Source organism: Halobacteriovorax sp. RT-2-3 (assembly GCF_047085075.1).
Lineage (GTDB): Bacteria > Bdellovibrionota > Bacteriovoracia > Bacteriovoracales > Bacteriovoracaceae > Halobacteriovorax_A.
Map to the genome: position 1 here is coordinate 320290 of NZ_JBKIYF010000003.1, position 57671 is coordinate 377960.

Sequence of the window (57671 nt, forward strand, 5' to 3'; positions counted from 1 at the left end):
GAAGTTGAGAGCAAGATAAAAATAAATTTGAGTTAAAGTTAAAAAAAGGCAAAAAAAAAGACCGCGAAAGCGATCTACCAAAAAGATGGTGCCCAGAAGAGGACTTGAACCTCCACGCCAAAGGCACTAGATCCTAAGTCTAGCGTGTCTACCAATTTCACCATCTGGGCACAATTAAAAATTTTTCAAAAATTTCATTGGTAAGGCGTGAGAATATTTATAAGGGACTTCACTCAATATGGCAAGAAAAAAATTACGCTGCTGATTTATTTTTATTATTAAGCTTTCTCTCTAAGTCTTTAATTTTATTTGAAAGGATTTTGTTTTCCTGATTTATTTTATGATTATCTTTTTTAAGAGAAGAAATTTCTGTTTCCATCTTAGATTTAAGCTTATTTTGTTTATCCATTAGCTTTTCAAGATGGGCTATTTTCTTATTATTTGCACCACCAGCTGCAGCAGCTTTCTTAGCTTTCTCTAATGTTTGAATCTGAGACTGAGCAAACTTAAGTCTTTGCTTGTACATCTTGATCTCAATATTTGCATCTTTAAGTTTTGTCTCAAGATCTTCACCTGTACCAGAAGTATTAGAAGTGTCGCCTTTAAACTTGGCTAACTCTTTTTCTAAGTCTTCTACTTTTAAGATTTCTTCTTTAAGCTTTTGTTGTGCCAGACTAAGCTCTTGCTTATCTTCTGCGGCCGATAGGTTAGCTGCATCAACTTTCTGGCTCATGACCTCTATCGAGTCACCTTTTATTTCTAACTCTTTTGAAAGCTGTTTAACTTTCTCTTCAAGATCCTGAATTGCTCTTTGCTCACCCATTGCTCCAAGAGGAGATTGACCATCTTCTTCAACTAGCACGTCTTGAACTTCTAGAGCAGGAGTTTGCTTTGCCTTTTCTAACTCGGCTTGCATCTTATCGAATAAGTGGCTCATACGAGCAACTTTCTCTTTCATTGCATAGTATTCAGACTCTCTAATAAATTGCTCTACAGACTTTCCAGTCTTCTCTAATACTTCTTCAGCAATATTACCTTCAACACCGTCTTTTACAGTTTCAAAGTCTTCTTTAGGAACGTTATATGTTTCTTCAACATATCCTTGTACTGAATTTAAGTAATCATTATAAGTTTCAAGCTCTCTTTCATTTAAGATCTTATTTTTAACTTCTTCTTTTAAAGCATCGTTATCAATTGGCCAATTCTCTGCCTTAACAAGATCTTTTAAAGTTTGTCTATCAACCTTATTAAAAAAGTTCTCATTGAACTCTTCTCTACTTTGTTCATTAAAGCTGTTAGTCACAGTCAGTCTAATGGCTTCCTTTAGGCTCTCAGCTTTTTCCTTATTTAATACAGACTTTTTAATAAATTCAATTTCATCATCAACTAAGACCTTAAGCATTTCTTTATCTGGATATGCCTCTAGGTTATCTAGAAAGTCATCTTGAGAGACTTCTCTCTTTGAGAGAAAATCAATTATTCTCTTTAACTCTTTTAATGATGCCTTTTTTATAATTGGATCGTGATAATTGCTATGATCGACAATTCTCTCTCTTGAATCTTTTACGAGCTCTTCACTAGAATTAGCTCTTGAAGAGTTTACTTCATAGTCGAAACGAGCAATATACGATTTCTTTTTTTGAAGCGAGAACCTTAGATCCATCTTCCCTTTTTTTCGATTAATTCTCAAACAAAGATAAGAGAAGTCACTAGAAATGAATCGATAAATTTCATTAATCAATTCATCATCAACAAAGATAGATGAAATCTTCATATTTATAAGAAGCTCTTCATCGCTAAAAAGCATCTCTAATTCAACAGGAGCGCATTGTCTCTTGAGAACAATAGCATTTAAAATTCCCTGTAAGCCAACAGAAAGTTTTTCAATATCAAATGAATTCTCATGGGCCTTGAGGTTTGCAAGGTCACAATAATAACCGACACTAAAACGAGAGAGAATTTTATATTGCTTAACTTTAGTAAACTGTGGGAATGTGCGATTTTTAGGGGTTTGTAGAACGCCGAAGTAGTTTTCAATTTCATTTAGAATAAATGAATTCTCAGTATAGACGGCGTCAGGAGTAAGACTTACCACACCAGATTTTATCTCTTCACTGATATAGACAACTCTTCCCATTGGGTTCGAATTCTTATAGCTAGTATCATTAACTATTATATTTCTCTTATCTGAAAGCTCTTCAATACTTTCAACTTGAGTAAAATTTAAGTCTTCACACATTAGCTCACTCAGCTTCTCAAAAAGCTCTTGATCGATAAATGTATAAACCTCAATTCTATTACTCACCTACGCGCTCCTCCCAATATCTTCTTGAGAGAAAATTTCATTGAAGTAGCGATAGTCTTTTACATTATCTAAGATTGATTTAAAAATGACTTCAATATCATTGGAGTCAAATTCTAGCTCTAAGGCGAACACCTGATCATGAACTTTATGCCATAGCTCACTAATATCATCATCTAAGTTATAATCGAGTTCAAAAAAGTCTCGACTTAGGCTCTTAAGATACTCAACATTACCGTATGACTCCTCTAAGCTTGCTAACTTATCCACAACATTTGTTCCATTACGGCAAACATAAGAGAAATAAGTCATTAGAATGGTATTGAAAACTTCTTTTAAAAAGTTGAAATCAAGATACCCCGAAATCAGGGCCAAATATACAACAGATGAAGAAATGACTTGTGCCTTTTTAAATGTAATAGCACTAGTTTTAATAAACTCCTCTTCAAGGTTAATATTGTCATGATTAAACTCGTAGAAAGTTTCATGACAAATAAAAACGAAGTCTAGTGTCGAAGACTTTTTCTCACCTTTTAAAATACGATAAAAGTCCACCAGAATAAGATTTCGATAACGAAGCTTCACTTCCTCTAATTGGGCCTTTTGAAGATCCATAAAGTGATCGACGACTTTTGAAACGCGCTCTTCATCAATGATTATTTTTTGAAAGAATTGATCATTTTGTTGCGAAAGTTTTTCAACTAACTCGAGATTAGCAAACTCTCCAGCACGGCCTATAAGAAGGCGCCTGCCACTTGGTCGTGACCAATACAACTCTCCTTTGAGTAGAGGATTGTTTTGAATTTGCTGGAAACTTAAGTTTATCTCTCTCATAATCCCGTAAGCTAATAAAATTAGGGCCTAACAATAGGCCCTCTTAACAATATTTATCGGAATGTTGAGTAAATAAATTAAGCTATTTTTTAATAGTCGAGCGTTTTCCTACGCTTTCCCTTTAAGCTTAGGATCTAGAGAGTCACGAAGAGCATCTCCAAGTAGATTTAATGCTAGAACTAGAACAAACATAGCTAGTGTAGCTGCAGAAAGTTGCCACCAAACACCACGTGCAAGTTCAAGTTTTGAGTCATCAATCATTGTTCCCCAAGAAGGCTGACCTTGTACTCCAAGACCTAAATAAGAAAGGATTACCTCAGATTTAATTGCCTGTTGGAATCTTAGTGAGAATTGAATGATAACAATGTGGAAGATATTTGGAAGAATATGCTTAAACATTCTTCTCATATTTCCTGCACCCAGAGCAGCTGCTGCCTGAACATACTCTCTTTCCTTGTGGCGTAGAACTTCACCACGAACAAGACGACATAGACCAACCCAAGAAGTTACCCCAAGGGCTAAGAATAGTGATGATGTCCCTTTTCCAAGTACCATCGTTACTGCAAAAAGAAGCATGATATAAGGAATTGAAGCTAGTGAAGTATAAAACCAAACAATGATTTCATCAACTTTACCACCAAAGTATCCGGCCATAAGCCCCAGAGTCACACCAATTACAGTTGAGATCATAGCTGTTGAGAAACCAATCCCAATCGCCATTTCTGCACCTTTAAGAGTTTTATATACTACAGAGCGACCAAAGATATCTGTTCCAAATAGTGCATCTGCACTTGGAGGCATATACGATGCTCCAATCTCTTTTGACCATTCACCTGCAATAACACCAAAGAATGTAAGTGCTGCAAGTATTACATATAATCCAATAACAACCATACTAAAGACTGCAGCTTTATCATTTTTAAGCTCCGTCCAAGCATGTCCCCATAGTGATTTTGATTCGCTTGATAAATTTGCTGACATGACAACTCCTACTTTAGCCTTACTCTTGGATCAACGATTGTATATAGAATATCTGTAATTACCGTAAAGATAATGTAGGCCATTGCCGAAAGAATCGTCATCGCCTTAATAACTGGGAAGTCATTATCAAATACAGCTTTTACAGTTAATCCACCTAGCCCTGGAATTGAGAAGAAACTCTCAAGTAATAGAGCACCTAAAATAAGGAAAGGGATTTGGATAACTACATATGTAATAATTGGAATTAAAGAGTTCTTTAATACGTGCTTTAGAAGAACAACTTTTTCACTTAGACCTTTCGCACGTGCAGTACGTACATAGTCTTGATAAATATCATCTAGAATAACTGTTCTAAAGTAACGAAGATCCGGACCAAGGTTTAAAACAACCATGATGATAACCGGAAGTATTATGTAAGGAATAAAGTATGGGAAACCATGCTCATAACCAGAAATTTCAAACCACCCTAACTCATAAGCAAAAAACTTCTGGAAGAAGAGGATATAAGCAAGAGATGGAATACTCATTAAACATACACAGATAATAACAAGTGTACGGTCAATTAGCTTTCCTCTAAAAAATGCTACGATGATCGCAAGTAAAATAGAGAAAACTGTCGAAATTAAAAACGCTGGAAAAGTTAGCGTTAGTGATGGTACTGCACCTTCTTTAATCATATCGATAATACTTTGCTTTGTTGCCCAAGAGCGACCAAAGTCAAAAGTAAAAGCTGACTTTACAATACCGATATATTGCTCAAGTAACGGACGATCAAGACCAAGCTCATGTCTAACTTCTGCAATTTGCTTTGCTGAAGCGTGCTTCCCAAGCAGTAACTGAGCAGGATCATATCCCGATAAGTTAAAGATAGCGAAAATAATTAAACAAACACCCAAAATAATTGGGATCGTATAAAGTAGTCTTCTTAAAATATATGACCAAGTATTCACAAAAACAGCTCCTTAGCTCGAACTTAACTAGCGTATCGCTTATTTAAAAAAGCAACCATTAAGATTGCTTCATTAAATAAGCGCTGAAGTAAACTCCAGCGCTAACATTTATCAATTATAATTTTGATTGCATGTCTTTTTTAATTTTTAAATCAACATCTAAGTACTGATCTTGACCAGCTTCAAAGTCTGTTGAAATGTAATTCTTTAACCAGCTGTGCTTAATTAAGTATGACTGACGGTGAACACCATATAGCCATGGAACTTCTTCAGCTGCCATTTTGTTAAGAGTTTCATAGATAGCAGTTCTCTCTGGAGAATCTTGCATAACTGAAGCCTTAGCAAATAGTTTGTTGAATTCAGCATTATCATAACCAGATCCGTTAGCACCTGGAGATTTATTTGGTCCATAAAGTAGTTGTAGGAAGTTTTCTGCATCTGGGTAATCTGCACCCCATGCGATTCCGTAAAGCATTACCTGACGAGCAGTAATTTTCTTTTGTAGCTCTGGCCAAGAGTTTTGAACAACTTTGATATTTACACCAATTTCTGCCATTTGCTTTTTGAAAAGCTCACCAATCTGTCTTGAAGTTGAAGTACTTGGACAGTCATAAGTAATTTCTGGAAGACCTTTACCTTCAGGGTAACCAGCTTTTGCTAGAAGTGCTTTTGCTTTTTCTAGGTCACGGTTACGGTAAGGGTTTACATAATCTGGCATGTAACCAGCAATCCCCGGAGGAACAACTGATTGTGCTGGAAGAGCTGTATCATTATAGAAAAGCTTATTAAACTCTTTTACATCGTAAGCAAGTGCAAGCGCTCTTCTTAGATCAACGTTATTGAATAGTTTAAGGTCGTGATTAAAAGCAGTATAAGTAACATCTAGTGATGGTGATACTGATAGATCAATACCTTTCTTAGCAAATTCTTCTCCAAGACCTTTACCTGGAGTAACAGCTGATTCAAAGTTATCTTTTGGGATACCAATATAATCAACACGTCCTTTAAGGAAGTTTAGCCATCTTGGTTGATCTTCTTTAATGATGTTTACTTCAATCTTTTCTACGAAAGGAACTGGCTTACCAGCATATGCAAGCATGTGTTTGAATTCATCACTTGCTTCAGATGGGAAAAGCTTCTTTCTGAAGTTAGGGTTTCTATCGTAAGTAAACTTCTTTGAAGATTGGCTAAACTCTTTCAGCATGAAAGGACCTGTACCAACTGGGTGGTTTAGGAATTCTTTCCCATAGTGATCAACAACTTCTTTTGCGACTACAAATGTAAATGGCATTGCAAGAGAGTATAGGAATTGTGGGAATTGCTTCTTAAGTTTGAACTGAAGAGTGTACTTGTCTAGAGTCTTTAGCCCCTCAACAACTTCTGTATAATCAACAGAATCTTTCTTAGAGTTCTTCTCACGCCACTCATCAAGACCAACAATCTTATCTTGAAGTAGCCACCAACCTAGACCTTGTAGTTTTGGGTCTGCAAGTCTCTTGATTGAATATACAAAGTCTTCTGCAACAAGCTCACGCCCTTTACCATCTTTGAAGGCAGCGTTGTCTTGAAATAAAACACCTTGTCTAATTTTAAAAGTATAAGTTAGACCATCTTCTGAAACTTCAGGAAGAGCTTCTGCAAGATTTGGTACAAGTGTGTATGGTCTCTTTAAGTAGTGGTACTCTAATAGACCTTCGTAAACACGACCAACTTCATTTGAAGAATACTTGTCGTTTGCATAAATTGGATCCATTCCCTTCACTTCTGAAGTAACGGCCAGGTGTAGAACTTTTTCACTAAGATCCACTTTTTTTGTACATGAAACTGTTAAAGCTAATAGCCCCATGATTAAAAATGAAACAAGATTCCTTGATTTCATAAACCATCCTTTGTTCAAAAAATTATTGCATAGAATAATACTAGAGTAATTTATACAAGAGATAAGATAAATTTACTAGAATTTATTAGGAAGCGTTGTTGCGCTGCTAGATAGATCCGCAGCTATCAACGATAAGGTCCAAGGCGAGGACTCTTTGCTTTTTATTTGTTTTTTTAGAGTTGTGAATTCCCTCTAAACGAATAAATTTATATTCGTTTTCTTGTAACTGAGAGAATGATGCGTTGAATTCATAATTGCCAATCATTGGCGTCTTATATTCAACAGACCCATCACTGTAATGTTTAATATCACCTTCAAGACACCCTTTGTCACAATAATTGCTATCGATATTCTTTATCTCACTAAAGAAAAGTCGGTTTCTTAAGAGAAAGTCATTTAATATTTTAAGTGATGAATAACGCTTTGCCTTTACTAACTCTGTAGAAATTTTCTTATAGAGAGTTCCTGAAATATCAGCTGCTAACTCTTCACTTGCATCGAGTGGAAGAATTAAGGTTTCTTGTCCTTTGAATGGAACATCAATGGCAAGGCTAAATGTTTCTTTATTTAAAATGGCATTATAAGTGAAGCGCTCTTGATTCTTGCCAAACTTCAAACGGCCACGGCCTTTAAATTCTTGGCAAATACCACTCGTTAAAAGCTTATGGGCCTCAACTTTATTCGTTGAAGCTCCAGCCTTATCTGATAAATCTTTTGGATTTGTTGTACAAGATATTAACGTGAAGCCGGCAAACGCACAGAGTCCAGCTTTTCGATATAATTTAGAATTTCTTCGCGTTCGTTTACTTTCGTACAATTTTTAAGTGCCTCGACATAATATTGACGAGCCTTTTCTGGCTTCTTCAAAGAAGTATATATGAGCCCTAAGTGCTTTGCAATGACCACATCGTCACTTACTAAAGCAAAGGCTTTTTTAATTTCGCGGTAAGCTTTCTGATATTCTCCAGTTTTGTAATAGTACCAACCTAAAGAATCACGGATATATCCATCTTGAGGGTTAAGCTGAACAGCTCTCTTAATATAAGCATAGGCTTTATCCATATGAACACCTTGCTCCAGGTATGTATAACCTAAGAAGTTCAAAGCATGTGAGTTATTTGGATCACGCTTTAAGATATCTAACATAATCTTTTCGGCTTTTGTGAATGCCTTATCTTTTTCATATAAAGATGCAAGATAATAAGCATGTCCATCTGTATAGCTATCGTGCTCAATATGAGATTCCATTAAAGCGATAGCTCGGCTTAGATCTTTTCGATTTTCATAGTAACCTGCAAGAATTACTTCTAATTCAAAACGTAACTCTTTTGATGCTTTTGAACGTTCTTTTACAAATTCAACAAGACGCTTTTCTTGCGCAGGATCTTTTTGTGCATATGTATTCAAAATATTTGCGATCTGAATATTTGACTCATGAAAGAGTGAGCTATCTTCTTTAATTCTTGAAAAATATGTTACCGCAAGATCACCTTCGTTAGACTGCTGATAAAGACTTGCTAGGTAATAAAGAACTTTATCTGAATCTGGGATAACAGTTAGAATCTCTTTAAAGATTCCTTTTGCATCCTCAATCTTATTAGTCTCTGTATAAATAACTCCCAATCTAACCTTTAAATTTAAATTCTCAGGATCTAGAGCTAGTAACTTCTCTAAGTAAGGAACAACTTCTTTATACTCACCATCTGTAAAAAGTAGATTTACGTATTTTCCAAGTGCAGTGTAATTATTTGGATCGTATTTCAAAAACTTCTGATAAAGAACCTTTGCAGACTTAAAATCACCTTGTTGTTCGTAAATCATTCCAAGCAGAATAGTACTTTGCTGATTAGTTGGATCAAGCTTTAAAGAATTATTAAAATACTTTTTGGCCTTCTTATAATCAGATTTTTCAAAGTGGATTTTGCCAGTATGAAAGGCATAAATACTGCGATTTTCGCGATCTTTTTGTGAGCAATAACTTAGCGTTCCAACAGCTTTCTTGAATTTCTTTTCATCCACATAAGCTTTTGAAAGATAAATACAAGCTTCACTTAAAATTGGTCTCGTTTTATAGACTAGTTCACGATATAGCTTGATTGACTGCTTTGATTTTCCCAATGCACCATATACGCCAGCAAGTAAGAGTCTTGCCTTAATCTTAATATCTTTGTCCGCATGTTTAATAAGGTACTTTAGCTCCCTTTTTCCATCTTCTAACTGACTCGACTTAATAAGTTCAACCGCATATTTTTTTCTTAGATAAATATCTTTAGGTTTTAAATCAACAACGTGTTTTAAGATAAGTGATGCCGAAACAGAATCACCGCTCAAAGAAGCGTCTGCAGCTTTTAAGAAAAGGTCACTTGCGACATAATTTACCGTAGCGTCGCCCTTCGTTTTTGCTTCTTCTACAATCTCGCTAAGAGACTGATCAACAAACTCTTGCGCTCGCTTCGCCTTTTCAAAATCAGAAATGGTATTAGAAAGCTGTGAATCTTCATTGATATTAGACTCATCTTCAACATTATTGGTCGTTGCACAACCAATGAGTGTTACTAGCGCTATCGTGTAGAGTGAATTTTGAATGAAATTTTTAAACATCTAATATCCTTGGCCTTACTGCCTCAGTCTCTCATCGACCTAAATAGATATTTCTTAAAGAAAATTAATCCTTAATTTCGTAGGGGCAACATTAGGTAGAACTTAAGTATCAATGACTTGCATTAGTTCGACCTAATGCACGATAAATAGCTGAAATCATGGCAAATAAATGGATTCTCTTTGAATTTAGATAAAATTAAGAAGCCTATCCCTTGACAGTTACTGTCATTGACTGTTACTTCTCTGATGCAAATTTCAAAACGCTTAGCAATAGACACAGCGGGAATCAATAAAATATATGAACACCAACCTGTCTTTTGTTCAAAGTTGAACTTATAAGTAATTAATTTTACTGAACATAGCTTAACGGTGAAATTTATACAAAAAGCTTAACTATTACAAAGCGTCGTGTTAATTATTAACTCGTTTTAGCTCAAGAGAATTCTAAAATTAAACTTGAGATATATTCGTAAACCAATAGGGGTAGTAGAATGAATGATGTAAGAATTATTAAAAGGTACCAAAACAGAAAACTTTATGACACACACCAAAGTTGCTATGTAACACTTGAAGAGATCGCTCAAATCATCAGAGAAGGTCACGAGATTCAAGTAATCGATAACAAAACTAAAAATGACATCACTTACATGACTCAAATCCAACTTCTTTTTGATCAAGAGAAAAAGTCAACTAAGCCAGGTGACGTTGAACTTCTTAAGAGAGTTATCCGTGGTGAAGAAGGTACTTTCACTGGATATATTAGAGGTCTAGAAGGTATTGAAGCTCCAGTTGTTGAAGAAGCACCAGCTCAAACTTTCAACTCTTTCAACAGCGCAGCAAACCTAAACTCTTCTGTTGAAACTACGACTACTTTAAACTAATATAAGGCAGTTATTACTGCATATATATTTAGTTTAGAGGGTGAAATGATTTTTCAAATTTCAAAATCTATATTAAGGCCTGCAGTTATTCTAGCAGGCCTTTTTATTTTTGGTGTTCAAACACAAGCACAAACAGTTAAGCAATTGACTTCTTCTAAGTCAGCAAAGAAGAATTCAGATGCGGCAGCAGCGGCAGCTCTTCTTAGTGGCCAAGAGCTTCACATTCACTCAGTTGGGATCGGAATTGGTCAAACACTTCTAATGAGTGATCTTAAAGATAACGGTGAAGATAAAATTACGGCTGAATTATTTTATAATTACAAGGCTTCTTACTCGTTTGATTTTTACGCCAACCTACATTATTCAAAACATGAATATGAGAATACTTATTCGAAGACTGCAGGACTTCTTTTTGGAGCGAAAGGAAAGCTATTTCATTATGATGCATTCCAACCATTCCTTGCAGCAGGTCTTGGTTTCTTTAGGCCACAAATAAAGACTGATTCGTATAAGTCAGATGCAAAGACAGTATTTGGTTATCAACTAGGTGCAGGTGCAGACTTTGATTTAAATAGAAAAATCACAGTTGGTGCTATGGCCACATTCAACGATCCGTTTGATGTAGATCAAGAGAATCGCTCAGATGTTGAGGGATACTACTTTAAAGTTCTACTTACGGTATTCTACAAATTCTAATGAAGTTTAAAGACTTATATATCGTCACGGGAAAAGGAGGCGTTGGAAAAAGCCTCACTTCCGTGGCGCTTACTAAGTCGATTTCTGAACTTAATCATAATAAGAATGTATATTATTTCTCATTTGAACAAAATGAGGACAAAGAGCTAATCAAATCACTTAATATCAAAACTGTTGAGCTAACTCACTTAAGCTCAGTTCAAGAATATATTGCTCGTAAACTAAATTCAAAAACAATTGCCAAGTGGATTGTTTCAACTTCATTCTTTAAGGCCTTATTTGATATGGTCCCAAGTTTTGGTCAACTGATCTTCCTTGGACACATTATTGACCTTGCAAAAGAAGAAGAAAATATTGTGATTGTTGATGCTCCAGCATCTGGTCACCTACTTTCAACAATACACTCTCCAAAGGTCTTTAAAGATATTTTTAAAATAGGACCGATTGCAAACGATATCGATAAGATGCATAACTTCTTAACGAATAAAGAACACACTCAATGCGTTGTTGTTAGTATTCCGACAGAGCTAGCGGTTGAAGAAGGTATTGAATTAAGAACTGAACTTACTAATGAGTATAGTATTTCAACAATCGAAATCCTCAATTGTGATTTAACTCTGAACAAATTCCCAAAAGATGACACGCCTGACTTTATAAAGGTAAAGATTGAGAATCAAAGACACTTACAAGATAAGTTTCAGGTAAAATATGATCTCCACTTTCCTCAGATCATTGCACAGACGCAAGAGCAACAGGTTGAGGAATTAAGTGATATGATCATTGAAAAGATGGATATCTTTAAAACAAAATAAAAAGTAGGCTGTGACGAGTGAAGGACTTTAAGAAAATTGAGATTTTTTGTGGAACAGGAGGAGTTGGAAAAACAACGATTTCTGCATCCCGCGCTTTTTCTTTAGCGGCAAGGAATAAGAAAGTTCTACTTATTACTATTGATCCAGCTAAACGCTTAAGACAACTCCTCAATCTCAAAGATCAGTCTGAGATAGTTGAGTTCAAAAACGAAGAAATCTCTTTCGACGTTCTTCTTCTTGACTGCAAATCTTCATTTGAAAAGATCTTAGGTGCAAAGGTTGATAATAAGATTTTAGAAAACTTAACGAGTTCACGCGGTGGACTTAATGAGATTCTTGCAGTCCTTGAAATTCAGTCTCAAATTAATCGCAATATCTATGATGCGATCGTAGTGGATACAGCACCAGGAAAGAACTTTTTAGACTTCCTTAATTCCTCAAAGAAGATCAATCGCTTCTTTAATAAGACATTTGCGGAAGCATTTAATTATATTACAAATCAAAATAAACCAGGGCGTTTTTTCAACCGCATTATCTCAACGGGGATTGAAAAGTTCCTTAGTTACCTTGAAAGTGTAACTGGACAAGGATTTATCAACGACTTCCTTGAGGCGATCTCAATTCTCTACGGTAATCGAGAGAAGTTTATCGATGGATTAAGTGTAGAAAAAACATTAAATGATCCTGCTCACTCGAGGTGGTATTTAGTAACTTCAGCAGAGCACATGAAAGAGGTCGAAACGAAGCAAATCTTTGACTCAATTCAAGCTCAAATGAACACCGAACGTTACCTCATTATCAATAAATCATGGTATAACAATCTCGCATCGTGGCAGCCTAAAACGACACAGATGCAAGAATTTAAAGAAACAATAATTAAACAAGAAGAAATAAAAACTTCCATTTCGAAGAAGTCCAATATCGAAACTCTTACGTTTCCAGATCTTGTGACTTTTGACCCGATAGAGCAACTAAGGGCCCTACAGGACAACTGGAAGAAAACGGAGAAAGAAGTATGATGAAAGGTGCTAAGGCAAACGTTGTTGAAGCAATTGGTAATACACCAATCGTAAAATTAAATAGTATTGGTAAAGATACAAATTGTGAATTCTACGTGAAGTTAGAATATATGAACCCGGGTGGGTCAACAAAAGATCGTATCGGTGCTTATATGCTTGATCGTGCAGTTGAAGAAGGTGTTCTAAAGCCAGGTGGAACAATTATTGAAGGAACATCTGGAAATACAGGTGTTGGACTTGCGATGTGGGCAGCAGTTCACGGTTACAAATGTATCTTCGTTCTAGCTGACAAACAATCAAAAGAGAAAATTGATAACCTAAGAGCTTTCGGTGCAAAAGTTGTTGTATGTCCAACAAATGTTGAGCCTGAAGATCCTCGTTCTTACTACTCTGTTTCTAAAAAACTTTCAGAAACAATTCCAAACTCATTTTATGTAAATCAATACGATAACCTACATAACAGAAATACTCACTATACATGGACTGCTCCAGAAATGTATGAGCAAACTCAAGGTGATTTTGATGTATTCATGGCAGCTGTAGGTACAGGTGGAACAATTTCTGGTTGTGGACGCTACTTCAAAGAGAAAATGGATAAAGTAGAAATCATTGGTGTTGACTGTGTTGGTTCAATTATCGCGGGTTACCACAAGACTGGTGAAATGGGTCAAGCACACTCATATGTTCTTGAGGGTGTTGGTGAAGACTTTATTCCTGAAAACTATGACTTTGACTTAATTGATGACTTTGAAGTTATTAACGATAAAGAATCATTTCTTATGACAAGAAGACTTCTTAAAGAAGAAGGAATTTATGCTGGTGGTTCAGCTGGTGCCGTAATTGAAGGTGCTTTAAAGTATGCAGCAAAACAAACTGAACCAAAGAAAATCCTTATCCTACTACACGATTCTGGAAACCGTTATGCTTCAAAAATCTATAATGATGATTGGATGAGTGATGGTGGTTACCTTGATTCTTCTTTTAACGTTCAAATTTCAGAAGTACTTAACACTCTTGGAAAGAATGGAAATATCATCACTGTTGAAGACACAACAACAATTGGCGAAGCAATTACACTTATGGAAGAAAAGAATATTTCTCAGCTTCCTGTAGTTAATAAAGGTGGAGATATTCTAGGTCTTTGTACAGAGAAGAACCTAATTAAGCCTGTTATCATGGGCGAGTTCCAAAAAGACGACAATATCTCTCTTGCAATCTCTAATAACTACCGCGTAGTTGATTGTAACGAACTTCTTGAAACTGTAGCAGATGCACTTTTAAAGAAAGAAGTTGCTATCATTACTAAGAATGGAAAAGTTTCAGATGTACTTTCTGAAATCGACGTTCTTCAGTATATGTCTGAGAAAGGCTCAAAGTAATGAAAAAGGCCAAGCTTAAACAAGCGGCCAAAGCCTCGGTGTGTATTCACGCCGGGGCATATCCTGATAAAGAAACAGGTGCGGTTATTCCACCTATTTATCAAACTACGACCTATGCTCAATCTAGTCCTGGTGAGCACCAAGGTTACGAATACTCAAGATGTCACAATCCAACACGAACAAGACTTGAAGAAGCTCTAGCTGCACTTGAAAATTCAAAGTATGCATTGACCACGTCAAGTGGGGTCTCAATAGAGATGCTTATTATGCATACGCTACCAGCAGGCTCGACAATTTTATGTGGAGATGATGTATATGGTGGCACTTACCGTCTCTTTACAACAGTCTTTAACTCAATTCACAATTTTATCTTTGTCGACACAACTGATGTGAATAAAGTTGAAGCTGCACTAAAAGAACACAAACCAAAGCTCTTGTGGGTAGAAACACCAACAAATCCACTCTTAAAAATATCCGATATTAAAAAAGTATCTGGGTTAGCTAAAAAGCATAAGGCCATAACAGTTGTCGATAATACTTTTATGAGTCCTTATTTTCAAAACCCTCTTGATTTAGGTGCTGATATTGTTATGCATTCAGTAACTAAATATATAAATGGCCACTCTGACGTTGTCGGAGGTGCTTGTATGCTTAACAATAAGAAACTCTATGAGAAATTGTGGACACTACAGAAATCACTAGGGCCAACACAATCCCCTTTTGACTCATGGCTAGTTCTTCGCGGTATAAAAACTCTTGCTATAAGAATGGAAGCTCATGCAAAGAATGCGATGAAAATTGCTAAGTATCTTGAGGACCATCCTAAAGTCGAAAAGGTCATGTACCCAGGACTTAAGTCTCACCCACAACACTCAATTGCAAAGAAGCAAATGTCAGGCTTTGGCGGAATGATTACATTCTTTTTAAAAGGTGATATCAAGCAGTCGAAGAGATTTTTACAAAAAGTTGAAATGTTTTCACTAGCAGAAAGCCTTGGTGGAGTTGAAAGCCTTATTGAACATCCAGCTATTATGACTCATGCTTCTGTTCCAAAAAATGTTCGTGAAAGTATTGGTCTGACAGATAACCTGATTAGATTATCTGTCGGTATAGAAGATGCTTACGATCTTATTGAAGATTTAGAAACAGCATTTAAATCAGTTTAAAAAGTTCCTGGGCCAGCGCTTTCATCAATTTGAAAGTCACCAGATGATTCAATTGTAGGTTGCTCTTGGCCATTATCTTCTTTAACTTCAGTTTTTTCTACTACAGATTTAAACTCTGCTCTTTTTCTTTTTAAATCTTCTGGAATTCTAGCAATTGGCTTTCTAATCATTATGTAGTCATAGTTTCCATTGCGACTAAATACTGTATTAGCATTTAAGTATTCTTCTACTAGAAGTTTTGCACAGAAAACACGTCCATGATCATCATTAAGACTATTTTTTGCACCAGAAGCAAAGATGAGACCGTCATCTTCAATTATTTTTTTAATTGTCTTATATTCGTCACAGAATTCGTTTGAAGTTGCATGACACTCACCTTCTTTACGAAAGACATCTACTGAATTTGAAGTCGACTTAACGTGAATTGGATCGCGACAAATATCAATAAGCCAATTACGATTCATATACTTATATTGATTATGGGCGATCTCAATTTCGCACTCTTTCTTACTAATAGTTATAGTCTTATTCAAAAGACCAAATGGTGCTGATTTGTGTTTTACAGAAACATCAAATGAAGACTGAAAGCATTCAGTTCCAGTAAAGGCAATTGCCTGAGCTGTGATAAAGAAAACGATACTAGATTTTAGAAATTGCATTTTTATCTACCTCTACCATTAGGATGGTTTGATCATTTGGTAAAAAATCATCTTCATTATATCCCTTTTTACTTTGAAATGTTAATTCACTAATTAACTCAACTGGAGATGACCAGTTTTTCTTAATAAAAGAAATATACTCTTCGCCATTAACAATATGGTCGTTATTCTTGAAATATCCAGGCGATAGTAAAAGAACTCCCTTCCCCTTTTCTAATTGAACACTCTGCTTCTTAACTTCATATGAGTTTGGAAAGCTATATTCATTTGATGAAATTAGAATATCATTTTGAGAAAGAATCTCATGGGCACCAATATTAATACTCTCGAGAGTAAGATCAGCTAGTGTTAATTTAGCGACTAGAATAGATGCCTCTCCGAACTCCGAGAAATCCTCAGTACGCTCTTCAAGTTGGCCAAGAATCTTATCCATTGTAAGGCTGCCTTCAGCTTTCCATCCTTCAATCATCGTTAAGAAACTCCCAATGAGCATATATGATGTAGCATGCAGGGAGATAATCCAAACATCTCCACCTACTTTAAAAAAATCGAAGAATTCACCACCATTAGATGTTCCCGCACAAAAACGTGACGTAATCCCAACTCCTCGAATCTTTTCACTTCTAAAAGGGGCCATATTCTTATGCATTTCTCTAATGCTTTCAACTTGTCCAACAAGTCCTTCCATGACGCTATTCATTTTATAAAGCAGCTTTTTTTGAAGCTCCATTGCTTTTAGGCCTTCAATTGCATTCTTCATATTAAGTAAGTTCTCTTCAACTGATTTATCAGCAAAGAAAACACCTAAGCACATTTCATTTTCAAGAATTGATTTATCAATCTGATCTCCATCATGAAAAACAATGATAAAGTACTCATCATTAGCAATATCATTTTGTGATTTTGTAAAGGCCACTTGACTTGCAGCTGATTCGTTATTTTCTTCTGAAACATCTTGATTAAAATCTGAAAGCTCTAGCAATTTTAGTAGATTATTGAGCTTATCTACGGCAATTTTGTCGATATTAGACTCGACGATACGAATACGCATAACTCTTCCTAAGTATTTAAAATTAAATAGTGATGACACGATTTTTTGGCATCTTGAAAATCCATTTTAGCATATTAAGCGACCAATATCATATAAATGAGCCGATTAAATTAAAGATTCCTTAAGAATGACCCGAAGAATTATTAGAATATGGGTATAACCCGACTGTAACACTAGGTCTTATAATGAAGAAGAGTAAAATCGTAAATTTGGGAGAGAGACGTAAGAAAGCAAGTACTCGTAAAAGTACTGCGACAAAGAAGTCTCAATCCGCAGTCATCTCTGAAAAAACCGTTGTTAATGCAAGGGGTACAACTGATGATCCTACAAAAAGGCTAGAAGCTGAGAATAAAGCACTTAAGCTTGAGCAAAAGAAGATTTGCGAAATGGCCGCGAGAACAATTCTTCATGCACTAGATTGCAAAGACCACTACACTTACGGACACAGTACACGTGTTGCTTATTTTAGTTTAACACTTGGAAAAGAAATCGGACTTAATGAAGACGAATTATATGACTTAGAACTTTCTGCACTTTTCCACGACATTGGAAAAATTGGTGTACCAGATGAGGTTTTAAATAAGCCTTCAAGACTTACTGAAGACGAATTTCTTCAGATGAAAAGTCATCCAGAAAAATCATTTGAAATCCTCCAAGGATTTACTCATTTTGAAAAAGTCGCTACATTTGCAAAATATCACCATGAAAGATGGGATGGACGAGGATACCCTGAAGGACTTAAGGGTGAAGATATTCCATTATTCTCTAGAATTATTCTAATTGCAGATACTTTCGATGCAATGACTTCAACGCGTGTTTATCGTAAGGGACTAGACTACGAAGTTGCTTATGCTGAGCTTGAAGAATTCTCTGGATCACAATTTGACCCAGAGTTAGCACGAGCATTTGTAAGAGCGATGAAAAAAGAAGAAGCGAAACAAGAAAAAACGTTCACGCTTACAATCATCGACGGCCTCTTTAAGAAAGACGCCGCCTAATTACAATTTGGCGTTTCAGCAACAGTATTAATATAATACATCTGTAAAGTTCTACAGTCGTACTCTGATGCTAAAACCTTAGAGGTTGCACATTCGTTAGGTTTCCCTTCTTGTAGTGCCCATTTCATATTAGCTTCACACTTAAGATAGGCTTTGCGATCAACACATGCCCAGTGTTTTCCTTTACAATTATATACTAGACCTTGGCCAAACTCTGTATACTTAGGAGGCTCAACATACTCTAGTCTTTCAACAACCTCTTTCTTTTCCTCTTCCAACTTATCAACAATTTTATCAAGTTGATTATCAAGAGAATCTGACTTCACATCATCTTCATCTTTTTCTCCAAAGCTACCTGTAGTATCGACCTGCGTTTGAGGAACGACAATGGGCTCAGGATTAACTTCTGTATTCTTCTCTCCCACATCTAATACTGTCTCTTCAACTTTTTCCTCAACTTGAGGTTCCGTTATTGTTTCAACTGGTGCTACTGCAGGTTCTTCAACTTGCGGTTCAGGCTGTACCTGTGGCACTGGCTCTGGTTGAGGCGCTGGTTCAGGTTGAGTCTCTGGTTGAACAGAAGGCTGAGTTTCAGCTTGTTGTGATTGAGCATTTTGAGTCTCTTGTACTTGTTGAGACTGTTCCGTCGTTTGCTCTTGAGCTTTCTTTGGCTTCTTCTTACGAGGCTTTTTCTGTCTCTTTACTGGTGGGACTTCCGGAACTTCATTGTCACTCTCATCTGTTAAAACAAATTGATCTATGGCAAGGAGAACAACTGCAACAATTAAGACAAGCTTAATTAACTTACTCTTATCAGAGTCCTTTTTCTTATTTTCATCTTCATCTTCGTCTTCATCTTCATCATCTTCGTCATCTTCGTCGGCATCATCTTCTTCACCGTTATCTTTTTTTGAAGACTTTTTCTTAAGCATTTTAGCCAGGAATGGAAGTTGCTTTTCTAAAAACGACTTTTCTTCTTCATCGTCTTCATCTTCATCTTCATCTTCATCTTCGTCATCACGATCTTCTTCCTCATCTTCTTCCTCATCTTCATCAGAAGATTTTTTCTTAAAGAGCTTTGCTATTGACGGAAAGTTTTTGGATAGAAATGATTCCTCGTCGTCATCCTCGTCGTCATCATCTTCATCATCATCTTCATCATCATCTTCATCTTCATCATCATCTTCATCATCATCTTCGTCGTCATCTTCATCTTCTTCATCCTCATGAACATTTTGAGGCTCAGACATAACGACTTCATCATCTGATCCAGAATCATACTCATCTTCTTCTAATTCAGTATCGGCCAACTCTTTTGCGCCAGGAATTTTAACATCTGTTGATGTTGCATCATCAAAATCCGAATCATCCTCATCCTCATCTTCATCAGATTCGAATTCATCTTCTTCAAATTCTTCAAGTAGCTCTTCGTCTTCCTCCGACTTTTTAAGCTTACCTTTCATCTTGTCAAAAAATCCCTTCTTGGCCACAAGTACTCCTAATCTAAACCAAAGAACTCTTCCATTTTACTGTATAATTGAAGATCTACGAAGGAATATTATCTATTTAGCATTCTTGCCCAACTACTTAAGTCGGTTATAGTAGCAAATATTTTTTACGAATGAAGGAGAAAGGATAAGTGAATCTTTATTCAAATACTGTTTATCACCAAAATGAAGAGTTCCCTCTCCAAGTATTTTAGTAATATTGAATATAACTTCACCTATTGTGCGACGATAATTTAATTCAACAAGGGGGCAAAGTTTTAACGTCCCCTCTTCATCTTCATAAATCATATTGTCGAATTGTATCTTAGAAATCTCTGAATTTGGTAAATTAGACTGAATTAAGTCTATCGTTGAATTTAGGTTGAACTTAACATCTAAATCAGAAAGAGATATTAAACGTCCACCTTTAAATTGACCTTTTGAATTCGTAAAATTTTCTACGATGTAATACTCTCTAGTTTTTAGATTATAGGTAACGCCAAAAGTATTTTTTACATTAACATATTTAGACAATACACCAGGGTAACTTACACGCGAAAGATCTTCTTTATTCTGGATTAACCTATTACCTATCCCTGAAAATGTTTGATCCGGCCGATAAAATTTAATCTCATTTAAAACCACATCATCTTTTGAATTAATGATCATATCCTCAAGAGGCCTATGCCAACTGGCAAGCCAACATTTTGAATTTAGAGTTTTTGCTAAATCAAAGTTAGTAAGATCTCCCCACCAATTTTGGTACTCTTTAAGATCATTCGTTATTTCCGATTTAATAAATCCTAGTTTCGATAAATGACTGAGATATTCAGCAGAATAGGCCAATTTTGTACATAATATATTTTCACAGGAATCATTAACGAGAAAAAAAATATATTCTAATTCACTTAGGTATTTATCATTTTTTAGATTAGGATTATTGGCAGCGAGAGCAGCATCAAAGTCGAGATTAACACGATATTTCACTTCCATTCCTTGCGGTTAGTTACAATGAATTCGTCTTTAAAATTTTCAATACGAGAAATGAAGTCATTATCCATTCCTGTTCTCACACGCCCTTCTCTATCAAAGATCATTCCTTTAGCTCGGGCTGGAGATAAAAGATCAGGAAGAGACTGGACGTAAAACTCCCAAAGATTACTTTGATCACGCCATTTGTTTAGCCAATGAACTCCAAAACCAACATGTGAAATCTCATCCTCGTAAACTACATTAAGAATAGCTGCTGATTTCTTATCATCAACACCTTGAAAAATATCTCGATAAAACTTAGCAAAGTCTAAATTGGCCGCTTCAAATGTCAGGGCCATTACCGCAAAGTATTCTTCAAAGCTTGTAATCTTTTGCATCTGTCGCCAAAAGAAGTCATTTACAGGTAGATCGCCAAAGTCGATACCAAAGTCATTCATTCTCTTGCGATAGAGATTGAAATGTTTAATTTCGTCATCAATTGTTTGAAGTAAGCCTGAAGCAATTCTTTTATATTGAGATTTATCTTCGATAGGGATGTACATGAGTGCTGTCGCCATCATTTCAATGGCCAATAGTTCATGATTAGCAAAGAAGTGCAACGCCATGGCCTTCTTTTCATCCAAGTGAAAGCTTCCTCTTTTTGGAAACTTAATCTGCTCAGCAGAAAATGAAATCTTCCCCTCTCTAGATGGATGAAGATCTTTTATACCATCTTTAGTTTTAAAATAATTGAGATCCGTAACAACATCAGAAGTTGTTAACTTATCTTCAAGAAATGGAGATTCCAGCAATAACTTTGCGTATTCGTAAGTATTCATTAAACTCTAACGTTTAGGACTAGTATTTTTTCTCTTACGACTTACATTTCTTTTTCGACTCTGTCCAGGACGCCCATTTCCTTTGAAATTTCTTCCTGTAGACCCCTTAGAAGCTCCTTGCTTACTGCCAGGTTTACCTTTGAATCGCCCACCACCTGGTTTGCGACGGTTAGTCTTGCGTTTCTCAAAGCATTCTTCACAAATTGGAAAGCGTGAGTCTTCAGGTAACTTAACACTACAAGAAGAACATCTAGCAATAATCTTTTGTGAAAGAAGTTCATTTAGTTGGTCGATTGCAAGTTGCTTATTATTAAGAAGTTCAACTTCCGAATAAACGAAGTTCTTATTGTTGAAGTGCCTTGATAACCATTGATAAAGCTCAACACACTTGATTGATGTCTCTAGATAATCAATATCATTAGAGCCATATTCAATTGGCTCACATGGAATTCCTTCCATATTAACGTACTTATGAAGAATCCAGTTGTAGAATTGAACATGATCCATTAACCCAAGGTTTACTGGAGCACAAGCAAATCCGAAGATTTCAGCATCCGTAAGTATTCCATTCGAATCAGCGTCTTCTACCATTTCAGCAAGCTCAATCATCTCCTTCATATCTACGCAGTAGAAAGGAGCCTGGAAAGTCATCGTGTTAAACAGACGAAGAAATTCCGAAAGCTTAAGCTTTGGTAAGTTATTATCGATTAGGGCCTTATTAACCTGATTAAAGATATCAAGGTCAGGTCCAACCATACACTGATCACTTTGTTCAAGAGTAGCACTCAAGGCTTCATTGATTGACTCAATTCCATCTTCTACTTTTCTCAGACAAGTAACTGTTCCGCGTGGGAACCTTTGAAAACGTCCTGCTCGTCCACCAATTTGTTTAATCTCACTAATCGAAATATCATGTTGGTGACCATCAAAGAACTTAGAAAGTGTTGAGAACACTACCCTTTTAATTGGAAGGTTCATTCCCATTGCAATTGCATCAGTTGACACGATTACATCAGTTTCACCTTGATCAAACTTACGTGCTTGTTCACGACGAACTTCTGGAGAAAGCCTTCCATAAACAATCGAAACCTTATAACCTAAGCGTTCAAGATCTCTTTTATGTCTTAGAGCATTCTTTCTAGAAAATACAATAAGAGCGTCATTTTTTTGCATATCAGCTAAAACAATTGGATGTCTTTCTACTGATAACTCAGTCATACGAGTATATTCATTGATGATTAGTTCATCACCACATAGATCAACAATCACTTTAACAAGGTCAAGTGCTGAAGCATCACCACAAAGGTGTACCTCATCGGCCATAATATTAACAAGTGCTCTTGTCCATGCCCAACCACGTGAAGGATCAGTGATCATTTGAATTTCATCAATTACACAACAATCGAAAACCTCTTGTAATCGTGCCATTTCAATTGTCGAAGAGTAATGTGTCGCACCCTCTCTCTCAATAACCTCTTCACCAGTAAGAAGTGTTGTTACAGCACCTTTTGCATTAAGTGTATCGTAAAGTTCTGCAGCTAGAAGTCTAAGAGGTGCTAGATAGCAACCTTTAGGAACTGTCGATAGCTTTTCAATTGCGTGATAAGTTTTCCCCGAGTTAGTCGGCCCCATATGATAGACAATCTTTCTCTTCATCTGTCTTGCTGAAGAGTGAACCCAGAATTCCCCAAGATACTCTTGAAGAATTGTCGAAGAAACGTCTTTCTTTTTTAAAATGATAATTGATTTAACAAATTTCTTAAATTCTCGTTCTAGATATCTTTCATTTCTCCAGTAGTGAGTTGAAAGAGAACGATAAAATTTATCATATTCCGCATTAGTAATAAGATCAGTACTAAGCTCATTGGCTTCAAGGTATTGATCGAATAGCATGCTTACATTTCGACGATGTAATGAAGCGAGCTCTGACGGATAAGCAAATTCCGATTTAAAGTATTGTTTAACCTGATTCTCTAAACGATTTAGAGAAGATCTTTTTATTGTATTTCTTAGTTTATAGAAATTCTTATCTAGTGTTTTTTGTAGATTAAAGACTAGATCTGAAACAACATGGATTCCATTATCAATCTCTTCTTTAATTTGTTCTTTAGTTGATTCAATCAACTCAACACAGCTTTCATAAACTGAGTCTCGTAATAGTGCTCTAAAATCATTAACACATTTAATACACTGACACTTAAGCTCACTGATTTTGTGTTTTGTTAAATCAATATCTGAGCGAATGAAAGTTTGCGTTGCCTCGTGATGATTTAATACTTTCTGTCCCCACTCATAAAATGTCTTTTCATGAAGTGAAAGAATATTTTGCGAGAGTCCACCATCTTGACCAAAGAAGATTGCTTCATTCTCAGGAATCATACAGTCGTCAATAAAAATAAGATCGAGGATATTATCTTGTTTGATTAATAAATTAAAATTAGTGAAGTCTTTGTTAAAGAAATAAACTAAAGATGGATTCTCATCAAAAATAGTCCATAATTTTGTTAACGTTGACTCTAAAAAGCCAAGAACGACGAGTGCATCTTCACTGGCCCTTACATAACTATCGTCATCGGAAAAATTATTGACCTTAATAATTGTTTTACGTTCTGTTTCTATGTTTTCTCGAATTGCTGAGAAGTCAGGTAGCTTATTTATTTCTTGTGAGCTCATTCTCTAAGAGTACGTTGAGGGAAGAAATTGTGCAAGTAATCTTAGGTGTTAAATACAAAAAAATGCATTATAATTGAGCTATAAAAATATATACAGAAAAATGGATTGCATATGATGAAAACATGGCTAACAGAAACTTTTAATATCAAATACCCAATTATTATGGCCCCAATGTTCCTTGTAACTAGTATCGATATGCTGGTTGAGGCTTCTAAGGCAGGTATTATGGGTTGTATCCCTGCTCTTAACTGGCGTACTCCAGAAGAGTTTGAAGAAGGACTAAAAGAATTAAAAGAAAGATGTGAAGGTCCTTTTGGAATCAATATCATTGTAAATCAGTCAAACATCCATATGCACAAGCAAATTGAGCTTTGCGCGAAGTATGCTCCAGACTTCATTATCACATCACTTGGAAATCCAAAAGAAGTTATCGAAAAGTGTCGTCCACAAGGAACTAAGATAATTTGTGATGTCGTTGATCTTAAATATGCACAAAAAGTTCAAGACCAAGGAGCTGATGCAGTAATTGCAGTAAACTCTGGTGCCGGGGGACACGCGGGACCAACACCAGCAAGTATTCTCGTTCCACTACTTAAAAAGAACTTAAATATACCAGTTATTTCAGCTGGAGGTATTGCAACAGGATCGGGCCTCTTTAGTATTATGGCCCTAGGATGCGAAGGGGTTTCAATTGGTTCTCCATTCATTGCGACGAAAGAATCAATCGTATCTGATGCTTATAAAGAAGCAGTCGTTCAATATGGTGCTAAAGATATTGTCATGTCGAATAAAATTTCAGGGACGCCTTGTACAGTTATCAACACTCCTTACGTGCAAAAGATTGGAACTGAACAAAATGTTATTGAAAAGGCCATGAGCAAAAATAAGAAGCTTAAAAAGTATGCGAAAATGCTTACTGGTTACAAAGGAATGAAAGCTGTTGAGAATGCAGCTTTTGGTGCCACATACAAAACAGTTTGGGTTGCCGGACCTTCAATTGAGTTCATTACAAAGATTGAAACTGTTAAAGAAATTGTTGACCGAATTGTTTCTGAATTTGAAACATCTGTTGACGAATTTTTAGCTAAAAGATCCTAATTATGTTCAAGCTTCCTAAGGTTTTACGCTATCAAAATTTTAGAAGGCTTTATATTGCAGGACTAACATCCGAGCTAGGCTCGTTTGTGTCAGAGACTGCACTAATGCTTTTAGTATTTGAATTATCAAATCATAACAAAAGTTATCTTGGTGCAGCTCGAGCAGTATTTCTCTTCTTTTTAACAATCGGAAATTTAATTGGTGGTGTTATTGGAGAAAAATACAATCGAAAGAATGTTCTCCTTTTCACAAATTACATTAGAATTCCAATAATTTTTACGATCATCTTCGCTAAGACTCCAGAAGTTGTCATCCTTTGCGATGGCCTCATAGCTCTCTTCACTGGAATGTATAATCCAACAAGACAAGCTATGGTTAACGACATTGTCCCTCAAAAAGACATGAATCGAGCGAATGCCCTATTCGGTTCTGCCTTTGCAGTACTTCACATGATTGGTCCATTTCTTGGTGCCACTATGTTTACGGCCTTTGGCGGAATCAAGGAAGTTATTGCTCTAGATTTCCTAACATATATTGTTGGTATTTATTTTATTATGAGCCTTACCTATAACCCTCCAAGACAGGAAGGAAATAGTGAAAACTTTCTCTCTGAAATAAAAAATGGAATTAGATATGCCAGAACGCAAAAGGAACTTTTTGCTGTCATTTCAAATGTCATCATCGAAGGACTTGTTCTTGGATTTATGTTTCCACTTATACTACCTTACCTAACGGAAACACTTGGAGCTACGAAGCAAGACTATGGGATAGGGCTTGCTCTCTTTGGTCTAGGTGGACTATTTGGGGGATGGGCAAGCTCGACTATTCTTAAAGAGAAACCAGTTGGAAAGATTATTATTGCGGCTCTATACATTGAACCACTTCTCATGGCGCTTTGGTTATATGCTGCTTCATATACAGCAACACTGGTAATTTTCTTTGTTTGGGGATTTGTTGTCTTTGTACGTATTACAAATCAACTAAATTATGTTTCATTAAAAGTAGAAACAAAATATCTTGCAAGAATTTTTGCCTTACTAGATTTAGGCTTTGTTGTTCCAAATATTTTAGGAGGGATTATCCTAACATTTATTGGAAATCAATTTGCAACTGAAGAGATTTTAATCGTCGTTTGTATCGCTTTCTGTGCTCTCATTTTTCCTCGAATGCTATTTTCTGATATGAAAGCACTATTTAACTTAAATAACGAAACTGTCGATAGGGATACATCAATACAAGATCAAATCTAATTTAAAGACAAGGTTATATAGTATGACAACAATATGGTTAAGAGATGAGGATAAAGCATTTGAAAAAAGAACTCCTCTAACACCAGAGAATGCAAAGAAGCTGATCGATGCCGGCTATAAAGTTATCGTTGAGAAATCACAGGATAGAATCTTTCCAATAGAAGAATATGAAAAGCTAGGTTGTGAAATTAAAGAAAGTCACGCATGGATAACAGATGCTCCAATAAGCGATGACGTCTTTATTCTAGGTTTAAAAGAATTGAAAGAAACGGATGAGTTTCCCCTAAAGCACAATCATATCTACTTTGCCCATATCTATAAAGGTCAGCATGGAGCTGAGCAAGTTTTTGATCGCTACAGTAAAGGCGGTGGAACATTATTTGATCTTGAATTCTTGCTTAATGAAGACAATAGACGTGTTGCGGCTTTCGGTTACTGGGCCGGATATGTAGGAGCAGCACTTAGTGTTGAAAACTTTTTTTCAGACTCACCTGCACCCTTAAAACACTATTCCTCTAAAGAAGAGTGGCTTAAAATTATTAACAATAAAAGACAGGGTAAGCGCAACCCTTGTACTTTTATTATTGGCGCCCAAGGGCGTTGTGGAAGCGGAGCAAGAGAGCTACTTTCAGATCTTGAACTAGAGTCAATTAATTGGGACGTAGAAGAAACTAAAGTTGGTGGACCATTTGATGAAATCATTAACGCTGATATTTTCATCAACACAGTTCTTATGACAAAGAAGATTGCTCCTTTTCTTGATAAAGCGATTATGGAGAGGAATGAGAAGCTTTCACTTATTTGTGATGTTAGTTGTGATCCAAATAGTGATCTAAATCCAATCCCAGTTTATAATGTCCATACAACTTGGGATAAACCACTTCACCGTATAGAAAGTTCTATTGATCACGAGTGTAATATTATTGCAATAGATAACCTTCCTTCGGCCTTACCTAAAGAGAGTTCAATTGATTATTCAGATCAATTGATTCCTCACCTCTTAGAGCTTAAGAATGCGAAGGATTACTATACTTGGTATCATGCTAAAGAAATTTTCGAAAATAAAAAAGGCTCCTAAAAAGGAGCCTTTGCTTTATTCGTTAAGGGCTAGATAAGACCACCACGTCTAAGTAGTGCATCAACCTCTGGCTCACGTCCACGGAATCTCTTATAAAGATCCATTGGGTGCTCTGAACCACCTTTTTCAAGGATATTTTCTCTAAAGCGATCAGCAATCGTTGTGTTAAAGATTCCTTCTTCAAGGAATAATTCAAACGCATCTGCATCAAGAACTTCTGCCCATTTGTACGAGTAGTAACCTGCAGAATATCCACCAGCAAAGATGTGCCCAAATGATGTTGAAGTCATCACACCTGGTACTCTTGGAAGAAGATCAACATCTTGAGTTGCAAGTTTTTCAAATTCCTCAACACTTGTAATCGTTGATGGATCACCTGAGTGCCATGCCATATCAAGTAGTCCAAGGCTTAATTGACGAACAGTGTGACGTCCTTCTCCAAAGTTTGAACTATCTTTTAGTTTTTGTACTAATTCTGCTGGAATTAACTCTCCAGTTTCATAGTGCTTAGCAAATAGATCAAGACATTCTTTTTCAAATGCCCAGTTTTCCATAATTTGAGATGGAAGCTCAACGAAGTCCCAGAATACGTTTGGACCAGAAAGCATACGGTACTGACACTTAGTTAGAATACCGTGAAGTGCGTGACCAAATTCGTGGAATAGAGTTGTTACTTCATTAAATGTTAGAAGTGATGGCTTCGTTGTTGTTGGCTTTGTAAAGTTACATACGTTTGCAATATGTGGACGTACATCTTCTCCATTTTGAACATATTGTTCTCTAAAGGCTGTCATCCATGCTCCACCACGCTTTGAAGCACGTGGGAAGTAGTCACCATAAAATAGAGAAATGAAGTTTCCATCACGATCAGTGATTTCATAAGTCATTACATCTTGGTGATACTTTGGAATATTAGAAACTTCTTTAAAGTTAAGTCCATAAAGTTTTGTTGCAACTTCAAAAACACCATTTAAAACATTTTCTAATTTAAAGTATGGCTTAAGCATTTCATCATCAATACTATATCTTTCTTTCTTAAGCTTCTCGTAATAATACATATAGTCCCAAGAAGCGAAATCTTCGATACCATCTTGTTCTTTTGCATAAGCTTTAATTTCATCCATATGCTCAATCGCTGCAGGCATTGCTTTATCTTTAAGCTGATTTAGAAGATCAAAAACGTTTTGTGCACTCATGGCCATACGCTCTTCAAGAATATAATCGGCGTGGCTTTTGTATCCAAGAATTCCAGCTCTTTCATAACGAAGCTGTGCAATTCTTTTTACATTTTCTTGGTTATCAAGCTCGTCACCCTTGGCACATTTTGTACCAGAAGCAATTGTCATTTTCTTACGTAGCTCACGATTTTCTGAGTAAGTAATGAAGGGACCAAAGCTTGGGTAATCAAGAGTAAATACCCATTTACCCTCATGACCTTTTTCAGTTGCTGTCATCGCAGCAGCTTCAATAAGTCCTTCAGGAAGACCAGCAAGATCTTCTTTATTATCAAGTATCATTTCAAACTTATTAGTTTCTTTTAAAAGGTTATCTGAGAACTCAAGTCCTAGTTTTGAAAGTTCTTCATCGATCTTTCTAACTTTGTTCTTATCTTCTTCACTTAATAAAGCACCGTTTCTAACGAAGCCCTTATAAATCTTTGAAAGAAGTGTCACTTGCTCAGCATTTAAGTCTTCATTTTCTTTGTTATCGAAAACAACTTTTACTTTTGCGAATAGATCAGCGTCAAGATTAACGTCATTTCCGTGAGCTGTTAAAAGAGGAGAGAATTCTTTTGCAATTTCATTCATCTCATCATCTGTGTTTGCAGACTTTAGGTTAAAGAAGATCATTGAAATATCTTCAATTGCACTCCCTGAATTTGCATACGGCTCAATGATATTTGCAAATGTAAGTTCTCCATCAAAGCTTTTAATCGCTTCGATTTCTTCTTTGTGCATTTTAATTGCTTCGCGAATTGCCGGCATGTAATGCTCATTCTTGATTGTATCAAATGGTCTTGCACCATGTGGATTTGTGAATTTTTCTAATAATGGATTAGACATATAAACTCCTAAATGAATTTTATTAAAGACATTACTCTGAACGAAACTTAATGGCCATAAAAGCCGCTAGAACTAGCCAAAGTAACACTGATATTATTAGCATATTTTGGGTAAAAGCCAAACTCGTAAACACTAAGAGTAGAGCTGAAATACCCATTTTTGACGCACGATACACAACCATATCCACGATATACTTGGCCCCGTACTTTTGTTCTTTACTCAAAGGGAAGTAAAGCATCTCCTTGGCGGCCGAAAAGATTGAATAATCAAGTCCTTTAAAGCCTACAAATAATATTGCTGTCCCCAGTAAACCCAAGTACTCCAATCGATCAAGTAAGATTAATACAAGATAAACAAATGGTATGAAAATATGTACAGTAGAAACTTTAAAGTATTTAAAAGCGATTGGAATAAAAACAATTTGGACAATTAAGGATATCGCATTAATCGATGAATATATATTTCCAAGATATGCACCTTTTTCGTTAGCATCCTTAAATATCTCTAGACCTAGATTGAACTTATAATTTGCAAGATTAATCACCACTTGAGAAAGAATAATTAGGCCACAAATGAAGAACACATAGAGCTTCTTATCGGCAAGTGATGTTATTGGAGACTTTTCTTTAAGTGCTAAATATTGTTTTTGTGTAAGACTAAATATAACAATAACTAAAGACAAAACCAATAAACCACTTGAAGCCGCATAATAAACCCCCACGCCCTTCATAAGTTTAGTAGTGAGTAGCCCTCCTAAAATTCCCCCTAAGGAGCCGAGAGCACCAAGTGGCCCATAGACAAGTTTGGCAACTTTGACGTCAATGACAGAATTTAAATAACCAAGTGATAAATGAACGACAAGAATAATATAGACTTCTTTCCAAACAGCGAAAACACCACTTCCAATATGATGACCACTACCATGAACAATTAAGGCTCCTCCCATTAGAACGAGTGAGACTGCCACAATAGAATTAAAAATTTTTGCTATTGAAAAATGCTTTTGAAGTTCATTAATGATACTGACACTAAATCCTAAGAACAACACAGAAGACAGCCAAATCCAAGGCGTACTCTTTGCTCCATAGCTTTGAATAAATAAAGCTGTTGAGCTAGAGCGAATCATTGGATATGAAAAAAACGCTATAAATAAAGTGAATGTTACTAAGAGAATATTTTTCTTCTCAGATGTTGAAAGACCAAAAAGACCCGCATTTATCTCTTTAACGGCCGTTATAATATTTTTCATTATTCAATCACCATAAGAGAATATTCTTTATTCTCAAGCTTTGTAAGTGAAGTTAAATCAACCCACTTACCCAAATTAAAAGTAAGTGAAGTTAGTTGATCTTTATTAGATTTACTTCTTAGATCAAGAAGGTACACACTACCTTTTTTTGAACAAGTAGCGTAATAGTGCTCACCACCAAAATCAATTTCAAAGCGATTCCCTTCGGAACTGATAATATCAGAAATTTGCTCATTAACTTTATCCTTAAGTTTTGTGACCTCTTTCAATCGAAATTTGCACATATCTTGGGTGTATAGGGATAAAGAGCTTTTCTCTAGCTGCTTAGGAAAATACTTATTCACAAGCTTACGAAATAATTCCTGACGGTAAGATTTAACTTCAAGATTTAAGCAATTCTTATGAGAATCAATTTTTATCTTTTCACCATCAATCACATATTTCATAAGATCCATACGAATCGTATGAATTGGTCGACTTCTGTTAAAGCAGTATTCAGTGGCGGATGCTGAAGATAGTTCTAAAATAAAAAGAACTAAAAGAACAAAGAATTTATGCGTCTTTTTCTTCTTGTAAGTACGTATCACCCTTTTGACCTTCCATGAATTCTTCAGCCGTCTTGTAGTCACAAAGACTTAAAGTTGTCTGAAAATTAAACCCTTTAGGAAGTTTACCACTTTTTGCAAGATCGTCACATGAGCAAGAAAGTGTCTTCATGAATTCAAAGAATTTTGTACTAGTTTCCTCACTTAAAAGGTGTTCGATCATGCATGAATCTTTTTCTGCAATCTCTTCTGAAACACCAACAAAGTCTTTAAGGAAATAATAAAGAAGTGTACGAGAAGTTAAAGTCTTGTGAACTTCATCGTGTCCGTTATCTGTTAAAAGAAGAAACTTTGTATCATCTTCTTCTTTTACAAGATTACGTTTTTTAAGATTATTAAGAGCTGTAGAAACAGAACCCTTTGTTAAACCTAAATCTTTGGCAATATCAGTAACTCGAGCATAACCTTTTTCTTCTTTTAGCTTATGAATTGCTAAAAGGTAGTGAACCATAGAGTGAGATAGCTCAGCTTCACGTGGTTTTTTGTCAGTTGTAGTATCTTTTGATGTATTGGCCATGATATTTCTCACTAATTAGGTTATGCCTTTAATCTAGCAATTTCAGGTATTTTTGGCAACCAAAGCTCAATCGAAGATGCCCCAAATAATGTGCATCACTTTTCTCACATTCCCAACTAAGGCAAGCACGTAACCTACTGATTTCACATATTTTTTCATGAGGCATATATTACAGACCTCCCGACTATCACCACAGCGTGTTAAAATCATAAAGAATCTAAATAATTGGGGTTAGCTAATGTTGAGGCCAAAATCAAAAATATTCACAACTCTCGTGGTGCTATTATTAGTAACGTGTTCATTTACGTCATATGGACAAGATTCTAATTACGAAGCGCCATCTGAAGCTGATGTAGCAGCTGGGAATGTCACGGACAGAGAAAAGTATACAATGGATAATTACACTCATGCAGGCTATCAGCAAAGAGAAGCCGACGAGAAGTGGGCCGAAGAATGTGGTAGCTCTCAAGAGTGTGAAAATATAAGAAAGGGTGGCGATGCAACTGACGGTGAGAAATTCATGGGAATGTCACCATCAATGTTTAAGGCCGTAGGTCAAGCCTACTCGATTATTATGCCGGCCATGTCACAAGCTGGTGGTGGCGGAAAATTTAACGAAATAGATGTTGTCACAAAGAAGGATGTTGCCTCTAAATATAAAGAGAAAGGAATCTCATTCAACGAAAATGGCAAGGCCGAAGCAATGGCCGACTCCAAAGCATCACCAGATGATGTAAAAGCTGCACAATCAGAACATGACAAAGCGAGAGAAGAAGAAGGTACTGATTACTGCCAATATATTCCTATGGGGGCTGAAGTTATTGCACGAGTTACTCAACAAAAGAGTGATGAGTTTGCACTAGCAACAGAGCCAGATGTTGAGAATGCTCAAAGCCAGGCCCTTTATAAACAGGCACGCTCTCACCGCGATCGTCAAAAGTCTGTTGATATTCAAAGAAAAGGATGGGGAGCGACGACAGTATGCTATGTTACCTCAATGGCCACAATGGGTGGATTCACAAGTGGTTGGAGTAACTGGGTTAAGCTTGGAGCTTCGACACTTATGACTAGTTACTATATGTGGGAACACAAAATGCACGGCGATGCTGCTGATAAATTAAATAATGTAGCTAATAAACTAAGTGGTAAAGGAAAGTGTAACCCTGTTTCAGATCGTGACTGTTACTGTAGTCAACCAGAGACAATGAATGACGTTAAGTACTGTTATCCGCAAATTAGACAAAGAACTGCTCAAAATAATAACTGGCAAGTTACTTGTGTTGATAACAATGTAAAAGAAGACCTGAACTGTACTTGTCGCCAAACAAATACATGTCTCGATTCTAGAATTTCTGCAAAGATCAATGGAATGCACATTCCAGGTGGCCTAGGAACTAGTCTTGATGATTTCTACAAAATGACAAATGGTATTTCGACTCCAGGAGATAGTTCAAACAACTTTAATGCTACTGCTGGAAAGATCTTTGCTATCGCTAATGACAAGCTTAAAGATGGACTTAGCAAGGTTACTCTTCCAGATAGCTACAAGAAAAAAGACCCGAAGATTGCTGAAGGACTTAGACAACTTGGTTTTGACGGAGCTGTAGCAAATGCGATGTCAGCAACACCAGAAACTAACGAAAGTAAGTCGGCAGAGGCAAAACTTAAATCTCGTGCTTCGGGACTAAGAGGAAAAGTAGGCAAGTATACTGCTTCTTATAAACCAAAAGATAATGGCCTTTACTTTAGAGGCGGAAGCGGTCTCGATAATAAAAAGAAGAAAAAGAAGACTGCGACTAATCCATATGCTCACCTACTTAAGAAGAAAGTGAAAGACAATGCTAATACAAGTGCAGAGATTTTAGATTTCTCTCAAAGAGCACAAAAAAATGCAGGTATCACTAAAGATAAATCTAGTAATATTTTTGAGATCATATCAAGAAGATATCGTTACTCAGCAACTAAGAAATTAGGAGCACAATAAATAAAAGGTTGTTTTCATGGAAGAAAATTATAAATTACCACTTCTCATTTTCGATGATGAATGCCCACTATGTGTTAGGTTCAAGGACTCCCTTGCTCGCTTAGAAGACGCAAAATCAGTTAACTTTGTCAGTGTAAACGATGATAAACTTTATCAAGTACACCCTCAACTCAACAAAGAAGAGTGCCAAGAAGTAGTCCACTATATAACAAGTGATAGTAAGATTCTAAAAGGTGATGAAGTGATCACTCACCTAGCCAAACTCTATCCTCTTGTTAATAAATTTAGCTGGCTAATCGAAAGCAATATGGGACAAAAGGCAACAAGCTACTTTCACAAGACAACAAATGCATATAGAAGAATGCTTAAAAGAAAATGTCCAAGTTGCGTAAAGCACGCTTAGCTAATAGAAAGACTAGCGAACTAAACTTCGACGAGAAAACATACTGCGGTTAAATGGCTCTAATGTTAGGGCCGTTAAAACCCAAGTCAAACAAAACTCAGCAAATTGCACCTTATTCTCGCTTGGAATATAAAGTGTAATCACTAATAGAATCATAAAACTTAAAATATGTGTGGCCTTCGGTACCGGTAGAGCAAATTTATCGATAAATTGCTTGGCCTTCTCAACTTTACAATATGAAAAAGGAACAGCAAAAAGATAGATAAACAGGATTACTCTTAACGATAAGTTCCAAGACTCATGTGAAACTCCACGGGCAATAAGCCAATTTTGAAAGTTAGTTTCAAGAAGGACACTATTAATATCTCTAAACATCTCAGGTGAGTGCCAACCAAAAACACGTTGCCCCCAACTAACCTCTTCTAGTGCACAGATCACATAGAAGACACCTTGAGTACTTAACATAATAAGAAATTTACGATCTCTAAACTTTGCTAGAACTTTTCTGCGATAGAAGTAGCCAAATGAAATGAGACAAAGCCCTACGAAAGTAAACCACTCGAGTAGTCCATTTTGAGCACTTAGTACTTTATCAAAATAAGCTAAATCAGTTCTTGATATATATAAGCTATAAATACCAACAACTAAGATAACAAAGAATGAGATATATTCAGTCCATTTAACTTTAAACATAAGATTAATTTTCACCGAGGTCAGTGAACATGTCAATGCGGGTTTGATGTCTGCCGCCTTCAAACTCAGTCGCAAGCCATACTTTTGTCATGGCCAGAACTTCTTCACTTGATGAAATACGGCCACCAAAACAAATCACATTTGCATTATTATGCTCACGTGAAAGCCTAGCTAAATCGACACTGTGACAAAGGGCCGCTCGAATTCCTTTAAATTTATTAGCAACCATGCAAACACCAATACCAGATCCACAAAGAAGAATTCCTCTTCCCTCTTTCTGAACTGCTTTTGCCAAAGCAATAGCATATTCTGGATAGTGGCATGAGTCAGTTGAGTGAGTCCCTAGGTCCTCGACCTCATAACCTTCATCGATTAAGAATTTCTTAATTGCTTCCTTTTGTTCGAAAGCACCATGATCAGTAGCTAGAAAAATCTTTTTGCTCATAGTTTTACCTTAAATAAGAAAGCCTCCTTTCGGAGGCTTCATATATAGAAGTTGCTTAGTATCTGTAGTGTTCTGGCTTATATGGACCTTGAACTGGGATGTCTAGGTACTCAGCTTGCTCAGCAGTTAATGTATCGATTTCAACATTAATTCTTTCAAGGTGAAGCATAGCAACTTTTTCATCCAGGTGCTTTGGTAGCATATAAACTTTGTTCTCATACTTACCAGCATTGTCCCAAAGTTCCATTTGAGCAATTACTTGGTTACAGAAAGAGTTAGACATTACGAATGATGGGTGACCAGTAGCACATCCAAGGTTAACTAGACGACCTTGAGCAAGAAGGATAATTCTTCTTCCATCTTTTGAAGTATACATATCTACCTGTGGCTTGATGTTATCTTCTTCGTAGTTATTGTGTAGGTGAGAAATTTCGATTTCTGAATCGAAGTGACCAATGTTACATACGATTGCACCGTCTCTCATCTTATCAAGGTGTGAAGCATTGATAACTTTTAGACAACCAGTAGTTGTAACGAAGATATCACCTTCAGAAGCTGCTTTATCCATTTTCATTACTTCGAAACCTTCCATTGCTGCTTGAAGAGCACAGATTGGATCGATTTCAGTAACGATAACTCTTGCTCCTAGACCTTTGAAAGACTGAGCAGAACCCTTACCAACATCACCGTAACCAACAACAACACAAGTTTTACCTGCGATCATTACGTCAGTTGCACGCTTGATACCGTCTACTAGAGACTCTCTACATCCGTAAAGGTTATCAAATTTAGACTTTGTTACAGAGTCATTGATGTTGATTGCTGGCATCTTAAGAGTACCTTTTCTAACTCTTTCATATAGTCTGTGAACACCAGTAGTTGTTTCTTCAGAAAGACCTTTGATTCCTTCGATTAATTCAGGATATTTGTCGTGAACCATATTTGTAAGGTCACCACCATCATCAAGGATCATGTTAAGAGCTGATCCATCTGCCCACTTAAGAGTTTGCTCGATACACCAGTCGAATTCCTCTTCGTTCATACCTTTCCAAGCAAAAACAGGAATTCCAGCAGCAGCGATTGCAGCAGCAGCTTGATCTTGAGTTGAATAAATATTACATGAAGACCATCTTACTTCAGCACCTAGCTCAACTAGAGTCTCAATAAGTACAGCTGTTTGAATAGTCATGTGAAGACAACCAGCGATTTTTGCACCTTTAAGTGGCTTTGCCGCTCCAAACTCTTTTCTTAGAGACATTAGTCCCGGCATTTCAGTTTCAGCGATCTTAATTTCTTTTCTTCCCCAGTCAGCTAGAGAGATGTCTGCTACTTTGTAATCTGTAAAGCTCATGTTTCCTCACTTTATGTATGAATAAATCTTTATATATTTATGTTCGAAACTATATCAGCATATGCTCCAAGTTTGAACCCTATACAAAGGAAATTAGCCTATTTTATTGAGGAAAATGAACGAATTTTTACCAACTTAAGCCTTTTTCTTTGACACATACCTAAATAAATCATAAATCGAGTCATGGAAAAATATCAGAAGTCGAACAAAGTCATTAATGACAAGAGTTTTTATTTTGCCTCTTGCCCAAGAGGTTGCGAACAATATCTAGTAAATGAGCTACGTGCTAACGGTATCGAGGCCAAGGCCGGCCGTGGTGGAGCTTCATTTAAGGCAAGAAATAAGGCCACAGTTGAATATATCTTCAACGCTAGAATTGCTTCTCGTGTCTTTAAAGAAGTTGGCTTCTTTTATATTCGCGACGAAAAACAAATCTATAAAAGAGCAAGTGAGCTTCCATGGGAAGACTATATTACTCCAGAGCAAACTTTTAAAATCAACACTCTTCTAGATGGTGAGAGTAAGGAGCTTTTTAGAAGTTCTATCTTCCTTTCACAAACTCTAAAAGATTCTCTTGTTGATTATATGAGAGATAAATTTAATAAGCGTCCAAATGTAGAGACAAATGAACCTAACGTTAGCTTTCTTCAACGTGTTGAAAAGGTTAAAGAAGGCTGTAAGGTAATTGTTTACGCTGACATGGTTGGAACTTCTCTTGATAAGCGTGGCTATCGTGAAAGCGGACACCGTGCACCACTACGTGAAAACTTAGCGGCCTCTCTTATTGCAGAAACAAAATGGGACTGCCAAGGTCCATTCTATGATCCAATGGCAGGTTCAGGAACAATTTTAATTGAAGCAATTTTCTACTTCTTGAAATTATCGCCAGCATTTTTAAGACTTAAACAAAATACGACTCCGTATTCTTTTACAGGTCAGCCGTGGTTTCATGATTCGAATCTAGTTGATTGGTACTTTGATAAAGTTCACGAGATCATGAAAGATTCACAGGAAAGAATAGATTCAATTCCAAATGATAAGTTCTATTGCAATGATGCTGATGTTGAAAACTTTAAACTCATGAGAACTCACCTTCTCAACTGTTTTGGCCGTGTTGATTTCGTAAACTTCAACTGCGAAAACTTCATTAATTCACAAGCACCTGCGGGATTTGAAAGAGGATTAATCCTATTTAACCCTCCTTATGGAGAGCGTATTCAAGCGATTGGTGGTCTTGATATTAACGACTTCTATTTCGAGATGGGTGAAACTCTTAAAAATAACTTCAAGGGTTCTACAGCATTTATTCTTACAGCTCACGGGCCACTAAGAAAAAATATTCGTTTAAAAACAAGTAAGAAAACAGAGTTTTTAAATGGCGACATTGAATGCCGCCTTTTAAAATATGAATTACTATAATCTTAGCTTTCTAAGAATTCTGTTAAATTCATCGCAAGCTTAGGTAAAGCGTATTTAAGAAGAGCATTCTTATTTACGACTTTATCTTTATGCTTCGTTGACTTTGAAAAGAAGTAACCACTAATTTCAGAATCTTTTAGAAAAAGAGTATGTCCCTTTCCTGCAAATTTTCTTAAAACATAATCTGAATCGAGAAGACAGATATCTCGAATCATAAAGTTACGAGCTAGATAAATGATAATAACGCTTGCTGAAAGATCACATAGAGACTTTCTAACTTTTACACCTTTTGGAGATGTTTGATCTCCCCAGTGCACAACAACTTCAACTCTCTTATCACCAACGTAGAAATCAAAACCTCGTTGTGATGTCGACTTTTGTTGCATTAGACCGAAGATACATTTTGCGTACCACTCCCCCAACTGAACAGGAAGCTTCTTACCATTAAAAATAATTCGCTCATCGCGAAGAATATCATAAACCTTATTAACTGTTTCAATAGCGTCAAAGATTCTTTTGTTATCCGGTAAGTGAATAATTAGAACCTGCTTAGCATGAGACCTTTTCATCTTTCGAGAAAATTGTTTTTCATACCATTCAGAAAATTCTTTATCACCTACGAGCTCAAGTGAGTCGTAGATAAATCCACGACTAAGTAAGCTTTCCTCATCAAAGCCTTCAACTTTCTTTTTCATGAAACTTAAAGGAGCATACTCTCCTTTCTTTTTCATGATATAAACATTGTCTTTATAGTAGTCTGTACTACCACGAGTCGCCTCATTAAATAGATCGACTCCTTTTTCCATTTCTTGCATCTCTCACATACCCTTGTGCTTAATCTTTAATTAAACATTAATCGAAGTTAAATCTTCCTCGAAGTTTAAAACACTATGTGCGAGTCCAATATTTCTCGTTAATTGGTACTGACAAAAAACTTTAAAATCATCGATTTTAGACTGATAATATTTCTTCTCTTCTTCACCTGTTGCCGTCTTTAATTCATTTTGAGCAATACAAGCATGCTCAAGAAGAAGCCATGAAACGACAAGGTTTCCACAATAACTTAAAAAATCAGTTGCGTGAGCTAGAACTGCGCTTTGATTCTTTGCCGCCATAAACGATCCGAATTTCTTCACAACTTCTTCACTCATCTCCATTGATTTCCCAATCATTGAAACTTCATGAGGGTACGCCTTGGCCTCTTCTCTATTCATTGTCGCTTGAATCTTCTTACCTACATTAAAGAATGTTTCGCCTTTATCCATAAGAATTTTTCTCATAACAAAGTCGATCGCCTGGATACCATTTGTACCTTCATAAATTGTTGCAATCTTTGTATCACGCATAAATTGCTCAATTCCATACTCAGTACAGTATCCGTAACCGCCGTGAACTTGAACACCTTCACTTGCGATATTTACACCCTCATCTGTACAAAATCCCTTACAGATCGGAGTAAATAATGCGATTTCTTTTTCAGCTTCATCATCACCTTTTTCAGCTTTATCAAAAAGGTTTGCTGTATAAAGAGAAAGAGCTCTCAGTCCACGTCCCGTAGATCTCATTTTAAGAAGCATTCTCTTAACATCTGGCATATTGATAATTTCGGTACCAAATTGAGAGCGCTCTCTTGCATATTGCTCAGTAAGCTCAAAGCAAAGATTTGATTGGGCTTCACCTTGAAGGCCACAAAGAAGCCTTGCCTCATTCATCATGATGAACATATTTGTCATTCCATCAAACTCTTTCCCAATCAGTTCTCCAACACACTCACCATCTTGGCCAAATGTTAATTCGCATGTTGCCTGTGCGTGAATCCCCATTTTATGTTCTAGCTTTGTGCACTTAACATTATTTGACTCACCAGTTTCAACGTTAAAGCGTGGAACAATAAAAAGGGAAAGTCCCTTCGTACCTTCTGGAGCACCAGGAGTTCTTGCTAGAACAAGGTGGATGTTATTTTCGTAAAGATCACTTTCTCCAGAAGAGATAAAAATCTTCACACCATTGATTGCGTATTTCCCGTTATCAAGAGGTTTTGCCGTCGTCTTTGCGTTCCCAACATCAGATCCAGCACCAGGCTCAGTAAGACACATTGTGCCTCCCCACTCTCCTGTCATCATCTTTGTCACAAATAGATCTTTCTGTTCTTGAGAACCAACCTTAAGAATTACATTCATGGCACCTTGAGACAGTCCGTAGTACATTGACCACGCAACATTTGAACCAATTGCCATTGAAGTACATGCAACTTTCATTGCGTGAGGAGCTGGCATTCCACCAACCTCTTCAGGATAACCAAGTGCATACCAACCATTCTCATAGAAGGCTTTATTTGCTTGGTGAAAAACTTCTGGAACAATAACTTTTCCATCAACGTGCTTTACGCCAATCTCATCACTAATTTGACGAGTTGGATAAATTTCATTTTCAACGAATTTATCGAATTGAGTTAGGATATCTTTTAATTCAGCTTCACCATATCCAAGCTCGCTTGCTTCGTCTTGAATTTTGCACGCTTTAAATAGATTGAAATTCACATCCATTAAATCTGTACGATACTTTGCCATATAATAGTCCTTTTTTAATACTAAAACAGTTCTATTATAAATGATGTTCAGATTTCATGCACGTGTAGACACAATTTAGCCGGAGTAAATTAGGTTAAATTTAATAAAAACAAAAAAGCACGGTCTTATAACCGTGCCTTTTAGTATGATTTTATTTATTTGGTATTAGTATGCAGTTATTCCTACGTTATTGGCCTGTCTTGAAATTGGTTGTTGAATCAGTGATTGATTCATATCAATTGCATGAAGTACACCATTTACAGCGACAATCCAACGGCGAGTATTAGCACTCTTAACAGTTTGGCATTCTGAATATGAAGTATAACCAAGAGAATAATATTGATTACAATTCATATTATCTGAATATTTATAATATCGACCGTAATTGTCTACTTTATAAAGTCCACCGTTATTATTTGCATTCATTACATATGACGCTAAGTTACTAGCAAGTGAGTTTAGCGAAGAACCAAAGTGTGCATCCTCTGAATATGTATATTGAGTACCGTAGTAATTTACATTTCGGTTAATATTTCCGTTCGAGTCTAACTCTCTAAAGCCAATATCATCGTTATCATAACCACTTGTTGAAGTTGATGACGTACAGATAGTCCCATACCACTTATCTTTACACTCATATGACGAATTATTTGAATTTGCCTTTCTAAAGGGATAAAGACCAGCAGGAGAACTTTGGCCAAAGTTATTATTTGAAATAGCATTAGCTAGCTGCTGAGCAGTAACTAAACTACCTGCGATACCATTAGTATTCCCACCATTAATAGTATTATTGTAATTAGAACTTCCAGACCCACCGTCAGATCCACACCCGACAAGCGAAGCTAGAACAATAACTGAAAGTAATGTGTTCTTAAGGTTAAGTTTCATAGTATTCTCCAAAATTCTCTGTGTTTGCGTGTGTTTAAACTATTTGCCTATATATATACAAGTTGTGTGCCAAGTTTTAAGATGAGATTACAGTCCTTTACAAAGACCTAGTGTTTAAAAAATGAACACGATAGAGTATTTTGTCTAATCTTTGGGTAGTATTAGAATAAGGATTGAATAAGCTTTTAACGGGAATCAATTTATGTCGATTAAAAATATTAGCCAAAAGGCCCTTCTTGTCATCCTAGATGGCTTTGGGATTAGTGAAAATACTGAAAAGAATGCGATTCGAGATGCAAAAACTCCAGTTTTAGATGAATTGTTTAAAAGTTATCCATTTACAACGATCCAAGCAGGCGGTGTTTTAGTAGGTCTTCCAAAAGGTGTTGTTGGAAATTCGGAAGTTGGCCATATGAACTTAGGTGCGGGACGTGCCATTCGCCAGGATTTAGTTCGTATTAATGAAGCAATTAAAAATCATACTTTTGGTGAACTTCCTAAACTAAAGGAACTCATTGAAGTAGCAAAGAAAAATAATAATCGCATTCACCTCATGGGACTTCTTTCGGACGGTGGAATTCACTCACATATTGAACACACAAAAGAAATCATCAAATGTCTTAAGAAAGAAGGTATTGAAGTTTTCTTACATGCTTTCATGGATGGTAGAGATACACCGCCAGCATGTGGTGAAATGTATTTAAAAGAGATCGTTGATTTTGAAGGATCACACTTTGCTTCAATGCAAGGCCGCTCAATTGGAATGGATCGTGATCGCCGTTGGGAAAAAATCAAATTAGCATATGATATGTTCCTAGGTCATGGTGATGTGACTGACTTATCACCTATTGAATATCTCAATAGTGAGTATGAAGCTGGTCGCACTGATGAGTTCGTATCGCCGACACTCTTTAATAAAGACTACGCTATTAAAGAAGGAGACTGCGTCTTCTTTACAAATTTTAGACCCGATCGCGCAATTCAGTTAACAATGGCATTTAACTATCCAGAGTTTACTGAGTTTGAAAGGCCATTCTTTCCAGCAATGTTTCTATGTATGACGCCATTTATTCCGGATGAAATGGAACTTCCAATTTTATTTGATAAAGAGAAGCTTCAAGGAACAATGACTGAGTACTTAAGTAGTATTGGAAAGAAGCAATTAAAGATTGCTGAGACTGAAAAGTATGCACACGTAACATTCTTTTTTAATGGTGGAGAAAAGAAGCCTTTTCCAAATGAAGAACATTTTCTAATTCCTTCGCCAAAAGAAGTTTCAACTTATGATGAAAAGCCACAAATGAGTGCGCCAGAAGTAACAGAGAATTTAATTTCTAAAATAAGTGACTTTGATTTTAGTGTCGTAAACTTTGCAAACTCAGATATGGTTGGACACACGGGTAAATATGAAGCTGCAGTTCATGCTATTGAAACACTTGATGAGTGCGTAGGAAAACTAGTAAAAAAATGTCTTGATGAAAATATAACTATTATTATCACTGCCGATCATGGCAATAGTGACCAAATGGTACATAAGGATGGAACACCACATACAGCTCATACAGGAGCACCGGTACCGTTTTGTGTTATCAATAGCGCATTAAAGGATAAAGCTTTTACTATAGCACCGGGGGATCATTCGCTAATGGATGTCTCACCTACTTGTCTTTATATTATGGGGATTGATCGTCCAGCAAGTTTTACTGGCCATCATATTTTTGAATAGGAAATTTTATGAGTGAAGTTGAAAAAGATGTAAAGTCGATTAAAACAATTGCTGTTCTTTGTAGCGGTGGCGATAGCCCAGGAATGAACTGTGCGATTAGAGCAGTCGTTCGTACTTGTATTGCAAATGATATTGAGATTTATGGAATTCGTCGTGGTTTTGCAGGTCTACTCGAAGGATCGCAACACAAAATGGATGCCGCAAGTGTTGGTAACATTCTTCAAAAAGGTGGAACAATTCTTCAAACTTCTCGTTGTCCTGAATTTATGCAACCAGAGATAAGAAGAGAAGCGGCACATATTCTTAAGAGAAAGAATATTGATGCCTTAATTGTTATTGGTGGTAATGGTTCATTTAATGGTGCTTGGGAGCTTCACAAGGAACACGGTGTTCCAGTAGTTGGAATTCCTGGAACAATTGATAATGATATTGAAGGAACTGATTATTCAATCGGTTTTGATACTGCCGTTCAAACTGCTATTGAGGCCGTGGATAAAATTCGTGACACTGCACACTCACACGATCGTACATTCATTGTTGAAGTAATGGGGCGAAAGTCTCCTGCTATCGCTCTTCACGTAGGACTTTGTACTGGAGCAGAAAATATTATCTTCCCTATTCAAGATGAAAGTAATGTTGATGTTGACACAATTGCGACAGATATTAAACGTGGACTTCAGCGTGGAAAAGGTTCTTCAATCATCATTGCTGCTGAAGGGGAAACTGAAGGTCTGTCTCACTACGTTCACAACAAACTTCTTGAAGATCACAAGATTGATTCACGTGTTTGTATCCTAGGACATATTCAACGCGGAGGAAACCCTACTGGTCGTGATCGCTTTATTGCAACCCAAATGGGACATCTTGCTGTTAAATCACTTCTTGAAGGAAAAACTGCAATTGTTACAGCAGAACAAAATGGTCAAATTGTTGTCGAAAACTTAGAGAAGTGTCTTGGCAAAAAATTTGAAGTTGAAGAGAAATACGTAGATATGGTTAAAACCTTATCAAAATAAAACGAAGTTTATAAATATGACAAAAGTTTCAGATAAGAATTTATTTATTATTTTTACATTCCTATTTTCAATTTTCTACTTTTGGGACATTGGAAATATTAGTGCCCCAAGACAAGGGACAGAATCGTTATATGTGCAAATATCACAAGATATGTATGACACAAATAATATTATGACACCCCACTACCGCGGGGAGAGACACTGGTCAAAACCACCAGTTCATTTCTGGCTGCCGTTTCCTATTTATGTACTAATGGGAGAATCTTCTTTAACAGGTGCACGAGCGTCGATGGCATTTCTTACAATCGCTCTCGGTATCTTGACTGCAGTTTGGTTAAAAAGAAGATTTAATATTGAACCACTATTATCTCTGGCCTTCTTTTTAGGAGGGTATGGTGCTATTAAATTTGGTCGAACATTTATGATGGAAACATCTCTATCTCTTCTTCCATTTATTAGCTCACTCTTTCTTTTTGACTACTTAAAGACAAAGGCTAAAAAGTATTTTATTTGGGCGATTCTTTTTGGAGCGGCAGGAGCTCTAATCAAAGGCCCTGTTTCAATTGTTATGAGCTTTCTTGCAATGTCTCTTTATCAAGCTTTCTTATTCAAGAAAGAAAAGCGCTTTATTATTAAAGAGTGCTTTTTCTATTTTCTATCGATTACTATTTTGAGTTGTCTTTGGTACTTCATTAGTTATCTAAACTATGGTGAAGAGTTTTTCAATTACTTCTTCGTAAGAGAAAATGTAGGAAAATTTGATCAAAAGCCAATGCCAATGATTAAGGTATTCCAAGGACTCATTCTCTATTCTCTTCCATGGTTATTAATTCTTCCATTTGCTTGGAAGAAAGTAAGAGAAAACTTTAAGAACTTAAATAATGAAACATATTTTTTCTTTGCACATTTTTTATGTTTCTTTATCACATGGTTAATTCCATCTCAGAGATCACACCACTATGCAATACCATCAATTCCATTCCTAATGGTTTTCATGCTCTTGCAAATTGATATTGAAACTATTCGAGAAAAGGCAAAAGGTATCCTTTTTATCTTCTTGCCAATAAATAGCCTATTTTTGGCCATTGGATGCCTACTCCTTTATTTTTCTGATGGAGTAACGATCGTTGCCAATTTACTATTTGTTGCTCTAATTATTGTGACAAATATTTTCATTCTTAAAAGAAAGATGCTCATTGCTTTCAACACGATGGGACTATATTTAATTTTCTTATGGTCAGTTATTGCATCTCAATTTTACATCTTACCTGTTCCACAAGCCGCTCAAGGTCTTTTCAAAGATAAAAATGTAGCACTAGTTGATCGTCGTTCTTACTTTTACGAGCAAACTCTTGAGATGAATGTTGAGCCAATTAGCTACGCAAATATCTCTTCATTTCTAGAGAAAGAAAACACTGTGGTTATTACTGCAGAATCAAAAACTCCTTTAGAGTATCGTAAGAATTTAAGAATTTTAGCAAAATGGCAAAAATGGAAGAGAAGAGTTAAATGGCCACATATAAAAGCGGCCCTTAATGCACGCTCTTATGGGCCATTAAAAGAAGATGTTTATTTACTATCTAAGTAATGCTCTTCAATCTTTTTAATGATCCATTCAGGATCGTCTAGAGGTAAATCGTGTCCCGCTTGTTCATGTAGTTCAAGCGCGGCACCAAGCCTTTTAGAAATTTCAACACTGCATTTATAATTTGCAAGCTTATCTTGCTTGCCTGCAAGCAACAAGACATCCGTTTTCAATTTCTTAGGTAAACGGTAGTGTGATGCCGCAATTAACTGCCTTACAAAGTTAGCGCGATTAAGAGGTCTTTCCTCAAAATATACAGCATATGCATCAAGTAAATCATCAGACAACTCTTTCATCTTAACAGTTAAAGATAAGGCCTTTTCTTCTCGTTCGCGGTGATTGTTATTAAAGGCCAGTTTTGAAAAGGTCGTTACTGCTTCAAGAGACATACGATGATAAATTTTCCCTGAGTCACTCGTTGAAGTGTTAAGAAGAACAGCATGTTCAAAGTCATCGCTATGTCGCTCACACCAATCAAGGGCCATCATTCCCCCCATTGAAATTCCGATAACACTCCACGGGCCATCATTTTCTTCTTTAAGTTTTAGCCAATCACTTCTCATATCTTCAACATAATCAGATATCTTTAATGGAGACTTCTCTTCATTCTTGCTACCAACACCCAAGTAATCAATTGCAAAGACATTATTTGTGCCTTTCATTTTTTTTACATAGTCAGGGAATTCATACCAATGTCGACTATCTCTTGCTAAACCCCTAAGAAGCAACCAATTCATAACTTACCTTTTCACCCATGCTTTAGAACTTCCAACAGCTCGAAAGAGAAATTTAATTAGCATAATATGTCTTCTCATCGTTCGATCATATCGATGAGACTTAAGAGGATTAAATAATCCTCCTCTTCTAAATATTTGTAATGGATTCTTTTTAACCCAAATCCAACTTCCCATCTCAAGAGTTAAAGGTAGATAGACTCCCTCTGGATTTTTTTCTAAATACTCATCATATAGATAATCCCAGGCATCACCTTGGATTGTATAACTTTCAGATGTCGGCTCTATTCGATAAATATGATGAGGATGGGTTTCATTTAATAAGTGCTCTAGGTTTTCCATTTCTGTTATATGCTTAAAAGGTGTAAGCGTTCTGGCATAAGGATACCAAAGTCGATCTCTTAGGCCAAAGCCAGAATGGAAGTCAACAGAGATAGCACGCTGAGATTCAAATATATGTTCTTTCACATAGTCTACTAGAGTTTGAAGTTCATGCTCCATTTGATCACTATTTCCCTGATACCATGGAAGCTTATCTGATAACTTATGTCCTGATAGTAGAAATTTTGTTTTCTCATGAGTTCGCGATGGTGAGTTTCTCATAAGATCAATATTGTTTGGATTAGAGCGGCGATGATGATACATGCCCCATGGATTGATAAGAGGAATCGATACGATTCTAAACTTCTCTAGGCTTCGTCTTAACTCTTCATCCCAAGATAGTTGTTTAAATAATGAAGAAAGATAAGTAACAACGACTTGTGTCCCTACTTTTTCTAGTCCGTGAATACCACCAAATAAACCTAGAACCGGAGCGCTTGGATCTGAGCTACCAATTTCAAAACTATGAATTGGATAGCTCTCACCTTCATGATTAATACGTGTAATTTCACGACAACGAATGAGTGGGTCTTCGATACAAGTTAATTCGCTTATGGCATTTAACTCATCGAAGTCTTTCATTTATGACCTCTGGAAAGTCTTGTCGTTATAAGGAAATAAGAAAATAACGAAGAACATTGCACACCCAACAAGTTCTACAACTTCTCCTTTTTTACCATGATCAATTAAGCTTACTAGAATAAACATTAAAAGATAAAAAAGAGAGTGCATTAACTTTGGAACAGGAACTGCAAAGTCATCAACAAGATACTGAATAAAACCAATTGCTCTATAGAGAAATGGAAGAATTAATACATAAACACCAACAATAATTCCGACAATAAGACCAAAGATAATTTTATTAACTTTGAAATCACCGAATTTTAAGTTGTGGAGTGTAATATCATTTTGTGTATTGTATTGCTGAAAAAACTCAGGCGCAGTCACGTTGAAAATTCTTTGGCCCCACGCAATCTCTTCTCCAAATCCAAAAAAGAAAAGTGCTGCAAAACCAAGAAGCGCAAATGAGAATAATTTTGGCTTTGTACCTTTTAACTTAAAGTAGCGCCACAGACAGACAAATGAAACGAGTAGTAGATAGATGGCCTGTTGTATTTCTAAGAATCCATCTTCAACTGTGTAAACATCGCTAAACCATTGAGGATTTGCTTTCGCAAAATACATTCCAAAGAATACCATATGGGCGATTGATGTTAATATTACTGCTTCAAATATATTAATCTTGTCTTTAAATATGCTCATTTCGTCATTATAGTCACGTCATCAACTAATGGCAATATATGTCATCGCTGACACTACGAACATTTTGGCAATTCGCTCCAACCTGTGACATAGCGCAAAGAAACTTTCTCCCTTCGCATTTTCCATGCCTGATTATCGACCCCACAGGCCATTGACCTAACCATGCCACTTCCCTCTCGTCGATTAATTTTATCAATGATTTCCATTAGCTTCACACTTCGTGGATCATCTAATTCTTCAAATAGGCTTTGTTGGATAATCTCTGAATCTGAAAAGTCTCCAAGCTTTACTCCGGCCTTTTTAAAACAAACCCCCATGCGAAAGAGATCATCAAGGGCCGCCCATGCATACTTGATAATTTTTCTGGTATCACTTGTTGGACCAAGAAGCTTAACTTTGTCTTTACCATAATATGGCGTTTGATCGATCTTATGTGGATCACTTAAACAAAAAACTTCAATAGTTGAACACAAGCTCTGCTGATTTCTCATTTTCTCACTGGCATTTGTTACATAATTGGCCACTGATTCTCGCAAGCTTTTTAGATCCACAACACTTGTACTAAAGCTTCGTGAACATAGAATTTCTTTCTTTTTAGGCTGAGCTTCTTCTAACTCAAAACAGGTAATTCCTCGTAACTCATCTTGAGTCATGCGACCTAGCTTAGTTAAAAGCCTTTGTATGACATGAGTATTTTTGAACTTCTTAAAATCATACGCCGTTTTAATTCCAATGCTTTTTAACTTTACGCTATTCTTCCTTCCAATTCCCCACACGTCTTCAATAGGAGTTCTCTGAAGTGCAATATCTTGTAACCTCTCTTCTAGAATACAGACGACTCCTTGCGCCTTTTGTGACTTCTTCCCAATATGATTGGCCACTTTTGCGAGAGTCTTTGTTGGAGCAATACCAATACTTACGGGAATCCCCGTCCATTGCAGCACAGTTTTTCGAATATGCTGACAGTACTCATTTAAATCTCCGCTTACACCAGTTAAATCAATAAAGGCTTCATCAACGGAATAGATCTCTATTGATGGAGCGAAGGTAGCAAGAACATGCATTACCCGATCACTGATATTTGTATACAAAGAAAAATTAGAAGAAAAAACATGAACATCGTGTGACTCACAAAGCCTCCTTACTTTAAAGTACGGGTCCCCCATTTTTACTCCCAGAGCCTTAAGCTCTGGAGTTCGAGAGACAAAGCACCCATCATTATTTGATAAGACACCAACAGGTTTATTTCTTAACTCAGGTCGAAATAGTCTTTCACAAGAACAGAAGAAGGAATTACAATCCACCAGCGCATACACTTTCTCCATCGTAAAACCTCATAACTCTTTCATGTCACGGGCCACGGCCACAATTGGCCCCCACACCAAGAAGTCCATTTCTTCTGAAATGATAATGTCTCGATGCAGGGGATTGTGTGAGCGCAAAATGGACTTTCCATCTTGTCTAATGAATCTCTTGCACAAGAACTCTCCGTCCAGATAAACCACGGCAACTCGACCGCTCTTTACTTCTAAAGATCGATCGATAACCAGGACATCACCGGGCATAATCAATGGTTCCATCGAGTCACCTTGTGCTTCAAAGAAAAATGTCGCAGAACGATTCTGTACAAAACGATCATCTAGAGATTGATAATTCTGTATGTGATCCTCGCTGATTCCAAAGAGTCCACAATTTGCAATCGGTAGTTTTGCTCTAATTTTCTTTTCCATGAAAGTTAGTATAACTTACGCATAACTTACGCACAAGAAAAAGAATTACTTTCCCACTCTAATAGTAATTACATAGACTTACGATGCATCGGGGAACTTAATAATCTCATCAAGGGGAATAAAGTACGTAAGTCCTCGAAGATCTTGGGTGTAGCTTGCAATCACTTTCAAGTTCATAGCATCCAATCTCTCTAAAAAAGCATGGGATGTTTCATCAAATCGAAAGGGCTCAATCTTTCCTCGTGTTGAGATTCTTCCTGCGCAAAGACAATCATTTAAGTTTTGAATGGGAAGAACCCCGGCCATTGACCAATAGAGAATCAAAAGTGGTAACTCAAGCCAGCGATAAAGTTCTTCTTTGGAACTTAAAGAGCCTAAAACCATATTGTCATCAATGCACAGAACATAGCGCTTTGGTGAGATTTTCAAGTTGTACTTCTTTGAGAGAAAAATAAACTTCTCTTTTATCGACTTTCCTTTTGTACCAAGACCAACAATTTCAAGTCCCGGAACTCCCTTTGAAGCATAACCATAAATTTCTGTTAAATGTCCCTTCCCCCCAAGAGGTAGAAGACCTAGCATTTGCTTGTGCATAATCCCTCCTATTACTAGGAGTGCAAGAGTCATGAATTTTTTTTTAATTATAAATTACTAGAATTAGGGATCTTAGCTTTTGACTGATAAAAACATTTTAAATGAGGAGGATAAATTTCTAGAATCATCGCAGATGAAACTTCGAGAGAGTGAGCGAAGTCTCCCTTTAAACTTTGACAAGAGCCTTTTGCGTCCTTACAAAATTTTTCGTACTTATCTTTACATGTAAGTTCAAGAATAACAGTATCAGAGAAATGACAAGAGACCTTTCCATCAACAAGGTCAAAGCGAGCTTTTGTGTAATTTAGTTTTTTTGAAAACTTAGATTCACAAAATTTTGCAATCTCAAACTCTTTTCCCATGCAATCGATCTTCGTTGTCGAAGACTTACTCATTAACATTGCATCTTTTACACCAAAAAATTCACACACCTTTGCGTAGCTGAAAATCTTGCGATCAGCGCCAGTAACAAGTTCACTAGTAACACTAGCGAAAATGCAGAATGTAAAAAGAAGTGTTGCAATATATTTCATAATAAAAAAAAAGCGCGCCCATTAAGGACGCGCCTATGATTGTAATATAAATCTTAACCTGGGAAAAGACCTCTAAGTCTCATTGCTCTCTCTAATCTTCTTAGAGCGGCAACGAAAGCAGCCTTTTTCATATCAATATCATATTTCTGGTGAGCTTCATAAACATTCTCGAAAGCATCTTTTAGGATGTCGTGAAGTTTTTTGTTGATCTCAGAAAGATCCCAGAAGAAGTTCTGAAGACCTTGTACCCACTCAAAGTAAGAAACGATAACACCACCAGCGTTACAAAGAATATCTGGAACTAGGAATGAACCATTCTTAGTTACGATATCAATCGCAGCTTTATTAAGTGGACCGTTTGCACCTTCTGCAATGATCTTAGCTTTAACATTGTGAGCATTCTTTTCAGTGATAACACCATCGATTGCTGCAGGGATTAAGATATCAACTTCAAGAGCGAAAAGTTCTTCGTTAGAAATTTTCTCTACTCCATCCATATCAGCAAGAAGGCGTCCACCTTTTGCCCAAGCAACAGCTTTTTCAATATCAAGGCCATTTGGATCATAAATAGCACCTGAAACATCAGATACAGCAACGATCTTTGCACCTTGTGCTTGAAGGTCTTCAGCAGCAGGAACAGCTACCTTACCAAAACCGTGAATTGCAACTGTTGTATTTGTATCAATTGTCATTCCAAGTTTCTTTGCAGCAAAGTTAACACAGAATGCAACACCTTTACCTGTAGCTTCACTACGACCTAGTGAACCACCAACAGTAATTGGCTTTCCTGTTACTACACCTGGAACAGTGTAACCTTTTAATTGAGAATATGTATCAAGCATCCACGCCATTGTTTGACCGTCAGTACCAATATCTGGTGCTGGAATATCAATCGTTGGACCGATAATCATGTTGATCTCAGTAGTGTATCTTCTAGTTAGAGACTGAAGCTCTTGACGAGAAAGTTTTGTTGGATCAACACAAATACCACCTTTTGCTCCACCTAGAGGCAGACCAACAAGGGCACATTTAAAAGTCATAAGCATAGCAAGACCAGCTGTTTCAGCTAAATCTACGCCTGGGTGAAAACGTACTCCACCTTTTCCAGGCCCAAGAGTCATATTGTGCTGAACTCTGAATCCTTGAAAAGTTTTAACAGTACCATCGTCAAGACGAATAGGAACTGCTACTTGAAGTGCTCTTTTTGGGTGTTTAAGTCTGTCGGCAACGTTTGGATCAAGTCCCATAATTGCTGCAGATTCTTCTAATTGCGCAATGGCATCCTGGTATAGTGGATTATCTAGAAGATTGCTCATTTTTTTAACTCCGTTATACGTAAAATAAGGACTAATTTACTCCTATTGTAACGGAAGCGCTAGCTTTTGCTTAGGGCAAAAGCTGACTTTTTTTGGCGAATTCGGTTAATTAGAAATTGAATGGTGCATGATAATTAATGCGCAGCACATGGTCAGCATTACTTCCCCCTACCATATCAATTGAAGACGCTCTTGCTCTCAAGTTATTTGTGATGGCCTGTTCAACATAGAATTCAACAGTCGTCCCTGCCGGATTGTAATCAACAGAGGCAATAGTACGGTTATCATTAAATTTCTTTTGTAGCTGCATTGTCACGCCATCAGATAAAGAAAGGTGTGTGTTTGCATCGATATAAGGATTGATAAACTTAATTGTTGCAAGACCTTTTAGAACCTTCGCTCTAAACTTCACTTTAAAATTTGGTAGAAGCTCAGCTTCAGAACTAGGTGAAAGAGTATCTTTCATATTTCCAACGGCTTCAAGAGTTGAGCCTTTCTTAGCAGATTTAACAGAGCCCGAAATTCTCTTATCAATATATCTTAGAAATTGCTTATTAAAGTAGCGCTTTCTCTCATCAAGAGTCGAAAGTCGATAGATCGTCGTCGTAGAAAGATCCCAATTTTTTACGTATTCATCGCGTTCTTGTAGCTGATGGTAGTGATTAGACATACGCTGAAGGACGCCGGCCTTATCGTAAACAAAGACGTAATCAAGAAATGTTTTATACTCTTCAGGCTTTGGCGTGTAGTCAACATCTGCATAGAAGCTTTGCGGAGTACGATCTTGAATCTTCACTCTAGGGTTGAAGTTTTTAAACAAAGTCAGGTCAGAAGCAACTGTCTGAATAGTAAACACTACCAGAGTTAGCTGTATAAACCTTGAACAGTGTGTATAAAATTTCTCTCTCTTGTTTGCCTTGTTTAGCATCGTAAGCCCCTCAAATTACATAAGTAATATGTTTAATTACTAATATAATTTGCAAGGACGATGCCAAAGGTGAACTAGTTAAACTAGCTCACCTAAAAGCAGCGATTACATATCTACGATATTTTGTGTTTCTTTAAGAAGTTGATTTAGAAGCGCTTGCGTGTCTTTATCAAGCTTCTTTGATTTAGCTTGAGATTTAAGCGTCTTGATGAATGCATTAGCAGTAAGTCCCTTTGGAACTGTTGGAGTTTTCTTAACTTTACCAGCTTTTAGAACACCACCATCTTTAATGGCTTTCTTAAGCTCAGCTCTTTTAGTCAACTCACCTTTATAAAGCATCTTTGTAAGTTTAGTTTTAAGAACACCTTTTTCAAGAGCATCAAGTTCAAGAAGAACATACTTCTCAATATTAAATGCTTTTGCTGCTTCCTTAATTTTCTTGCCCATTTTAGCAATCATTAGTGAGCGGTGAACTTCAGACTTTGAGATACCAAGTGCAGCTTGGATCTTTCTTTCACTAGCTTTTGTCGCTTTTTGGTAATTAAGAATACCATCTGCTTTATCAATATAGTGAAGCGCTTCTCTTGAAGAGTTTTCAGAGAACTGAATTGCCATAAGCTCTTGTTCTGTCTTCTTATCAAGAATAAAACAAGGACACTTTTCTTTCTTAATAAGTGTCATGGCACGGTAGCGTCTTTCACCACAAATTAGAACTAGTCTGCCTAATTTATCTTTATGAAGAACAAGTGGTTGAATTAGACCGTTTTGCTTAATGTTTTCAGAAAGCTCTTTAAGAGAGCTATCATTAAACTTCGTTCTAACCTGTTCTTTAACTACGATTTCTTTTAAATAAACTTCATCAAGCTTAGCACCTTGAAGAAGGCGATCACCCGATAGTCTTTCAACTACTTTACTATCTAGACCTTCAGTTAGATCGATTGTCTTTCTTTGTCTTTTAGAAACTCTTGGAGCAAAGTCTTTTGCCATAAATTCCTCTTCCCTATGTTGAGACTGTTTTCCTTTAAAGAGGGCCAGTCACACACACATGGCCCCTTTAAAAGCGAAACACATCCGTGTGTCTCAAAAATTATAGATTATAGATTTAATGATTCCCAAAGTGCCGTGTAATCACCGTGACCACGAGACTTTTTCCCCATCTTACAGATAGGTCTTCTTAACGAAATTGATTCTTGCATTTGAACAAGATTTCTAATTGGTGGCGTAATATTGAAAGATTGAGCAAGTTCTTCAAGTCTCTGCCTTTCAATCTTTCTTCTAGTATTAACCATTGATGGAATAATTGAAAATTCAAGTGATGGATTTTCAGTTTCTTTAATAATTTCGAAAGTATCCATTAACTCTTCTAGACCATCAATTGAGTAGTCCTGTGCCTGAGTTGGGATAAGAATTCTATTTGAAGCAACTAGTGCCATAATAAGCTCATCTCCAAGCATTGGAGGAGTATCGATTACAACGTAATCAAACATTCCTTCAGGAACTTGCTCAAGTCTAAGTCTCATCAACCTTTCCTTACGACCTGCTTCTTTTCTAATCTCACCTTCTGAAAGGATGAGAAGTTTAGAAAGATTGGCCATATGACGGCTTGATGGAATAACTGTGATATTCTTATGAAATTTCCCCTTACCTTCTGATGGAACCATAACGTCTTCAATAGTAACGTCACCAATTAACCACTCAGGGATAAGAGTTCTGTGAATTTGTAAATTAAAAGTTGAACTTAGATTGGCCTGTGAATCTAGGTCAATAACAAGTACTTTGTTCCCTTTATTAGCTAAGTGTGTCGCTAATTGGTAGCACTGCATTGTTTTCCCAACACCACCCTTGTTATTTGCAACCGTAATAACTTCCATGTAAGCTCCCTCGGTCATCCCTTTGACCGTAATAAAAGACTATCTATATAAAATGTTAAGAAAACTATCACGCAACGTCAAATACCTGATAAAACATTTTTTTTAACTTAGCGCAACACGAACTGGAACCAATTTTAAGGATGTTCAGATGACAGCTCGTTTCAAATGTTCTATCTTCCAAAACGTCAATTATATAAGGAGATGACACAATGATTAACTTTATGGAAGTTGGTGAATTAAAAGATTTAATGGACAAGAATACAGACCTAGTTTTAGTTGATTGTCGCGAACAAGATGAGTGGGATGCTGGCCATATTGATGGTGCTATCTTTATTCCTCTTTCTGATTTTGCAAATCAATTTGGTAATCACCTAACTGACAAATCAAAGAAGATCGTTGTTCAATGCCGCAGTGGAAAGAGAAGCTTAACTGCTTGTCAATTTCTACTAGAAGAAGGATTTGAAGACCTTTACAACCTTGAAGGTGGAATTCTTGCTTGGGACGAAAGCGGTTACCCAATCAAATAATTAATCTTAAAATCGAGAAGGAAGAAAAATGTTAGATCTATTCGGTAAAGAAGAAGTTCACCGTCCGATAATTTCTCAAGAAGAGTTATCTGATGAAGAAGTACTAGTTGAGTTAAGAAAGATCAAAGAAGAACTTAAAGATCAAGTTGTGGTTCTTGGACATCACTATCAGCAAGACGACGTTATTGAATTTGCAGACTATAAAGGTGACTCACTTAAGCTAGCACAAGATGCAGCCGTTTTAGATAAGCCTTATATTATTTTCTGTGGTGTTCACTTCATGGCAGAAACAGCAGATATGCTAACGAATGAAGATCAACACGTAATCCTTCCCGATATGCAAGCTGGATGCTCGATGGCCGATATGGCAAATCGTGAAGAGATCGATAAAGCATGGGCATTCATGCAAAGATCAACTAATGATAAGATCATCCCAATTACTTATATCAACTGTGCAGCAACTCTTAAGTCATTTGTTGGCGAGAACGATGGAACAATTTGTACTTCATCAAATGCACACAATATTATCAAGTGGTCCTTTACTCAGGGACAAAAACTACTATTCTTCCCTGACCAACACTTAGGACGCAATACTTGTTTTGATCTAGGCATTCCACTAGAAGATATGGTTGTTTACAACCCAAATATGCTTAATGGTGGATTAACAGCAGAACAAATCGATAATGCAAAAGTAATTCTTTGGTACGGATTCTGCTCTGTTCACCAAGGCTTTACTGCAGCTCAAGTTGAACAAATTAAAAAAGATAAGCCTGATACAACTGTTATCGTACACCCTGAGTGTAACTTTGATGTTGTACAAGCAGCTCATGACAATGGATCAACTGCTTACATCATTAATAAGATTAAAGATGCACCAGCTGGTTCTAAATTTGCCGTTGGAACAGAAATCAACTTGGTTAACAGACTAGCAAATGATTTTCCAGATAAAGAAATCACTTCCCTGTCACCTTACCAGTGTTTGTGTACAACAATGTATCGAGTAAGACCTCGTTGGCTACTTGCCAGCTTTAGAGCAATTAAGGAAAATAAACCTATAAATATAATTAAAGTAGATGAAAAAACAAAAGAGTACTCATTAAAAGCACTTAATAAGATGCTTGAGCTGAGTAAGTAATAGGTTTAATACACAAGATTAAGGAAGAGGGACAACATGCAAGAAATTTACGCGGATTACAATGGTAGTGCTCCAATTTGTAATGAAGTTAAGGAGTATATTATCAACCGACTTAACAAGGGGCCATTTGCTAACCCAAATGCTACTCACCACGTCGGCGCTCGCGTAAAAGTTGCAATGGAGAATGCTCGTTCAGTATGCGCAAAGCTTTTAGGTGCGCATATGAGCCAACTAGTTTTTAACTCAGGCTCAACTGAAGGTATCTCAACTGTTTTCCAATCTGTTTTGTTAAATAACCCAAAAAAGAAAATCATCATCTCAGGTATTGAGCATTCCGCGGTAAGCAATAATGCTCAATTCTATGCAGATAACTTTGGCTGTGAAGTATACACACTTCAAACGAAACCAAATGGTATCGCAGATATTGAAGACCTCATTAATCATATCGATGACAATACTGCTCTTGTTGCAGTAATGGCCGCTAATAATGAAACTGGTGTTATCCAGCCATATAACGACATTGCAAAAATCTGCCAAGAA

At 36.5% G+C, this 57671-nt stretch carries 53 protein-coding genes and 1 tRNA gene (1 of these 54 running past the window's edge); 19 read left to right on the top strand and 35 right to left on the bottom strand.

All coding sequences use genetic code 11. The features are described from left to right. Window positions 1–86: 86 nt before the first annotated feature. From ACMAYX_RS12005 to ACMAYX_RS12040, 8 genes are all read right to left on the bottom strand, one after another. Window positions 87–170: transfer RNA gene (locus ACMAYX_RS12005), tRNA-Leu, on the bottom strand. 83 nt (window positions 171–253) lie between these two features. Further along, window positions 254–2305: a hypothetical protein gene (locus tag ACMAYX_RS12010; protein WP_412471990.1), complete on the bottom strand. Its 2052-nt coding sequence runs from the start codon at window positions 2303–2305 to the stop codon at window positions 254–256. Continuing rightward, window positions 2306–3136: a hypothetical protein gene (locus ACMAYX_RS12015; RefSeq protein ID WP_146037904.1), complete on the bottom strand. Its 831-nt coding sequence runs from the start codon at window positions 3134–3136 to the stop codon at window positions 2306–2308. Window positions 3137–3244: 108 nt separating this feature from the next. Then, complete coding sequence (locus tag ACMAYX_RS12020) at window positions 3245–4117, bottom strand: ABC transporter permease (protein WP_103218871.1); 873 nt, start codon at window positions 4115–4117, stop codon at window positions 3245–3247. A gap of 8 nt (window positions 4118–4125) precedes the next feature. Continuing rightward, entirely contained in the window at window positions 4126–5067 is a 942-nt protein-coding gene (locus tag ACMAYX_RS12025; protein WP_412471991.1) for an ABC transporter permease, read from the bottom strand. A gap of 115 nt (window positions 5068–5182) precedes the next feature. After that, entirely contained in the window at window positions 5183–6946 is a 1764-nt protein-coding gene (locus tag ACMAYX_RS12030; protein WP_103218869.1) for an ABC transporter substrate-binding protein, read from the bottom strand. Window positions 6947–7052: 106 nt separating this feature from the next. After that, entirely contained in the window at window positions 7053–7763 is a 711-nt protein-coding gene (locus ACMAYX_RS12035; protein WP_412469965.1) for a hypothetical protein, read from the bottom strand. Continuing rightward, window positions 7682–9547, bottom strand: coding sequence for a tetratricopeptide repeat protein (locus ACMAYX_RS12040; RefSeq protein ID WP_103218867.1), 1866 nt, complete (start codon window positions 9545–9547; stop codon window positions 7682–7684). The genes ACMAYX_RS12035 and ACMAYX_RS12040 overlap by 82 nt, the downstream gene beginning before the upstream one ends. Before the next feature lie 491 nt (window positions 9548–10038). Between ACMAYX_RS12040 and ACMAYX_RS12045 the strand changes: the two genes are divergently transcribed. From ACMAYX_RS12045 to ACMAYX_RS12070, 6 genes are read left to right on the top strand one after another with little or no spacing between them, the layout of a single operon-like run. After that, entirely contained in the window at window positions 10039–10428 is a 390-nt protein-coding gene (locus ACMAYX_RS12045; protein WP_103218866.1) for a polyhydroxyalkanoate synthesis regulator DNA-binding domain-containing protein, read from the top strand. A gap of 45 nt (window positions 10429–10473) precedes the next feature. Next, window positions 10474–11124, top strand: a complete 651-nt coding sequence (locus ACMAYX_RS12050) for an outer membrane beta-barrel protein (protein WP_103218865.1) — start codon at window positions 10474–10476, stop codon at window positions 11122–11124. Beyond that, window positions 11124–11936, top strand: coding sequence for an ArsA-related P-loop ATPase (locus ACMAYX_RS12055; RefSeq protein WP_412471992.1), 813 nt, complete (start codon window positions 11124–11126; stop codon window positions 11934–11936). Before ACMAYX_RS12050 ends, ACMAYX_RS12055 begins: the two co-directional genes overlap by 1 nt. 17 nt (window positions 11937–11953) lie before the next feature. After that, window positions 11954–12955: an ArsA family ATPase gene (locus ACMAYX_RS12060; RefSeq protein WP_103218863.1), complete on the top strand. Its 1002-nt coding sequence runs from the start codon at window positions 11954–11956 to the stop codon at window positions 12953–12955. Next, the gene (locus tag ACMAYX_RS12065) at window positions 12952–14334 is read left to right on the top strand and encodes a pyridoxal-phosphate dependent enzyme (protein ID WP_103218862.1); all 1383 of its coding nucleotides are present in this window, start codon (window positions 12952–12954) and stop codon (window positions 14332–14334) included. The genes ACMAYX_RS12060 and ACMAYX_RS12065 overlap by 4 nt, the downstream gene beginning before the upstream one ends. Beyond that, window positions 14334–15500, top strand: a complete 1167-nt coding sequence (locus tag ACMAYX_RS12070; protein ID WP_412471993.1) for a trans-sulfuration enzyme family protein — start codon at window positions 14334–14336, stop codon at window positions 15498–15500. The genes ACMAYX_RS12065 and ACMAYX_RS12070 overlap by 1 nt, the downstream gene beginning before the upstream one ends. On the opposite strand, the gene ACMAYX_RS12075 is transcribed toward ACMAYX_RS12070, so the two are convergent. Both ACMAYX_RS12075 and ACMAYX_RS12080 read right to left on the bottom strand, forming a co-directional pair. Continuing rightward, entirely contained in the window at window positions 15497–16159 is a 663-nt protein-coding gene (locus tag ACMAYX_RS12075; protein WP_412471994.1) for a hypothetical protein, read from the bottom strand. The two genes, ACMAYX_RS12070 and ACMAYX_RS12075, sit on opposite strands and share 4 nt — an antisense overlap. Continuing rightward, complete coding sequence (locus ACMAYX_RS12080; protein WP_103218859.1) at window positions 16140–17210, bottom strand: hypothetical protein; 1071 nt, start codon at window positions 17208–17210, stop codon at window positions 16140–16142. The genes ACMAYX_RS12075 and ACMAYX_RS12080 overlap by 20 nt, the downstream gene beginning before the upstream one ends. Window positions 17211–17395: 185 nt before the next feature. On the opposite strand from ACMAYX_RS12080, the gene ACMAYX_RS12085 reads away from it, so the two are divergent. After that, complete coding sequence (locus tag ACMAYX_RS12085) at window positions 17396–18208, top strand: HD-GYP domain-containing protein (RefSeq protein ID WP_412463023.1); 813 nt, start codon at window positions 17396–17398, stop codon at window positions 18206–18208. Here ACMAYX_RS12085 and ACMAYX_RS12090 read toward each other — a convergent pair. The 4 genes from ACMAYX_RS12090 to ACMAYX_RS12105 all read right to left on the bottom strand — a co-directional run bounded on the left by ACMAYX_RS12090 (window position 18205) and on the right by ACMAYX_RS12105 (window position 24179). Further along, window positions 18205–19698, bottom strand: coding sequence for a hypothetical protein (locus tag ACMAYX_RS12090; protein WP_412471995.1), 1494 nt, complete (start codon window positions 19696–19698; stop codon window positions 18205–18207). The two genes, ACMAYX_RS12085 and ACMAYX_RS12090, sit on opposite strands and share 4 nt — an antisense overlap. 93 nt (window positions 19699–19791) lie before the next feature. Further along, entirely contained in the window at window positions 19792–20682 is an 891-nt protein-coding gene (locus ACMAYX_RS12095; RefSeq protein ID WP_412471996.1) for a hypothetical protein, read from the bottom strand. Then, window positions 20679–21506, bottom strand: coding sequence for a DUF455 family protein (locus tag ACMAYX_RS12100; RefSeq protein ID WP_103218856.1), 828 nt, complete (start codon window positions 21504–21506; stop codon window positions 20679–20681). Before ACMAYX_RS12100 ends, ACMAYX_RS12095 begins: the two co-directional genes overlap by 4 nt. Window positions 21507–21512: 6 nt before the next feature. Beyond that, the gene (locus ACMAYX_RS12105; protein ID WP_103218855.1) at window positions 21513–24179 is read right to left on the bottom strand and encodes a helicase-related protein; all 2667 of its coding nucleotides are present in this window, start codon (window positions 24177–24179) and stop codon (window positions 21513–21515) included. Between the two features lie 111 nt (window positions 24180–24290). Between ACMAYX_RS12105 and ACMAYX_RS12110 the strand changes: the two genes are divergently transcribed. Genes ACMAYX_RS12110 through ACMAYX_RS12120 form a run of 3 tightly spaced genes read left to right on the top strand, consistent with a single transcriptional unit; the run spans window position 24291 to window position 27605 of the window. Beyond that, window positions 24291–25277, top strand: a complete 987-nt coding sequence (locus ACMAYX_RS12110; protein ID WP_412469970.1) for an NAD(P)H-dependent flavin oxidoreductase — start codon at window positions 24291–24293, stop codon at window positions 25275–25277. 2 nt (window positions 25278–25279) lie between these two features. Next, on the top strand, window positions 25280–26527 hold the full coding sequence (locus tag ACMAYX_RS12115; protein ID WP_412470937.1) for an MFS transporter: 1248 nt from the start codon (window positions 25280–25282) through the stop codon (window positions 26525–26527). A gap of 22 nt (window positions 26528–26549) precedes the next feature. Continuing rightward, window positions 26550–27605, top strand: a complete 1056-nt coding sequence (locus tag ACMAYX_RS12120) for a saccharopine dehydrogenase (protein WP_103218853.1) — start codon at window positions 26550–26552, stop codon at window positions 27603–27605. Window positions 27606–27634: 29 nt separating this feature from the next. Here ACMAYX_RS12120 and ACMAYX_RS12125 read toward each other — a convergent pair whose 3' ends face one another. From ACMAYX_RS12125 to ACMAYX_RS12140, 4 genes are read right to left on the bottom strand one after another with little or no spacing between them, the layout of a single operon-like run. Continuing rightward, complete coding sequence (locus ACMAYX_RS12125; protein WP_412471997.1) at window positions 27635–29668, bottom strand: M3 family metallopeptidase; 2034 nt, start codon at window positions 29666–29668, stop codon at window positions 27635–27637. 31 nt (window positions 29669–29699) lie between these two features. After that, the gene (locus ACMAYX_RS12130) at window positions 29700–30917 is read right to left on the bottom strand and encodes an Npt1/Npt2 family nucleotide transporter (protein ID WP_412471998.1); all 1218 of its coding nucleotides are present in this window, start codon (window positions 30915–30917) and stop codon (window positions 29700–29702) included. Further along, a complete protein-coding gene (locus tag ACMAYX_RS12135; protein WP_103218850.1) occupies window positions 30917–31504 on the bottom strand; it encodes a hypothetical protein in 588 nt (195 codons plus the stop codon). Before ACMAYX_RS12135 ends, ACMAYX_RS12130 begins: the two co-directional genes overlap by 1 nt. Next, window positions 31470–32039 carry a metal-dependent transcriptional regulator gene (locus ACMAYX_RS12140; protein WP_103218849.1) on the bottom strand — a complete coding sequence of 190 codons (570 nt, stop codon included), beginning with the start codon at window positions 32037–32039 and terminating at the stop codon, window positions 31470–31472. Before ACMAYX_RS12140 ends, ACMAYX_RS12135 begins: the two co-directional genes overlap by 35 nt. A 238-nt stretch (window positions 32040–32277) precedes the next feature. Here ACMAYX_RS12140 and ACMAYX_RS12145 point away from each other — a divergent pair, with 238 nt between their 5' ends. Then, window positions 32278–34023 (top strand): hypothetical protein, encoded by a 1746-nt coding sequence (locus ACMAYX_RS12145; RefSeq protein ID WP_103218848.1) that lies wholly within the window; start codon window positions 32278–32280, stop codon window positions 34021–34023. A gap of 16 nt (window positions 34024–34039) precedes the next feature. After that, the gene (locus ACMAYX_RS12150; RefSeq protein ID WP_103218847.1) at window positions 34040–34426 is read left to right on the top strand and encodes a thiol-disulfide oxidoreductase DCC family protein; all 387 of its coding nucleotides are present in this window, start codon (window positions 34040–34042) and stop codon (window positions 34424–34426) included. A gap of 12 nt (window positions 34427–34438) precedes the next feature. Here the strand turns inward: ACMAYX_RS12150 and ACMAYX_RS12155 are convergent, their stop codons facing one another. Genes ACMAYX_RS12155 through ahcY form a run of 3 tightly spaced genes read right to left on the bottom strand, consistent with a single transcriptional unit; the run spans window position 34439 to window position 36915 of the window. After that, window positions 34439–35119, bottom strand: coding sequence for a hypothetical protein (locus tag ACMAYX_RS12155; RefSeq protein ID WP_146037901.1), 681 nt, complete (start codon window positions 35117–35119; stop codon window positions 34439–34441). 4 nt (window positions 35120–35123) lie between these two features. Then, window positions 35124–35564, bottom strand: a complete 441-nt coding sequence (gene rpiB, locus ACMAYX_RS12160) for a ribose 5-phosphate isomerase B (RefSeq protein ID WP_412469976.1) — start codon at window positions 35562–35564, stop codon at window positions 35124–35126. A gap of 55 nt (window positions 35565–35619) precedes the next feature. Further along, window positions 35620–36915, bottom strand: coding sequence for an adenosylhomocysteinase (gene ahcY, locus ACMAYX_RS12165; protein WP_103218844.1), 1296 nt, complete (start codon window positions 36913–36915; stop codon window positions 35620–35622). Window positions 36916–37098: 183 nt separating this feature from the next. On the opposite strand from ahcY, the gene ACMAYX_RS12170 reads away from it, so the two are divergent. After that, a complete protein-coding gene (locus tag ACMAYX_RS12170) occupies window positions 37099–38334 on the top strand; it encodes a THUMP domain-containing class I SAM-dependent RNA methyltransferase (protein WP_103218843.1) in 1236 nt (411 codons plus the stop codon). Between the two features lie 2 nt (window positions 38335–38336). Here ACMAYX_RS12170 and ACMAYX_RS12175 read toward each other — a convergent pair whose 3' ends face one another. The 3 genes from ACMAYX_RS12175 to ACMAYX_RS12185 form a co-directional block, all read right to left on the bottom strand. Beyond that, the gene (locus ACMAYX_RS12175; protein ID WP_146037900.1) at window positions 38337–39140 is read right to left on the bottom strand and encodes a hypothetical protein; all 804 of its coding nucleotides are present in this window, start codon (window positions 39138–39140) and stop codon (window positions 38337–38339) included. 39 nt (window positions 39141–39179) lie between these two features. Next, a complete protein-coding gene (locus ACMAYX_RS12180) occupies window positions 39180–40904 on the bottom strand; it encodes an acyl-CoA dehydrogenase (RefSeq protein ID WP_412470938.1) in 1725 nt (574 codons plus the stop codon). A gap of 165 nt (window positions 40905–41069) precedes the next feature. Next, window positions 41070–41792 (bottom strand): hypothetical protein, encoded by a 723-nt coding sequence (locus ACMAYX_RS12185; protein WP_412471999.1) that lies wholly within the window; start codon window positions 41790–41792, stop codon window positions 41070–41072. Between the two features lie 202 nt (window positions 41793–41994). On the opposite strand from ACMAYX_RS12185, the gene gpmI reads away from it, so the two are divergent. From gpmI to ACMAYX_RS12200, 3 genes are read left to right on the top strand one after another with little or no spacing between them, the layout of a single operon-like run. Beyond that, complete coding sequence (gene gpmI, locus ACMAYX_RS12190; RefSeq protein WP_412472000.1) at window positions 41995–43518, top strand: 2,3-bisphosphoglycerate-independent phosphoglycerate mutase; 1524 nt, start codon at window positions 41995–41997, stop codon at window positions 43516–43518. A gap of 8 nt (window positions 43519–43526) precedes the next feature. Then, complete coding sequence (gene pfkA, locus ACMAYX_RS12195) at window positions 43527–44534, top strand: 6-phosphofructokinase (protein WP_199177567.1); 1008 nt, start codon at window positions 43527–43529, stop codon at window positions 44532–44534. A 16-nt stretch (window positions 44535–44550) separates the two neighbouring features. Further along, on the top strand, window positions 44551–46122 hold the full coding sequence (locus ACMAYX_RS12200) for an ArnT family glycosyltransferase (RefSeq protein ID WP_412472001.1): 1572 nt from the start codon (window positions 44551–44553) through the stop codon (window positions 46120–46122). Here the strand turns inward: ACMAYX_RS12200 and ACMAYX_RS12205 are convergent. From ACMAYX_RS12205 to ACMAYX_RS12255, 11 genes are all read right to left on the bottom strand, one after another. Then, window positions 46104–46856: an alpha/beta fold hydrolase gene (locus ACMAYX_RS12205; protein ID WP_412472002.1), complete on the bottom strand. Its 753-nt coding sequence runs from the start codon at window positions 46854–46856 to the stop codon at window positions 46104–46106. The genes ACMAYX_RS12200 and ACMAYX_RS12205 overlap by 19 nt on opposite strands. Before the next feature lie 3 nt (window positions 46857–46859). Beyond that, window positions 46860–47816, bottom strand: coding sequence for a DUF2817 domain-containing protein (locus ACMAYX_RS12210; protein WP_392990685.1), 957 nt, complete (start codon window positions 47814–47816; stop codon window positions 46860–46862). Continuing rightward, window positions 47817–48497, bottom strand: a complete 681-nt coding sequence (locus tag ACMAYX_RS12215) for a hypothetical protein (RefSeq protein WP_103218835.1) — start codon at window positions 48495–48497, stop codon at window positions 47817–47819. Between the two features lie 53 nt (window positions 48498–48550). Beyond that, the gene (locus ACMAYX_RS12220; RefSeq protein ID WP_392990683.1) at window positions 48551–49822 is read right to left on the bottom strand and encodes a Y-family DNA polymerase; all 1272 of its coding nucleotides are present in this window, start codon (window positions 49820–49822) and stop codon (window positions 48551–48553) included. Window positions 49823–49831: 9 nt separating this feature from the next. After that, window positions 49832–50227 carry a LexA family protein gene (locus ACMAYX_RS12225; RefSeq protein ID WP_103218833.1) on the bottom strand — a complete coding sequence of 132 codons (396 nt, stop codon included), beginning with the start codon at window positions 50225–50227 and terminating at the stop codon, window positions 49832–49834. Between the two features lie 78 nt (window positions 50228–50305). Continuing rightward, window positions 50306–50821 carry a hypothetical protein gene (locus tag ACMAYX_RS12230; RefSeq protein WP_103218832.1) on the bottom strand — a complete coding sequence of 172 codons (516 nt, stop codon included), beginning with the start codon at window positions 50819–50821 and terminating at the stop codon, window positions 50306–50308. 47 nt (window positions 50822–50868) lie between these two features. Next, the gene (locus tag ACMAYX_RS12235) at window positions 50869–51354 is read right to left on the bottom strand and encodes a hypothetical protein (RefSeq protein WP_103218831.1); all 486 of its coding nucleotides are present in this window, start codon (window positions 51352–51354) and stop codon (window positions 50869–50871) included. 53 nt (window positions 51355–51407) lie between these two features. Continuing rightward, a complete protein-coding gene (locus tag ACMAYX_RS12240) occupies window positions 51408–52670 on the bottom strand; it encodes a Glu/Leu/Phe/Val family dehydrogenase (protein WP_103218830.1) in 1263 nt (420 codons plus the stop codon). Window positions 52671–52779: 109 nt separating this feature from the next. Then, complete coding sequence (locus ACMAYX_RS12245) at window positions 52780–53598, bottom strand: hypothetical protein (protein WP_103218829.1); 819 nt, start codon at window positions 53596–53598, stop codon at window positions 52780–52782. 105 nt (window positions 53599–53703) lie between these two features. Beyond that, window positions 53704–54585, bottom strand: coding sequence for a ParB/RepB/Spo0J family partition protein (locus ACMAYX_RS12250; protein ID WP_103218828.1), 882 nt, complete (start codon window positions 54583–54585; stop codon window positions 53704–53706). A 107-nt stretch (window positions 54586–54692) separates the two neighbouring features. Beyond that, a complete protein-coding gene (locus ACMAYX_RS12255) occupies window positions 54693–55469 on the bottom strand; it encodes a ParA family protein (protein WP_158246927.1) in 777 nt (258 codons plus the stop codon). 209 nt (window positions 55470–55678) lie between these two features. Here ACMAYX_RS12255 and ACMAYX_RS12260 point away from each other — a divergent pair, with 209 nt between their 5' ends. The 3 genes in view from ACMAYX_RS12260 to ACMAYX_RS12270 are tightly spaced (at most 36 nt apart) and all read left to right on the top strand, a layout consistent with a single transcriptional unit that may run on beyond the window. Beyond that, a complete protein-coding gene (locus tag ACMAYX_RS12260; RefSeq protein ID WP_103218826.1) occupies window positions 55679–55996 on the top strand; it encodes a rhodanese-like domain-containing protein in 318 nt (105 codons plus the stop codon). Between the two features lie 28 nt (window positions 55997–56024). Next, on the top strand, window positions 56025–57131 hold the full coding sequence (gene nadA / locus ACMAYX_RS12265) for a quinolinate synthase NadA (protein ID WP_103218825.1): 1107 nt from the start codon (window positions 56025–56027) through the stop codon (window positions 57129–57131). A gap of 36 nt (window positions 57132–57167) precedes the next feature. Beyond that, window positions 57168–57671: the 5' end (the start) of a cysteine desulfurase family protein gene (locus ACMAYX_RS12270; RefSeq protein WP_103218824.1), read on the top strand. 645 nt of this gene lie beyond the right edge of the window; the window shows 504 of its 1149 coding nt (coding positions 1–504); the start codon lies at window positions 57168–57170; its stop codon lies beyond the right edge, outside the window.

Coding starts and splice junctions, on each gene's coding strand:
- ACMAYX_RS12240 (WP_103218830.1), bottom strand. CDS start 52,670: ATGAGCAATCTTCTAGATAATCCACTATACCAGGATGCCATTGCGCAA.
- ACMAYX_RS12210 (WP_392990685.1), bottom strand. CDS start 47,816: ATGAAAGACTTCGATGAGTTAAATGCCATAAGCGAATTAACTTGTATC.
- rpiB (WP_412469976.1), bottom strand. CDS start 35,564: ATGAGCAAAAAGATTTTTCTAGCTACTGATCATGGTGCTTTCGAACAA.
- ACMAYX_RS12235 (WP_103218831.1), bottom strand. CDS start 51,354: ATGAAATATATTGCAACACTTCTTTTTACATTCTGCATTTTCGCTAGT.
- ACMAYX_RS12220 (WP_392990683.1), bottom strand. CDS start 49,822: ATGGAGAAAGTGTATGCGCTGGTGGATTGTAATTCCTTCTTCTGTTCT.
- ACMAYX_RS12225 (WP_103218833.1), bottom strand. CDS start 50,227: ATGGAAAAGAAAATTAGAGCAAAACTACCGATTGCAAATTGTGGACTC.
- ACMAYX_RS12170 (WP_103218843.1), top strand. CDS start 37,099: ATGGAAAAATATCAGAAGTCGAACAAAGTCATTAATGACAAGAGTTTT.
- ACMAYX_RS12070 (WP_412471993.1), top strand. CDS start 14,334: ATGAAAAAGGCCAAGCTTAAACAAGCGGCCAAAGCCTCGGTGTGTATT.
- ACMAYX_RS12125 (WP_412471997.1), bottom strand. CDS start 29,668: ATGTCTAATCCATTATTAGAAAAATTCACAAATCCACATGGTGCAAGA.
- ACMAYX_RS12155 (WP_146037901.1), bottom strand. CDS start 35,119: ATGTTTAAAGTTAAATGGACTGAATATATCTCATTCTTTGTTATCTTA.
- ACMAYX_RS12045 (WP_103218866.1), top strand. CDS start 10,039: ATGAATGATGTAAGAATTATTAAAAGGTACCAAAACAGAAAACTTTAT.
- ACMAYX_RS12030 (WP_103218869.1), bottom strand. CDS start 6,946: ATGAAATCAAGGAATCTTGTTTCATTTTTAATCATGGGGCTATTAGCT.
- ACMAYX_RS12180 (WP_412470938.1), bottom strand. CDS start 40,904: ATGGCAAAGTATCGTACAGATTTAATGGATGTGAATTTCAATCTATTT.
- nadA (WP_103218825.1), top strand. CDS start 56,025: ATGTTAGATCTATTCGGTAAAGAAGAAGTTCACCGTCCGATAATTTCT.
- ACMAYX_RS12085 (WP_412463023.1), top strand. CDS start 17,396: ATGAAGAAGAGTAAAATCGTAAATTTGGGAGAGAGACGTAAGAAAGCA.
- ACMAYX_RS12215 (WP_103218835.1), bottom strand. CDS start 48,497: ATGAGCATATTTAAAGACAAGATTAATATATTTGAAGCAGTAATATTA.
- ACMAYX_RS12080 (WP_103218859.1), bottom strand. CDS start 17,210: ATGCGTATTCGTATCGTCGAGTCTAATATCGACAAAATTGCCGTAGAT.
- ACMAYX_RS12175 (WP_146037900.1), bottom strand. CDS start 39,140: ATGGAAAAAGGAGTCGATCTATTTAATGAGGCGACTCGTGGTAGTACA.
- ACMAYX_RS12250 (WP_103218828.1), bottom strand. CDS start 54,585: ATGGCAAAAGACTTTGCTCCAAGAGTTTCTAAAAGACAAAGAAAGACA.
- ACMAYX_RS12260 (WP_103218826.1), top strand. CDS start 55,679: ATGATTAACTTTATGGAAGTTGGTGAATTAAAAGATTTAATGGACAAG.
- ACMAYX_RS12245 (WP_103218829.1), bottom strand. CDS start 53,598: ATGCTAAACAAGGCAAACAAGAGAGAGAAATTTTATACACACTGTTCA.
- ACMAYX_RS12020 (WP_103218871.1), bottom strand. CDS start 4,117: ATGTCAGCAAATTTATCAAGCGAATCAAAATCACTATGGGGACATGCT.
- ACMAYX_RS12105 (WP_103218855.1), bottom strand. CDS start 24,179: ATGAGCTCACAAGAAATAAATAAGCTACCTGACTTCTCAGCAATTCGA.
- ACMAYX_RS12100 (WP_103218856.1), bottom strand. CDS start 21,506: ATGAATACTTACGAATACGCAAAGTTATTGCTGGAATCTCCATTTCTT.
- ACMAYX_RS12050 (WP_103218865.1), top strand. CDS start 10,474: ATGATTTTTCAAATTTCAAAATCTATATTAAGGCCTGCAGTTATTCTA.
- ACMAYX_RS12140 (WP_103218849.1), bottom strand. CDS start 32,039: ATGGCCAATACATCAAAAGATACTACAACTGACAAAAAACCACGTGAA.
- ACMAYX_RS12120 (WP_103218853.1), top strand. CDS start 26,550: ATGACAACAATATGGTTAAGAGATGAGGATAAAGCATTTGAAAAAAGA.
- ACMAYX_RS12110 (WP_412469970.1), top strand. CDS start 24,291: ATGATGAAAACATGGCTAACAGAAACTTTTAATATCAAATACCCAATT.
- ACMAYX_RS12200 (WP_412472001.1), top strand. CDS start 44,551: ATGACAAAAGTTTCAGATAAGAATTTATTTATTATTTTTACATTCCTA.
- ACMAYX_RS12130 (WP_412471998.1), bottom strand. CDS start 30,917: ATGAAAAATATTATAACGGCCGTTAAAGAGATAAATGCGGGTCTTTTT.
- ahcY (WP_103218844.1), bottom strand. CDS start 36,915: ATGAGCTTTACAGATTACAAAGTAGCAGACATCTCTCTAGCTGACTGG.
- ACMAYX_RS12255 (WP_158246927.1), bottom strand. CDS start 55,469: ATGGAAGTTATTACGGTTGCAAATAACAAGGGTGGTGTTGGGAAAACA.
- ACMAYX_RS12185 (WP_412471999.1), bottom strand. CDS start 41,792: ATGAAACTTAACCTTAAGAACACATTACTTTCAGTTATTGTTCTAGCT.
- pfkA (WP_199177567.1), top strand. CDS start 43,527: ATGAGTGAAGTTGAAAAAGATGTAAAGTCGATTAAAACAATTGCTGTT.
- ACMAYX_RS12055 (WP_412471992.1), top strand. CDS start 11,124: ATGAAGTTTAAAGACTTATATATCGTCACGGGAAAAGGAGGCGTTGGA.
- ACMAYX_RS12040 (WP_103218867.1), bottom strand. CDS start 9,547: ATGTTTAAAAATTTCATTCAAAATTCACTCTACACGATAGCGCTAGTA.
- ACMAYX_RS12150 (WP_103218847.1), top strand. CDS start 34,040: ATGGAAGAAAATTATAAATTACCACTTCTCATTTTCGATGATGAATGC.
- ACMAYX_RS12205 (WP_412472002.1), bottom strand. CDS start 46,856: ATGAATTGGTTGCTTCTTAGGGGTTTAGCAAGAGATAGTCGACATTGG.
- ACMAYX_RS12075 (WP_412471994.1), bottom strand. CDS start 16,159: ATGCAATTTCTAAAATCTAGTATCGTTTTCTTTATCACAGCTCAGGCA.
- ACMAYX_RS12145 (WP_103218848.1), top strand. CDS start 32,278: ATGTTGAGGCCAAAATCAAAAATATTCACAACTCTCGTGGTGCTATTA.
- ACMAYX_RS12115 (WP_412470937.1), top strand. CDS start 25,280: ATGTTCAAGCTTCCTAAGGTTTTACGCTATCAAAATTTTAGAAGGCTT.
- ACMAYX_RS12015 (WP_146037904.1), bottom strand. CDS start 3,136: ATGAGAGAGATAAACTTAAGTTTCCAGCAAATTCAAAACAATCCTCTA.
- ACMAYX_RS12230 (WP_103218832.1), bottom strand. CDS start 50,821: ATGCACAAGCAAATGCTAGGTCTTCTACCTCTTGGGGGGAAGGGACAT.
- gpmI (WP_412472000.1), top strand. CDS start 41,995: ATGTCGATTAAAAATATTAGCCAAAAGGCCCTTCTTGTCATCCTAGAT.
- ACMAYX_RS12065 (WP_103218862.1), top strand. CDS start 12,952: ATGATGAAAGGTGCTAAGGCAAACGTTGTTGAAGCAATTGGTAATACA.